This window comes from Pseudomonas sp. GW823-FHT03E05 (assembly GCF_058796855.1).
On the sequence record NZ_JBXAJB010000005.1, the window covers coordinates 556,589 to 612,316 of the forward strand.

The 55,728-nt window shown below is 64.6% G+C and carries 53 protein-coding genes (2 of these 53 only partly in view); 30 read left to right on the forward strand and 23 right to left on the reverse strand.

The features are described from left to right. Positions 1–619 carry the 3' portion of a LacI family DNA-binding transcriptional regulator gene (locus AC1RCO_RS22880; RefSeq protein ID WP_011058634.1) on the forward strand. The gene continues 428 nt to the left of window position 1, outside the view, so only the last 619 of its 1,047 coding nucleotides appear in the window; its start codon lies off the left edge, out of view; its stop codon occupies positions 617–619. Positions 620–778: 159 nt separating this feature from the next. On the opposite strand, the gene AC1RCO_RS22885 is transcribed toward AC1RCO_RS22880, so the two are convergent. After that, complete coding sequence (locus AC1RCO_RS22885; RefSeq protein WP_011058633.1) at positions 779–1,669, reverse strand: LysR family transcriptional regulator; 891 nt, start codon at positions 1,667–1,669, stop codon at positions 779–781. 132 nt (positions 1,670–1,801) lie between these two features. On the opposite strand from AC1RCO_RS22885, the gene AC1RCO_RS22890 reads away from it, so the two are divergent. Together AC1RCO_RS22890 and AC1RCO_RS22895 are read left to right on the forward strand one after the other, a co-directional pair. After that, positions 1,802–2,542: an SDR family oxidoreductase gene (locus AC1RCO_RS22890; RefSeq protein ID WP_019094920.1), complete on the forward strand. Its 741-nt coding sequence runs from the start codon at positions 1,802–1,804 to the stop codon at positions 2,540–2,542. Positions 2,543–2,594: 52 nt separating this feature from the next. Next, positions 2,595–2,852: a hypothetical protein gene (locus AC1RCO_RS22895; RefSeq protein ID WP_015633747.1), complete on the forward strand. Its 258-nt coding sequence runs from the start codon at positions 2,595–2,597 to the stop codon at positions 2,850–2,852. 9 nt (positions 2,853–2,861) lie between these two features. On the opposite strand, the gene betT is transcribed toward AC1RCO_RS22895, so the two are convergent. Together betT and epsC are read right to left on the reverse strand one after the other, a co-directional pair. Continuing rightward, positions 2,862–4,823 carry a choline transporter BetT gene (gene betT / locus AC1RCO_RS22900; protein ID WP_161466434.1) on the reverse strand — a complete coding sequence of 654 codons (1,962 nt, stop codon included), beginning with the start codon at positions 4,821–4,823 and terminating at the stop codon, positions 2,862–2,864. A gap of 370 nt (positions 4,824–5,193) precedes the next feature. After that, positions 5,194–6,120, reverse strand: a complete 927-nt coding sequence (gene epsC, locus AC1RCO_RS22905) for a serine O-acetyltransferase EpsC (protein ID WP_011058630.1) — start codon at positions 6,118–6,120, stop codon at positions 5,194–5,196. A 189-nt stretch (positions 6,121–6,309) separates the two neighbouring features. Here epsC and AC1RCO_RS22910 point away from each other — a divergent pair, with 189 nt between their 5' ends. From AC1RCO_RS22910 to AC1RCO_RS22960, 11 genes are all read left to right on the forward strand, one after another. After that, entirely contained in the window at positions 6,310–7,305 is a 996-nt protein-coding gene (locus AC1RCO_RS22910; RefSeq protein ID WP_011058629.1) for a D-cysteine desulfhydrase, read from the forward strand. 379 nt (positions 7,306–7,684) lie between these two features. Then, positions 7,685–8,482 (forward strand): cystine ABC transporter substrate-binding protein, encoded by a 798-nt coding sequence (tcyJ, locus tag AC1RCO_RS22915; RefSeq protein ID WP_011058628.1) that lies wholly within the window; start codon positions 7,685–7,687, stop codon positions 8,480–8,482. Next, a complete protein-coding gene (gene tcyL, locus AC1RCO_RS22920; RefSeq protein WP_015633746.1) occupies positions 8,482–9,147 on the forward strand; it encodes a cystine ABC transporter permease in 666 nt (221 codons plus the stop codon). The genes tcyJ and tcyL overlap by 1 nt, the downstream gene beginning before the upstream one ends. A gap of 4 nt (positions 9,148–9,151) precedes the next feature. Further along, a complete protein-coding gene (gene tcyN / locus AC1RCO_RS22925) occupies positions 9,152–9,913 on the forward strand; it encodes an L-cystine ABC transporter ATP-binding protein TcyN (protein WP_492618073.1) in 762 nt (253 codons plus the stop codon). Positions 9,914–10,607: 694 nt separating this feature from the next. Then, positions 10,608–11,849: an SfnB family sulfur acquisition oxidoreductase gene (locus AC1RCO_RS22930; RefSeq protein ID WP_011058625.1), complete on the forward strand. Its 1,242-nt coding sequence runs from the start codon at positions 10,608–10,610 to the stop codon at positions 11,847–11,849. A 39-nt stretch (positions 11,850–11,888) separates the two neighbouring features. Next, positions 11,889–13,088, forward strand: coding sequence for an SfnB family sulfur acquisition oxidoreductase (locus tag AC1RCO_RS22935; RefSeq protein WP_015633742.1), 1,200 nt, complete (start codon positions 11,889–11,891; stop codon positions 13,086–13,088). Next, on the forward strand, positions 13,088–14,455 hold the full coding sequence (locus AC1RCO_RS22940; protein ID WP_492618074.1) for an LLM class flavin-dependent oxidoreductase: 1,368 nt from the start codon (positions 13,088–13,090) through the stop codon (positions 14,453–14,455). The genes AC1RCO_RS22935 and AC1RCO_RS22940 overlap by 1 nt, the downstream gene beginning before the upstream one ends. Positions 14,456–14,567: 112 nt before the next feature. Then, a complete protein-coding gene (locus AC1RCO_RS22945; protein WP_492618075.1) occupies positions 14,568–15,377 on the forward strand; it encodes a MetQ/NlpA family ABC transporter substrate-binding protein in 810 nt (269 codons plus the stop codon). 1 nt (position 15,378) lies between these two features. Beyond that, positions 15,379–16,503 carry a methionine ABC transporter ATP-binding protein gene (locus tag AC1RCO_RS22950; RefSeq protein ID WP_492618076.1) on the forward strand — a complete coding sequence of 375 codons (1,125 nt, stop codon included), beginning with the start codon at positions 15,379–15,381 and terminating at the stop codon, positions 16,501–16,503. After that, on the forward strand, positions 16,493–17,137 hold the full coding sequence (locus tag AC1RCO_RS22955; protein ID WP_015633738.1) for a methionine ABC transporter permease: 645 nt from the start codon (positions 16,493–16,495) through the stop codon (positions 17,135–17,137). The genes AC1RCO_RS22950 and AC1RCO_RS22955 overlap by 11 nt, the downstream gene beginning before the upstream one ends. A gap of 152 nt (positions 17,138–17,289) precedes the next feature. Beyond that, positions 17,290–17,916, forward strand: coding sequence for a class I SAM-dependent methyltransferase (locus tag AC1RCO_RS22960; protein ID WP_065364774.1), 627 nt, complete (start codon positions 17,290–17,292; stop codon positions 17,914–17,916). 30 nt (positions 17,917–17,946) lie between these two features. Here the strand turns inward: AC1RCO_RS22960 and AC1RCO_RS22965 are convergent, their stop codons facing one another. The 3 genes from AC1RCO_RS22965 to AC1RCO_RS22975 are packed head-to-tail and all read right to left on the reverse strand — an operon-like array spanning position 17,947 to position 23,191. Then, positions 17,947–21,033 (reverse strand): efflux RND transporter permease subunit, encoded by a 3,087-nt coding sequence (locus AC1RCO_RS22965; protein WP_492618077.1) that lies wholly within the window; start codon positions 21,031–21,033, stop codon positions 17,947–17,949. Continuing rightward, positions 21,030–22,100, reverse strand: a complete 1,071-nt coding sequence (locus AC1RCO_RS22970; protein ID WP_492618078.1) for an efflux RND transporter periplasmic adaptor subunit — start codon at positions 22,098–22,100, stop codon at positions 21,030–21,032. The genes AC1RCO_RS22965 and AC1RCO_RS22970 overlap by 4 nt, the downstream gene beginning before the upstream one ends. Beyond that, the gene (locus AC1RCO_RS22975; protein ID WP_011058616.1) at positions 22,097–23,191 is read right to left on the reverse strand and encodes an efflux RND transporter periplasmic adaptor subunit; all 1,095 of its coding nucleotides are present in this window, start codon (positions 23,189–23,191) and stop codon (positions 22,097–22,099) included. The genes AC1RCO_RS22970 and AC1RCO_RS22975 overlap by 4 nt, the downstream gene beginning before the upstream one ends. A 274-nt stretch (positions 23,192–23,465) precedes the next feature. Here AC1RCO_RS22975 and AC1RCO_RS22980 point away from each other — a divergent pair, with 274 nt between their 5' ends. Then, positions 23,466–24,662, forward strand: coding sequence for an AAA family ATPase (locus AC1RCO_RS22980; protein ID WP_011058615.1), 1,197 nt, complete (start codon positions 23,466–23,468; stop codon positions 24,660–24,662). Between the two features lie 227 nt (positions 24,663–24,889). On the opposite strand, the gene AC1RCO_RS22985 is transcribed toward AC1RCO_RS22980, so the two are convergent. The 13 genes from AC1RCO_RS22985 to AC1RCO_RS23045 all read right to left on the reverse strand — a co-directional run bounded on the left by AC1RCO_RS22985 (position 24,890) and on the right by AC1RCO_RS23045 (position 35,778). Next, positions 24,890–25,774 carry a transporter substrate-binding domain-containing protein gene (locus AC1RCO_RS22985; RefSeq protein WP_019095357.1) on the reverse strand — a complete coding sequence of 295 codons (885 nt, stop codon included), beginning with the start codon at positions 25,772–25,774 and terminating at the stop codon, positions 24,890–24,892. Continuing rightward, positions 25,771–26,553, reverse strand: a complete 783-nt coding sequence (locus tag AC1RCO_RS22990; RefSeq protein ID WP_011058613.1) for an amino acid ABC transporter ATP-binding protein — start codon at positions 26,551–26,553, stop codon at positions 25,771–25,773. The genes AC1RCO_RS22985 and AC1RCO_RS22990 overlap by 4 nt, the downstream gene beginning before the upstream one ends. Further along, entirely contained in the window at positions 26,550–27,209 is a 660-nt protein-coding gene (locus tag AC1RCO_RS22995; protein ID WP_011058612.1) for an amino acid ABC transporter permease, read from the reverse strand. Before AC1RCO_RS22995 ends, AC1RCO_RS22990 begins: the two co-directional genes overlap by 4 nt. Continuing rightward, on the reverse strand, positions 27,190–27,855 hold the full coding sequence (locus AC1RCO_RS23000) for an amino acid ABC transporter permease (protein ID WP_011058611.1): 666 nt from the start codon (positions 27,853–27,855) through the stop codon (positions 27,190–27,192). Before AC1RCO_RS23000 ends, AC1RCO_RS22995 begins: the two co-directional genes overlap by 20 nt. A gap of 468 nt (positions 27,856–28,323) precedes the next feature. After that, positions 28,324–29,106, reverse strand: a complete 783-nt coding sequence (locus tag AC1RCO_RS23005) for a MetQ/NlpA family ABC transporter substrate-binding protein (RefSeq protein ID WP_011058610.1) — start codon at positions 29,104–29,106, stop codon at positions 28,324–28,326. A gap of 220 nt (positions 29,107–29,326) precedes the next feature. Next, the gene (locus AC1RCO_RS23010) at positions 29,327–29,968 is read right to left on the reverse strand and encodes a hypothetical protein (protein WP_401333624.1); all 642 of its coding nucleotides are present in this window, start codon (positions 29,966–29,968) and stop codon (positions 29,327–29,329) included. Next, positions 29,968–30,402: a hypothetical protein gene (locus AC1RCO_RS23015; protein WP_146042000.1), complete on the reverse strand. Its 435-nt coding sequence runs from the start codon at positions 30,400–30,402 to the stop codon at positions 29,968–29,970. Before AC1RCO_RS23015 ends, AC1RCO_RS23010 begins: the two co-directional genes overlap by 1 nt. 107 nt (positions 30,403–30,509) lie before the next feature. Then, positions 30,510–31,448: a sigma 54-interacting transcriptional regulator gene (locus tag AC1RCO_RS23020; protein ID WP_103290577.1), complete on the reverse strand. Its 939-nt coding sequence runs from the start codon at positions 31,446–31,448 to the stop codon at positions 30,510–30,512. 57 nt (positions 31,449–31,505) lie between these two features. Continuing rightward, positions 31,506–32,087: an alpha/beta hydrolase gene (locus AC1RCO_RS23025; protein WP_011058608.1), complete on the reverse strand. Its 582-nt coding sequence runs from the start codon at positions 32,085–32,087 to the stop codon at positions 31,506–31,508. A 315-nt stretch (positions 32,088–32,402) separates the two neighbouring features. Continuing rightward, complete coding sequence (locus tag AC1RCO_RS23030) at positions 32,403–32,804, reverse strand: ExbD/TolR family protein (RefSeq protein ID WP_011058607.1); 402 nt, start codon at positions 32,802–32,804, stop codon at positions 32,403–32,405. A 1-nt stretch (position 32,805) separates the two neighbouring features. Beyond that, complete coding sequence (locus AC1RCO_RS23035; RefSeq protein ID WP_011058606.1) at positions 32,806–33,531, reverse strand: MotA/TolQ/ExbB proton channel family protein; 726 nt, start codon at positions 33,529–33,531, stop codon at positions 32,806–32,808. Between the two features lie 55 nt (positions 33,532–33,586). Further along, positions 33,587–34,402: an energy transducer TonB gene (locus AC1RCO_RS23040; protein ID WP_011058605.1), complete on the reverse strand. Its 816-nt coding sequence runs from the start codon at positions 34,400–34,402 to the stop codon at positions 33,587–33,589. Positions 34,403–34,914: 512 nt separating this feature from the next. After that, positions 34,915–35,778, reverse strand: a complete 864-nt coding sequence (locus tag AC1RCO_RS23045; RefSeq protein ID WP_011058604.1) for a LysR substrate-binding domain-containing protein — start codon at positions 35,776–35,778, stop codon at positions 34,915–34,917. A gap of 108 nt (positions 35,779–35,886) precedes the next feature. Here AC1RCO_RS23045 and AC1RCO_RS23050 point away from each other — a divergent pair, with 108 nt between their 5' ends. The 9 genes from AC1RCO_RS23050 to AC1RCO_RS23090 all read left to right on the forward strand — a co-directional run bounded on the left by AC1RCO_RS23050 (position 35,887) and on the right by AC1RCO_RS23090 (position 41,808). Beyond that, positions 35,887–36,549 carry an ankyrin repeat domain-containing protein gene (locus AC1RCO_RS23050; protein WP_065364770.1) on the forward strand — a complete coding sequence of 221 codons (663 nt, stop codon included), beginning with the start codon at positions 35,887–35,889 and terminating at the stop codon, positions 36,547–36,549. A gap of 28 nt (positions 36,550–36,577) precedes the next feature. After that, on the forward strand, positions 36,578–37,039 hold the full coding sequence (locus AC1RCO_RS23055) for a nucleoside deaminase (protein ID WP_401333621.1): 462 nt from the start codon (positions 36,578–36,580) through the stop codon (positions 37,037–37,039). Further along, positions 37,026–38,231: a CynX/NimT family MFS transporter gene (locus tag AC1RCO_RS23060; RefSeq protein WP_011058601.1), complete on the forward strand. Its 1,206-nt coding sequence runs from the start codon at positions 37,026–37,028 to the stop codon at positions 38,229–38,231. Before AC1RCO_RS23055 ends, AC1RCO_RS23060 begins: the two co-directional genes overlap by 14 nt. Positions 38,232–38,381: 150 nt before the next feature. Beyond that, positions 38,382–38,858, forward strand: coding sequence for a DUF6392 family protein (locus AC1RCO_RS23065; RefSeq protein WP_015633728.1), 477 nt, complete (start codon positions 38,382–38,384; stop codon positions 38,856–38,858). A gap of 540 nt (positions 38,859–39,398) precedes the next feature. Further along, positions 39,399–39,977, forward strand: a complete 579-nt coding sequence (locus AC1RCO_RS23070; RefSeq protein ID WP_015633727.1) for a hypothetical protein — start codon at positions 39,399–39,401, stop codon at positions 39,975–39,977. 9 nt (positions 39,978–39,986) lie between these two features. Continuing rightward, entirely contained in the window at positions 39,987–40,202 is a 216-nt protein-coding gene (locus tag AC1RCO_RS23075; RefSeq protein ID WP_011058598.1) for a helix-turn-helix domain-containing protein, read from the forward strand. 75 nt (positions 40,203–40,277) lie between these two features. Beyond that, entirely contained in the window at positions 40,278–40,949 is a 672-nt protein-coding gene (locus tag AC1RCO_RS23080) for a hypothetical protein (protein ID WP_047335383.1), read from the forward strand. Between the two features lie 95 nt (positions 40,950–41,044). Beyond that, on the forward strand, positions 41,045–41,482 hold the full coding sequence (locus tag AC1RCO_RS23085) for an SMI1/KNR4 family protein (protein WP_011058596.1): 438 nt from the start codon (positions 41,045–41,047) through the stop codon (positions 41,480–41,482). Continuing rightward, a complete protein-coding gene (locus AC1RCO_RS23090; RefSeq protein ID WP_236203006.1) occupies positions 41,479–41,808 on the forward strand; it encodes a hypothetical protein in 330 nt (109 codons plus the stop codon). The genes AC1RCO_RS23085 and AC1RCO_RS23090 overlap by 4 nt, the downstream gene beginning before the upstream one ends. A 64-nt stretch (positions 41,809–41,872) precedes the next feature. Here AC1RCO_RS23090 and AC1RCO_RS23095 read toward each other — a convergent pair whose 3' ends face one another. Both AC1RCO_RS23095 and AC1RCO_RS23100 read right to left on the reverse strand, forming a co-directional pair. Next, a complete protein-coding gene (locus tag AC1RCO_RS23095; protein WP_011058594.1) occupies positions 41,873–43,210 on the reverse strand; it encodes an aryl-sulfate sulfotransferase in 1,338 nt (445 codons plus the stop codon). Positions 43,211–43,276: 66 nt separating this feature from the next. Beyond that, positions 43,277–45,649: a TonB-dependent receptor gene (locus AC1RCO_RS23100; RefSeq protein WP_492618079.1), complete on the reverse strand. Its 2,373-nt coding sequence runs from the start codon at positions 45,647–45,649 to the stop codon at positions 43,277–43,279. A 154-nt stretch (positions 45,650–45,803) separates the two neighbouring features. Between AC1RCO_RS23100 and AC1RCO_RS23105 the strand changes: the two genes are divergently transcribed. Then, positions 45,804–46,748, forward strand: a complete 945-nt coding sequence (locus AC1RCO_RS23105; protein WP_220223527.1) for a LysR family transcriptional regulator — start codon at positions 45,804–45,806, stop codon at positions 46,746–46,748. A gap of 241 nt (positions 46,749–46,989) precedes the next feature. After that, complete coding sequence (locus AC1RCO_RS23110) at positions 46,990–48,606, forward strand: alkaline phosphatase family protein (protein ID WP_093407319.1); 1,617 nt, start codon at positions 46,990–46,992, stop codon at positions 48,604–48,606. Positions 48,607–48,873: 267 nt separating this feature from the next. On the opposite strand, the gene AC1RCO_RS23115 is transcribed toward AC1RCO_RS23110, so the two are convergent. Continuing rightward, on the reverse strand, positions 48,874–49,779 hold the full coding sequence (locus tag AC1RCO_RS23115; RefSeq protein WP_492618080.1) for a TauD/TfdA dioxygenase family protein: 906 nt from the start codon (positions 49,777–49,779) through the stop codon (positions 48,874–48,876). A 183-nt stretch (positions 49,780–49,962) separates the two neighbouring features. On the opposite strand from AC1RCO_RS23115, the gene AC1RCO_RS23120 reads away from it, so the two are divergent. After that, positions 49,963–50,883: a LysR family transcriptional regulator gene (locus tag AC1RCO_RS23120; protein ID WP_011058589.1), complete on the forward strand. Its 921-nt coding sequence runs from the start codon at positions 49,963–49,965 to the stop codon at positions 50,881–50,883. Positions 50,884–51,034: 151 nt separating this feature from the next. Here the strand turns inward: AC1RCO_RS23120 and AC1RCO_RS23125 are convergent, their stop codons facing one another. Next, the gene (locus tag AC1RCO_RS23125) at positions 51,035–52,057 is read right to left on the reverse strand and encodes an ABC transporter substrate-binding protein (RefSeq protein ID WP_041115133.1); all 1,023 of its coding nucleotides are present in this window, start codon (positions 52,055–52,057) and stop codon (positions 51,035–51,037) included. Positions 52,058–52,425: 368 nt separating this feature from the next. Here AC1RCO_RS23125 and AC1RCO_RS23130 point away from each other — a divergent pair, with 368 nt between their 5' ends. The 3 genes in view from AC1RCO_RS23130 to AC1RCO_RS23140 are tightly spaced (at most 14 nt apart) and all read left to right on the forward strand, a layout consistent with a single transcriptional unit that may run on beyond the window. Continuing rightward, the gene (locus AC1RCO_RS23130) at positions 52,426–54,021 is read left to right on the forward strand and encodes an ABC transporter permease (RefSeq protein WP_492618081.1); all 1,596 of its coding nucleotides are present in this window, start codon (positions 52,426–52,428) and stop codon (positions 54,019–54,021) included. Then, positions 54,018–54,833 carry an ABC transporter ATP-binding protein gene (locus tag AC1RCO_RS23135; protein ID WP_011058586.1) on the forward strand — a complete coding sequence of 272 codons (816 nt, stop codon included), beginning with the start codon at positions 54,018–54,020 and terminating at the stop codon, positions 54,831–54,833. The genes AC1RCO_RS23130 and AC1RCO_RS23135 overlap by 4 nt, the downstream gene beginning before the upstream one ends. 14 nt (positions 54,834–54,847) lie before the next feature. Continuing rightward, positions 54,848–55,728, forward strand: partial view of an arylsulfatase gene (locus tag AC1RCO_RS23140; protein WP_015633716.1) — the 5' portion only. 730 nt of this gene lie beyond the right edge of the window; only the first 881 of its 1,611 coding nucleotides appear in the window; its start codon is at positions 54,848–54,850; its stop codon lies beyond the right edge, outside the window.

Sequence of the window (55,728 nt, forward strand, 5' to 3'; positions counted from 1 at the left end):
GGGCACGGAAAAGATGCTCGCCGACACCGAGATCCCGGTGATCGAAACCTGGGACTACCAGCCCCAGCGCCAACCGCTGCAGATCGGCTTTTCGCACTTTCAGGTAGGGGTCACGGCCGCTCGCCACCTGCACGCCAAAGGCTACCGGCGCATCGCCTTCGTGCAGAACAGCGCCCCCGGAGACTTCAGTGCCCTGGAGCGGCGCGACGGCTATCTGGCAACGCTGGCCGAGTTGGGGCTGGCGCCCCGGGTGTTTGCCCCGGATGCCGACCGCGCGCCCTTCGAGGCCGGCAAACAGGCCATGGAAGCGCTGATGGGCAGCCCGGAACGCCCCGACGCGATCATCTTCGCCAACGACAACCTGGCGGCCGGCGGCCTGCTGGCGGGGCAACGAGCCGGGCTGAAGATCCCCGAGGAATGTGCGGTGCTGGGCTTTGGCGACTATCCCTTTGCGCAGATGCTGCTGCCCAGCCTGAGCACCATCCAGCCACCGGCGCTTCAGATCGGCGTACTGGCCGCGACCCGGGTGCTGGAGAGCCTGGGAGTGCTGCCAGTGGCAGGCACGGTGCAACGCCTGAACCTGCTGCAATGCCGGCTGATCGAGCGCGAAAGCAGTTGAGCCCACCGCCCCTCAGGCAGAGAGCTCGCGCAGCGCCCCATAGCTCCACCCTGCAGGAGCCGGCTTGCCGGGGAACAGGCCATCAGGTCCGGCATCGCTCTCGCGGCCGCCTTCGCTGGCGGCCCATAGCTCCTGCGCATGGCGTGCCATCGGGGGGTGTCAATGCGCCTCGGTAAACACCTGCGCCAGCCAGTCGACAAATACCCGCACCCGCGGCGACATGTGCCGGCTATGGGGGTAGACCACCGACACCGGCATTGCCGGGGGCGGCGTGTGACAGAGAATCTCGCGCATCGATCCCTGCTCGATCTGCCGCGCCACGTGATAACGCGGACACTGGATGATCCCCAGCCCCGCCAGGGCCGAGGCGCCGTAGATCTGCGCACCGAACACCGACAAGGCGCCATCGATGGCCACTTCGCGCACCTGCCCCTCGACCAGGAACTCGAAGGGGAACGAGCGGGTGGCGGTACGCGAAACGTAGTTCACCGCCCGATGCGCGCCGAGTTCGTCCAGGCTCTGCGGTTCGCCGTATCGCGCCAGGTAGGCGGGGCTGGCGCAGGTCACCTGCTGCAGGTTCGCCACCCGCCGGGCAATCAGCGAGGAGCCTTCCAGGTTGCCGGCACGCAGCACGCAGTCCACGCCCTCGGCGACCAGGTCGACAAAGTGGTCGGCCTCGCTGATGGCCAGTTCGATCTGTGGATAACGTTGCATGAACTCCCCCAGCCGCGGGATCACGAAGTGCTTGGCCAGGGTGCCGTGCATGTCCACCCGCAAGCGCCCATGGGGCTCCACAGTGCGAAACGCCAGTTCAGCCTCTTCCAGCTCCGCCAGCAGTTGCACGCAACGGGGGTAATAGGCCTGGCCATCCAGAGTCGGGCGTACCCGGCGGGTGCTGCGCTCCAGCAGCCGGGTACCGAGCCAGGCCTCGAACTGGTTGAGGGTGTGGGTCAGGGTCGCCCGGGGCAGGTTCAGGTCATCGGCGGCTAGAGTGAAGCTGCTGCGCTCGTAGATCCTTACGAACACTTTCATCCCTTTGACTTGGTCCACAGGTGGCTCCAGAAGCTCGATTGTTGGCGAATATTGAACAGTCAAGGCAACTCTGGCGCATTTATCCAGCACGGTAAATCCGTGAACCTGTTGCCCAGACAAGCCGTTCAACCTCCGTGAAGGACTGACCCCATGACCGCTCAAGCCGCAAAAGTCGCCATTGTCACCGGAGCCTCCCGAGGCATAGGCGCAGTAATCGCCCGCCAGTTGGCCAAGGAGGGTTACGCCGTGGCGATCAACTACGCCAGCAGCAGCGAGGAAGCTTCCCGGCTGGTGGTGGAACTGCGCCAGGCCGGGCACCGGGCCATAGCGGTCAAGGCCGACGTGGCCAGCGCCAGCGATGTGCGCCGGCTGTTCGAAGAGACCGAGACCCAACTGGGCAAGGTCGATGTGCTGATCAACAACGCCGGCATCCTCAAGGTGCTGCCCCTGGCCGAGCACAGCGACGAGCTCTACGAGCAGACCTTCGCCATCAACACTCGCGGTACCTTCAACACCCTGCGCGAAGCCGCCGGGCGCCTGAATGACGGCGGCCGTATCGTCAATTTCTCCAGCAGCACCGTCGGCCTCAACCTGCCGGGCTACGCGGTGTACATCGCCAGCAAGGCGGCGGTGGAATCCCTGACCCAGGTGTTTGCCAAGGAGCTGCGCGGGCGCCAGATCACGGTCAATGCCGTGGCGCCGGGGCCGGTGGCCACCGAACTGTTCCTCAAGGACAAGACTGCCGAGCAGGTGGCCAGCTTCGCCAGGATGCCACCCCTGGAACGCCTGGGGCAGCCGGAGGATATCGCCAGCATCATCAGCTTCCTGGCGAGCCCGGCGGCGGCCTGGGTCAACGGGCAGATCCTGCGGGCCAATGGCGGGCTGGTTTGACGCCTATGCTCGATATATGCGCCGGCACACCGGCTCCCGGGGAGTACCCATCATGCACACCACCATCATCATCACCTTTGGCCTGATCCTGCTGGCACTGGTGCTGTTTATCGGCGAGCGGCTGGGTTTCAGCCGCCAGACCCTGGGCTATGGCTTCTCGGGGCTGTGGCTGGCGTTGACGGTCATCAACGGTGCGGTGGGCATGGTCACCGCCCACCAGCCCCTGCGTTCGGAGCTGGCGGTCGGCAGCCTGGTGTTTGCCGTGCCGGTGCTGGCCCTGGTGTTCTACCTGTTGCTCACCAAGGCCTGAGCGAACGGCTCAGCGCACCAGATGCAGGAACTGCATATGGCGTTCGTACTGGTCGAGGATGTCGTTGATGATCTGTTCCTTGGTGTAGCCCATCAGGTCGTAATCCTGACTGCCCTCGGCCAGGTGCACCTCGGCCCGGTAGTAACGGCGGTTGCGCAGCTCCTTGGGCCCCATGCCGCCACGGGCGAAGGACGGGGTGAAGTAACCGCGCATCTGCACTTGGTAGATGAACGGGTGCTGATCGCCATGGCCGATTTCCAGGCTCACGCTGTCGTTGGCCGGGTCGGGCTGGGTCACCACGTTCAAGCCCTTCTCGACGAACACCGCGGTCACCTCTTCGATGGCCGGGCGCACTGTCTGGTCGAGGAAGCGATACACCTCATCCCGTGACGGGAAATGCACCGCCTGGCTCAGGCGCTGGCGCCAGCCGCCCTTGCCCCGCCGCGAAGGCGCAACCGGCGCCAGGGAATGCAACTGGGCGATGCGCCGCTGGGATTCCAGGTAGAACGCCTTGTGCAGCCCCCACATCATCAACAGCAGGATCAGCGAGAACGGCAGCGAGGTCAGCACCACCGCCGACTTCAGCGAGTCGATGCTGCCGGCGAACAACAGCGCACTGGTGACCAGGGCGGTCATCGCGCCCCAGAACACCCGCAGCCATTTCGGCCCGTCTTCATCGGCGTTGCCGCCCTTGGCCGACAGGGTCGAGAGCACCACGGTGCCGGAATCCGCCGAGGTGACGAAGAACACGAAGCTGATGAACACCGTGACCGCAATCACGGTCTTGCTCCAGGGGTAGGTTTCCAGCAGCAGGTAGAGGGTCATCGACGGGTTGTCGATAGCCGACATGCCCAGGGCGCTCATACCGTGGTTGAGCACCTGGTCGATGGCGCTGTTACCGAAGATCGACATCCACGCCAGGGTAAAGCCCAGGGGAATCAGCAGTACGCCGAACACGAACTCGCGGATGGTCCGGCCCCGGGAAATCCGCGCGATGAACAGGCCCACGAACGGCGACCATGCAATCCACCAGGCCCAGTAGAACACCGTCCAGCCGCCCAGCCAGTCGCTGGGCTTGTTGTAGGCGTAGACGTCGAAGCTCTTGGTGGGCAAGGCGCCCAGGTAGTCGCCCAGGTTCTGGATCAGGGTGTTGAGCAGGTGCTGGGTGGGCCCGGCGAACAGCACGAACAGCAGCAGCGCCACCGCCAGCAGCATGTTGATGTCGGACATCACCCGCACGCCCTTGTCGACCCCGGACACCGCGACAATGATCGCCGCGCCCATCATCAGGGTGATCAGGCCAACCTGGATCCACTGGGTGTGGGCGATGCCGAACAGGTAGTCGAGGCCGGAGTTCAGGTGCAGTACGCCAAAGCCCATGTCGGCGCCCAGGCCGAACACCGTGGCGATGATGCCGAAGCCATCCACCGCGTAGCCGATAGGGCCGTTGATGCGCTTGCCGATCAGTGGGTACAGCGCCGAACGCAGGGCCAGCGGCAGGTTGTGCCGATAGGCGAAGTACGCCAGGGCCATACCGACGAAGGCGAACACGCCCCAGCCGTGCAGGCCCCAGTGCAGGAACAGCAGCTGCATGCCCTGGCGCGCCGCCTCGGCGGTGCCGGCCTCGCCCTGGGGCGGTTGCAGCATGTGGGTCAGGGGCTCGGAAACGCAGAAGAAGAACAGCGTGATGCTGATCCCGGCGGCGAACAGCATGCCGGCCCAGGACAGGTAACTGAACTCGGGTTCGTCGTGGTCGGCACCGAGCTTGATCTTGCCGTAGCCGGACAAGGCGGTGACCACCACGAAGACCAGGTACAGGGTCATCGCCAGCATGTAGTACCAGCCGACCGTATTGGCCGCCCAGTTTTGCGCCGCCAGCAGCCAGGCGCCGGCCTGTTCCGGCATGGAAATGACCACCACGCCGAAGATCAGGATAAAGCTCGCGGCGAAGTAGAACACCGGAGGGTTCATGCGAATCAAAGCATTCGCGGAGGTGGATGGTGCACTCATGAACGGTGCACCTCGAAGGGATGAAACATGGCTGAAATAGACGGACTCAGCAAAGGCAAGCCTCCTGTTGTGAGCGGGCAGCGAACCACCGGTTTAACTTGAACAAGCGTTCAAGTTAAACATGGATAGGGGGCTCAGGACTAATCGCAGGGCTCAGCGGTACCTTTTGTACGCTAGCTCAGGGAAGGGTATGACGTGTGTCGAACGCAATCGTTCAGCAGAAAAAGCCCCTTGCCGGGCCGGCCTCTCTCCCGTAGGAGCCAGCTTGCCGGCGAATAGGCCGGCAAGTCCTGCATCGCTCTCAGAGACGCCTTCGCTGGCAAGCCAGCGCCTACTTCTGCGAGCCGTCGTCGTGCTGCAGGTTGGCCTGGGTCAGGTTGCAGCCGGCCGGCACGCTGCGGGTCAGCCAGACGTTGCCGCCAATGGTCGAGCCCTTGCCGATGGTGATGCGCCCCAGGATGGTCGCGCCGGCGTAGATCACCACGTCGTCCTCGACGATCGGGTGGCGCGGGTGGCCCTTCTGCAACTGGCCGTCCTCGTCCGCCGGGAAGCGCTTGGCGCCCAGGGTCACCGCCTGATAGATGCGCACCCGCTCGCCGATGATCGCGGTCTCGCCGATCACCACGCCGGTACCGTGGTCGATGAAGAAGCTGCGGCCGATCTGCGCACCCGGGTGGATGTCGATGCCGGTGGCCGAGTGGGCGATTTCCGAGCTGATCCGCGCCAGCAGCGGCAGGCCGGCGCGATACAGATGGTGCGCCAGGCGGTGGTGAATCACCGCCAGGATGCCGGGGTAGCACAGCAGCACCTCATCCACGCTGCGGGCCGCAGGGTCACCGTGATAGGCGGCCAGCACGTCGGTGTCCAGCAACACCCGCAGGCCCGGCAGGGCCAGGGCGAAATCCTGGATCAGGCGAATCGCCCGGGCGTTGACTTCGGCATCGGCCTCGCCGCTCTGCCGGGCCACATAGCGCAGCTCCAGGCGCGCCTGGGCCAGCAAGGCGTTGAGCGCCGCGTCCAGGGTATGGCCCACGTAGAAATCCTCGCTCTCTTCGCGCAGGTCCACCGGCCCCAGGCGCATGGGAAACAGGGCACCGCACAGGGCCTCGAGGATTTCCGCCATGGCCGCCCGCGACGGCAGCTCACGCCCGCCCTGCTCGCCGCTGACCCGACCGTTGCGGGTACGCCACTGGTCACGGGCATCACGCAGTTGGCCAACGATGGTCTGCAATTGCCAATGGCTGGAACGCTCGCTCACGATAAGACTCCTTACTCGGGCGGCCGGACAATCGGGCCGCGCAAACGGCGATCACTTTACGCCCGGCGACGGCGGCGCTTAAGAACTAATTGTCTGGCTTCAAGCACTTTTTCGCATAAGCGATTGGCGGTTGCCCGGGCAAAAAGGGCTGCCTATAGTCCTTGCACCTTCCCTGTTCCGTGCGGCCCCATGATCAAACAACAGCTCGCCCGCTTTAACCGTCTCGACCTGCTCAGGTCTACCACCGCCCTGGAAAAACTCGAACGCCTGTCGGCCTGGATCGGTCGCGATGTCTACGTCAAGCGTGACGACAGCACACCCCTGGCCATGGGCGGCAACAAGCTGCGCAAGCTCGAATACCTGGCCGCCGATGCCCTGGCCCAGGGCGCCGACACCCTGATCACCGCCGGTGCCATCCAGTCCAACCATGTGCGCCAGACCGCAGCCCTGGCTGCCAAGTTGGGGCTGGGCTGCGTGGCCCTGCTGGAAAACCCCACCGGCACCCAAGACCCCAACTACCTGGGCAATGGCAACCGCCTGCTGCTGGACCTGTTCGACGCCAAGGTGGAGCTGGTGGAAAACCTCGACCAGGCCGACGAGCAACTGCACGCCCTGGCCGCGCGCCTGCGCAGCAACGGCAAGAAACCCTACCTGGTGCCCATCGGCGGCTCCAACGCCCTGGGGGCCCTGGGCTACGTGCGCGCCGGCCTGGAGCTGGCGCAGCAGATCGAAGACAGCGGCCTGGAATTTGCCGCCGTGGTCCTGGCCTCCGGCAGCGCCGGCACCCACAGCGGCCTGGCCCTGGCCTTGAGCGAAGTGCTGCCGCAACTGCCGGTGATCGGCGTTACCGTGTCACGCAGCGAAGAAGACCAGCGGCCCAAGGTCCAGGGCCTGGCCGAGCGCACCGCCGAGTTGCTGGGAGTGAAGCTGCCCGACGCTTTCAACGTGCAGTTGTGGGACGAGTACTTCGCCCCCCGTTACGGCGAACCCAATGCCGGGACGCTGGCGGCGGTCAAGCTGCTGGCCAGCCAGGAAGGCCTGTTGCTGGACCCGGTGTACACCGGCAAGGCCATGGCCGGCCTGCTGGACGGGGTCGGCCGCCAGCGCTTCGACGATGGCCCGCTGATTTTCCTGCACACCGGCGGCGCCCCGGCCCTGTTCGCCTACGCCGGCGCCTTCTCGTAGCAGCGCGAGCCTTGCATCGCCCTCGACGCCGCCTTCGCTGGCAAGCCAGCTCCTGCGGGGTCAGGGCAATGGAGTTCTTTGTAGGAGCCGGCTTGCCGGCAAAGAGGCCCACGAGCCTTGCATCGCCCTCGATGCCGCCTTTTCTGGCAAGCCAGCTCCTACGGAAGGATGGTGCGAGGAGAACCAAACAAAAAGGAATAACAAAGTAAATTTATATTATTTTTAAACCTATAAATGCCATCTTATAGTCGCGCCGCAGGCCCAATTGCCACGAGACGCGCCACGCGCATTTAAGGCAGGATAAAGCACAGTTCGCGCCTCACCGATTGACCTGCAACTCCACCCGCATCGTGCATAAGAAAACACACAGGGGCTTGTCATGAATTTTTCCGTACTGCGTCGCAATCTGCTGATTGGCACACTGGGCCTGGCCTTGGGTGCCGGACTGATGGGGCAAGCGGTTGCCGGCGAGCAACTGCAGAAAATCAAGGATGCCGGAGTCATCAACGTCGGCCTGGAAGGCACCTACCCACCGTTCAGCTATGTGGACGAAAACGGCAAGCTGACCGGCTTCGAGGTGGAATTCTCCGAAGCCCTGGCGAACAAGCTCGGGGTCAAGGTCAAGCTGCAGCCGACCAAGTGGGACGGCATTCTCGCCGCCCTGGAGTCCAAGCGCCTGGACGCCGTGGTGAACCAGGTGACCATCTCTGAAGAGCGCAAGAAAAAGTACGATTTCTCCATCCCCTATACCGTCTCCGGCATCCAGGCCCTGACCCAGAAGAAGGACGAAGGCAAGTTCAAGACCGCCGCCGACCTGGGTGGGCACAAGGTCGGCGTGGGCCTGGGCACCAACTACGAGCAGTGGCTCAAGGACAACGTGCCCACCGCCATCATCAAGACCTACGACGACGATCCGACCAAGTACCAGGACCTGCGCGTAGGCCGTATCGAAGCCATCCTGGTGGACCGCCTGGCGGCCTTCGAGCTGATCAAGAAAACCAAGGACACCCTGGTGGTATCCGGCGAGCCCTTCTCCCGCCAGGAAGCCGGCGTGGCCCTGCGCAAGGGCGAACCTGAGCTGCTGGCGGCGGTGAACAAGGCCATCGAGGAACTGCGGGCGGACGGCACGTTGAAAAAACTCTCGGAAAAATACTTCAACGCTGACGTCACCCAATAATGGAAGCAGGCCTGCAACTGGCGCTGGAATCAGCGCCATTTCTTCTCAAAGGCGCGTACTACACGGTCATCCTCAGCCTCGGCGGCATGTTCTTCGGACTGCTGCTGGGCTTTGGCCTGGCCTTGATGCGCCTGTCGCGCCTGGCCCTGGTGAGCTGGATCGCCCGCATCTACGTGTCGTTCTTTCGCGGCACGCCGCTCTTGGTGCAGCTCTTCGTGATCTATTACGGCCTGCCGCAACTGGGGCTGGAACTGGACCCGCTGCCCGCCGCGCTGATCGGTTTCTCCCTGAACATGGCGGCCTATGCCTGTGAAATCCTCAGGGCTGCCATCGGTTCCATCGAGCGTGGCCAATGGGAAGCCGCCGCCAGCATCGGCATGACCCGCGCGCAGACCCTGCGCCGGGCGATCCTGCCCCAAGCCATGCGCACGGCCCTGCCGCCGCTGGGCAACAGCTTCATTTCCCTGGTCAAGGACACGGCCCTGGCCGCCACCATCCAGGTGCCTGAACTGTTCCGCCAGGCGCAGCTGATCACCGCCCGCACCTTCGAAATCTTCACCATGTATCTTGCCGCCGCCCTGATCTACTGGATTCTCGCCAGCGTGCTCGCGCACCTGCAGAACCGGCTTGAAGAGCGGGTCAATCGGCACGACCAGGAGTCCTGAAGCCATGATCGTGGTGGAAAAACTGACCAAGCAGTTCAAGGGCCAGACGGTGCTCAATGGCATCGACCTGGAGGTCAAGGAAGGCGAAGTGGTCGCCATCATCGGCCCCAGCGGCTCGGGCAAGACCACCTTCCTGCGCTGCCTGAATTTTCTCGAAGAACCCACCAGCGGCCGCATCCGCATCGGTGACATCAGCATCGACAGCAGCATCCCCCTGAGCCATCAGCAGGGCCGGATCCGCCAGTTGCGCCAGCAAGTGGGCTTCGTGTTCCAGAACTTCAACCTGTTCCCCCACCGCACCGCCCTGGAGAACGTCATCGAAGGCCCGCTGGTGGTGAAGAAGACCCCGCGGGAGCAAGCCGTCGCCCTGGGTCGCGCGCTGCTGGCCAAGGTCGGGCTGGCAGGTAAGGAAGATGCCTACCCCAGGCGCCTGTCCGGCGGCCAGCAACAGCGGGTAGCGATCGCCCGGGCCCTGGCCATGGAACCGCGGGTGATCCTGTTCGACGAACCCACCTCGGCCCTGGACCCGGAGCTGGTGGGCGAAGTACTGGCCACCATCCGCAGCCTGGCCGAAGAGAAACGCACCATGGTCATCGTCACCCACGAGATGGGCTTTGCCCGGGACGTGGCCAACCGGGTGATCTTCTTCGACAAGGGGGTGATCGTCGAACAGGGCGAAGCCAAGGCGCTGTTCGCCAACCCCCAGCACGAACGCACCCGACAGTTTCTCAGCAAGTTCCTCGACGCAAGCCACTCCCCCTTGTAGGAGCCGGCTTGCCGGCGAAGAGGCCCTCGAGCCTTGCATCGCCCTCAAGGACGCTTTCGCTGGCAAGCCAGCTCCTACAGCAGATCACGCCCCCTCCCCCGTAGGAGCCGGCTTGCCGGCGAAAAGGCCCTCAAGCCTTGCACCACCCTCACGGGCGCCTTCGCTGGCAAGCCAGCTCCTACAGCAGATCACGCCCCCTCCCTCGTAGGAGCCGGCTTGCCGGCGAAAAGGCCCTCGAGCCTTGCATCGCCCTCAAGGACGCCTTCGCTGGCAAGCCAGCTCCTACAGCAGATCACGCCCCCTCCCCCGTAGGAGCCGGCTTGCCGGCGAAGAGGCCCTCGAGCCTTGCATCGCCCTCGCGGACGCCTTCGCTGGCAAGCCAGCTCCTACGTGCAGGTACGGGGTGGTTCTGGGGGACATTCGTCGCTAGAACCACAGCCGTGGAAGCACGCTAAGGCCTTGATCCATAACGCCTGCGGGCTTCGATTCAACCCTTCTATTCATATTCCTAAAAGTTAGTTTATTTAATTTTTATACGCGCATAGGGTATATGCACCGGACCACCGGACATTCTTGATTCTGATTTCGCCGCATGACGCGGCCTATCCAAAAGATGTGAGGTAGGTATGGTCCGGAACACAATCACCCCAGTGCAGATCGCCAGGGCATTGCGTGCAGCCAAGGAGTGGCACTGATGTCCAGTCTGATCGAAGCCCAGGTCCAGAGTGACCTGGATATCGCTCCCCTTTTGCTGCCCGCTCGGGTTCTGCGCAACGACGCCGAAGCCCTTCAGGCTGCCCATGAATTGGCCGACGCGGCCCGCCAGCAGGCCGCCCAGCGCGACCGCCAGCGCAAGCTGCCCTGGGCGCAGATCGAACAATTCACCCGCAGCGGCCTGGGCAGTATTTCCGTGCCCCGCGCCTACGGCGGGCCACAGGTTTCCTTCGTCACCCTAGCCGAAGTCTTCGCGATCATTTCCGCGGCCGACCCGGCCCTGGGGCAGATCCCGCAGAACCAGTTCGGCATCCTCGGCCTGATTCTCGGCTGCGGCACCGAGCGGCAGAAGAAACAGCTGCTGCAGAGCGTCCTGGAAGGCTGGCGCATCGGCAATGCCGGCCCGGAACGCGGCACCAAGAACACCCTGGAACTCAAGGCACGGATCACCGCCGACGCCGACGGCCACGTGATCAATGGCCAGAAGTTCTACTCCACCGGCGCCCTGTTCGCCCACTGGGTGGCGGTCAAGGCACTCAACGAGGAGGGCCGCCAGGTGCTGGCCTTCGTCCGTCGTGGCACCCCGGGGCTGCGCATCGTCGACGACTGGTCGGGCTTCGGCCAGCGCACCACCGCCAGCGGCACCATCCTGCTCAACGATGTGCGGGTGGACGCCGAGCTGGTGCTGGACAACTGGCGGATCAACGAAACACCGAATATCCAGGGCGCGGTATCCCAGCTGATCCAGGCCGCCATTGACGCCGGCATCGCCCGGGAAGCCGTGGCCGACGCCATCCGTTTCGTTCGTGAACGAGCACGCCCGTGGATCGATGCCAACGTCGAGCGGGCCAGCGATGACCTGTATGTGATCGCCGACATCGGCAAGCTGCAGATCGAACTGCACGCCGCCGAAGCCCTGCTGCGCAAGGCCGGGCAGGTGCTGGACCAGGTCAGCGCGGCGCCGATCACTGCCGAGTCCGCGGCCCGCGCCTCCATCGCCGTGGCCGAAGCCAAGGTGCTGACCACCGAGATCTCGCTGCTGGCCAGTGAAAAGCTCTTCGAGCTGGCTGGCAGCCGCGCCACCCTCGCCGAATTCAACCTCGACCGTCACTGGCGCAACGCCCGGGTGCACACCCTGCACGACCCGGTGCGCTGGAAGTACCACGCCGTGGGCACCTATCACCTGAACGGCACCTTGCCTGCCCGGCACTCCTGGATTTAACCGCCCAGAACGCTTTTGACCAGATCTCTGGAGAAACACATGTCTCTTTCCCAACACGTCGCGGTCATTACCAGCGATGAGCAAGCCCTGATTGTCGCCAGCGACCTGGCGGAAGATTTCAAGCGCGACAGCGCCCTGCGCGACCGCGAGCGGCGCCTGCCGCACCCCGAGCTGGAAGCCTTTTCCCGCTCCGGCCTGTGGGGCATCAGCGTGCCCAAGGAATACGGCGGCGCCGGGGTTTCCAACGTCACCCTGGCCAAGGTCATCGCCCTGATCGCCGAGGCCGACGCCTCCCTGGGGCAGATCCCGCAGAACCATTTCTACGCCCTGGAAGTGCTGCGGGTGAATGGCAGCGAGCCGCAGAAGCAGCGGCTGTATGCCGAAGTCCTGGCCGGCCGGCGTTTCGGCAACGCCCTGGCCGAGCTGGGCACCAAGACCGCCCACGACCGCACCACCCGCCTGAGCCGCGACAGCAACGGCCCGGGCTACCGCATCGACGGGCGCAAGTTCTACGCCACCGGCGCCCTCTACGCCCAGCGCATCCCCACCTCGGTGGTGGATGAACACGGCGTGCAGCAACTGGCCTTCGTCCCCGCCGACGCCCAGGGCCTGGACGTGATCGACGACTGGAGCGGCTTCGGCCAGCGCACCACCGGCAGCGGCTCGGTGCAATTCGACAACGTGTGGGTGGACGAGGCCGACGTGGTGCCGTTCCAGAGCGCCTTCGAGCGCCCGACCCCAGTCGGCCCGCTGGCGCAGATCCTCCACGCCGCCATCGACACCGGCATCGCCCGCGCCGCCTATGAAGACGCCCTGCGCTTTGTGCGCACCAAGACCCGGCCGTGGATCGACTCCGGCAACGACAAGGCCACCGACGACCCGCTGACCATCAAGAGCTTCGGCCACCTGAGCATCCGCCTGCACGCCACCGAGGCCCTGCTGGAACGCGCCGGGGAGTTCCTCGACCGGGCCCAGGCCGACACCAACGCCGACACCGTGGCCGCCGCGTCCATCGCCGTGGCCGAGGTCCGCGCCCTGAGCACGGAAATCTCCCTGGCCGCCGGCAGCACCCTGTTCGAACTGGCGGGCAGCCAGGCGACCCTGGCCGAGCATGGCCTGGACCGCCACTGGCGCAATGCCCGGGTACACACCCTGCACGACCCGGTGCGCTGGAAGTACCACGCGGTGGGCAACTACTACCTGAACCAGCAGAACCCGCCGCTGCGGGGGACCATCTGATGGCCGCGCCACAAACCGCCAAGAAGAAGATCCTGCTCAACGCCTTCAACATGAACTGCGTCGGGCACATCAACCACGGCCTGTGGACCCACCCGCGGGACAACTCGACCCAGTACAAGACCCTCGAGTACTGGACCGAGCTGGCCCAGTTGCTGGAGCGCGGGCTGTTCGACGGGCTGTTCATCGCCGACATCGTCGGGGTCTACGACGTCTACCAGAACTCGGTGGACGTGCCCCTCAAGGAGTCGATCCAGCTGCCGGTGAACGACCCGCTGCTGCTGGTCTCGGCCATGGCCGCGGTCACCAAGAACCTGGGGTTCGGCCTCACCGCCAACCTCACCTACGAGGCGCCCTACCTGTTCGCCCGGCGCCTTTCCACCCTCGACCACCTGAGCCGTGGCCGAGTCGGCTGGAACATCGTCACCGGCTACCTGGACAGCGCCGCCCAGGCCATGGGACTCAAGGAGCAGATCGAGCACGACCGCCGCTACGACCAGGCCGACGAGTACCTGGAAGTGCTGTACAAACTCTGGGAAGGCAGTTGGGAGGACGACGCGGTCCTTAACGACCGCGAGCAACGCATCTACGCCCAGCCGGAAAAAGTGCACAAGGTCGAGCACCAGGGCGAGTTCTACCAGATCAGTGGTTACCACCTGTGCGAACCGTCGCCGCAACGCACCCCGGTGCTGTTCCAGGCCGGTAGCTCGGACCGCGGCCTGCTGTTCGCCGGGCGCCACGCCGAGTGCGTGTTCATCAGCGGGCAGAACAAGGCGGCGACCAAGGCCCAGGTGGACAAGGTCCGCGCCAGCGCCGTGGCCGCCGGGCGCAATCCCGGAGACATCAAGGTGTTCATGGGCCTCAACGTGATAGTCGGAGAGACCGAGGAACTGGCCTGGAGGAAGCACGCCGAATACCGCAGCCATGCCAGCGCCGAAGCCGGCGTGGCGCATTTTTCCGCGTCCACCGGGATCGATTTTTCCCAGTACGAGATCGACGAGCCGATCCAGTACGTGAAGAGCAATGCCATCCAGTCGGCCACCAAGAACCTGCAGAACAACGACTGGACCCGACGCAAGCTGCTGGACCAGCACGCCCTGGGCGGCCGCTACTTCACCGTGGTCGGCTCGCCGCAGCAGGTGGCCGACGACCTGGAATCCTGGATCGCCGAAACCGGCCTGGACGGCTTCAACCTGACCCGCATCGTCACCCCGGAAAGCTACATCGACTTCATCGACCTGGTCATCCCCGAACTGCAGCGCCGCGGCTCCTACAAGACCGCCTACGACGATGGCACCCTGCGGGAAAAGCTCTTCCGCCAGGGCCGCAAGCTGCCCGAACAACACACCGGCGCGGCCTACCGCCGCTAAACGCTTCGCCGGCAAGCCGGCTCCTGCACACCTCACTGTAGGCGCTGGCTAGCCAGCGAAGAGGCCCGCAAAACCTGCACATTCCCTCGCCCCGACTTGGACCCTGACCCACATGAAAAGCAAACGCCTGCGCCACCCGGTCAAAGCCCTGGCCCTCGCCCTCGGCCTGTTCAGCAGCGCCGTCTTCGCCGCCGACGCGCCGCTCAAGGTCGGCACCACCGCCGCCTTCGCCATTCCCCTGGAGGCCGCCGTGGAAGAGGCCGGCAAGCAGGGCCTGAAAGTCGAGCTGGTGGAGTTCACCGACTGGATCGCGCCCAACGTCAGCCTGGCCGCCGGTGACATCGACGTGAACTACTTCCAGCACATCCCGTTCCTGGAAAACGCCAAGGCCGCCGCCGGTTTCGACCTGGTGCCCTTCGCCCCGGGCATCATCAACAACGTCGGCCTGTACTCGAAGAAATACAAAAGCTTCGACGAACTGCCACAAGGCGCCAGCGTGGCCATCGCCAACGACCCGATCAACAGCGGGCGCGGCCTGCAACTGCTGGCCAAGGCCGGGCTGATCACCCTCAAGCCGGGCGTTGGCTACAAGGCCACCGAAGAAGACATCGTCAGCAACCCGAAGAAGATCAAGATCCTCCAGGTCGAAGCCGTGCAGCTGGTGCGCGCCTATGACGACGCTGACCTGGTCCAGGGCTACCCGGCCTACATCCGCCTGGCCAAGACCTTCGATGCCGGCTCGGCGCTGCTGTTCGACGGCCTGGACCACAAGGAATACGTGATCCAGTTCGTCATCCAGCCCAAGAGCAAGAACGACCCGCGGCTGATCAAGTTCGTCGACATCTACCAGCACTCGCCTGCCGTTCGCGACGCTCTGGACAAAGCCCACGGCAAGCTCTACCAAGCCGGCTGGGAAGGTTGAGATGAGTGTCGCGACGCTACAGCGCAAGCTGCCGGAAGCGGCGCCCCGGCGCGCCGGGCAGACCGAGCTGCACCCCGAACTGAATCGCGCCCAGGTGCGCTTTATCGGCCTGGGCAAGACCTACCAGGGCCAGCAGGGTCCGGTGCAGGCCTTGCACGATATCGACCTCTCGATCCAGCGCGGCGAGGTGTTCGGCATCATCGGCCGCAGCGGCGCCGGCAAGTCGTCGCTGATCCGCACCATCAATCGCCTGGAGCAGCCCAGCAGCGGCCGGGTGCTGATCGACCAGGTGGACATCGGCGACTTCGACGAAGACCGCCTGGTGGCCCTGCGCCGGCGCATCGGCATGATCTTCCAGCACTTCAACCTGATGTCGGCCAAGACCGTGTGGCACAACGTCGAGCTGCCGCTGAAGGTGGCCGGGGTGCCCAAGGCCGAGCGCCAGCGCAAGGTCCGCGAGCTGCTGGAACTGGTGGGCCTCAAGGACAAGCACCAGGCCTACCCGGCGCAGTTGTCCGGCGGCCAGAAGCAGCGAGTGGGGATCGCCCGGGCCCTGGTCCACGATCCCGAGATCCTGCTGTGCGACGAGGCCACTTCGGCCCTGGACCCGGAAACCACCCAGTCGATCCTCGGCCTGCTGAAAGAGATCAACCAGCGCCTGGGCCTGACCATCATCCTGATCACCCACGAGATGGCGGTGATCCGCGATATCTGCGACCGGGTGGTGGTACTGGAGCACGGGCGCATCGTCGAGCAGGGGCCGGTCTGGGAAGTCTTCGGCAACCCGCAGCACGAGGTCAGCAAGACCCTGCTGGCGCCCCTGCAGCACGGCCTGCCGGAAGAACTGCAGAACCGCCTGCAAAGCCATTCGACGTCTTCCGATGCGGCGCTGGTGCTGAGCCTGCGCTTCACCGGCAGCAGCCATGAGGAACCGGACCTGGCGGCGCTGTTCGGCGCCCTGGGCGGCCGCGTACGCCTGCTGCAAGGCGGCGTGGAACGCATCCAGGGCCACGCCCTGGGGCAACTGCTGCTGGCAGTCCAGGGCTCGTCCCTGGAGGCTGCGCAACTGCGCCAGCGCGCCGGGCAATGGGCACAGCAAGTGGAGGTACTGGGCTATGTGGTTTGATCGCTTGTTGCAGGGCATTCTCGACACCCTGCTGATGGTCGGCGTGTCCTCGCTGATTGCCCTGCTGGCGGGGATTCCCCTGGCGGTGATCCTGGTCACCAGCGGCAAGGGCGGGATCTACGAGGCGCCGAACCTGAACCGGGCGCTGGGGGCCTTTGTGAACCTGTTCCGCTCGATCCCGTTCCTGATCCTGATGGTGGCGCTGATCCCCTTTACCCGAATGATCGTCGGCACCACCTACGGCGTGTGGGCCGCCGTGGTGCCGCTGACCATCGCCGCCACGCCGTTCTTTGCGCGGATCGCCGAAGTCAGCCTGCGTGAGGTCGACCACGGCCTGATCGAGGCCGCACAGGCCATGGGTTGCCGACGCTGGCATATCGTCTGGCACGTGCTGCTGCCCGAGGCGCTGCCGGGCATCGTCGGCGGCTTCACCATCACCCTGGTGACCATGATCAACTCCTCGGCCATGGCCGGGGCGATTGGCGCGGGCGGCCTGGGGGACATTGCCTACCGCTACGGTTATCAGCGTTTCGACAGCCAGATCATGCTCACGGTGATCGTGCTGCTGGTGATTCTGGTAGCGGCGATCCAGCTGGGTGGCGACCGTCTGGCGCGGGTGCTGAACAAGCGCTGAGGGCTGTGGTGTCCGTTCGGACGCCTTCGCGAGCAAGCTCGCTCCTACCAAGGACGATGATCATCCCGTAGGAGCGAGCTCGCTCGCGAACAGGCCGCCAGGCCGTCATTGGCGGTATATTGGCCGCCTCCTCTCTAGCCACGCAGCCCGCCATGAAACTCGCCCCCGACGATCTCGACAGCATCACCGCAACCACCCTCGGCCACTACCAGCAGGTGGCCGAAGACTTTCGTGAAGGCACCCGCGACCACGACGTCAGCCAGAACATCGACGCGCTGCTGCGGCACATCCAGGGCCCGGCGCCATTCACCGTGCTGGATTTTGGCTGCGGACCCGGCCGCGACCTGCAGGCCTTTACCCGCCTGGGCCATGTCGCCGTCGGCCTCGACGGCTGCGAGCGCTTCGCCCAGATGGCCCGGGAAGACAGTGGCTGCGAGGTCTGGCAGCAGGACTTCCTCAAGCTCGACCTGCCGGCTGAACGCTTCGACGGGATCTTCGCCAACGCGGTGCTGTTCCACATTCCCCGCCAGGAACTGCCGCGGGTGCTCAAGCAACTGCATGCCTGCCTGAAGGACGGCGGCGTGCTGTTCAGCTCCAATCCCCGGGGTGACAACCAGGAAGGCTGGAACGGCCCGCGCTATGGTGCCTACCACGACCTGGCGGCCTGGCAGGCGTTGCTGACGGATGCCGGGTTCGTCGAGCTGGAACACTACTACCGCCCCGCCGGCCTGCCTCGGGAACAGCAACCGTGGCTGGCCAGCGTCTGGCGCAAGGCCTGATCCCCCTGCGAGGAGCCGGCTCGCCAGCGCCTATGAGGCCGTGGGCCGGGTGCGCTCGGTGTCCTTGCTCGGTTCCTTGATCTTGTACCAGGCCACGTACAGCGCCGGGAGGAACAGCAGGGTGAGCAAGGTGGCAACGATGATGCCGCCGATCATGGCGTAGGCCATCGGCCCCCAGAACACTTCCCGGGCAATCGGGATCATCCCCAGGCTGGCCGCCGCCGCGGTCAGCAGGATCGGCCGCCGTCGATGGTGGGTGGCTTCCAGCACCGCGTCCCAGGGGTGATAGCCCTCACGCTCGTATTCGTCGATCTGGGTCACCAGGATCACCGAGTTGCGGATGATGATGCCGATCAGCGCCAGGATCCCGAGGATCGCCACAAAGCCCATGGGCGTGCCCGTGGGCACCAGGGCCAGGACCACGCCGATCAGCCCCAGGGGCGCCACGCTGGCCACCAGGAACAGCTTCTGCACGCTGTGCAGCTGGATCATCAGGAAGGTCGCCATGAGGAACAGCATCAGCGGCACCACCTTGGCGATCGGCCCCTGGGCCTTGCCGCTTTCCTCCACGGTGCCGCCGGTGGCCACCGAATAGCCGGCGGGCAGTTGCGCGGCGAAATGGTCGATGTCCGGCTTCAGTTGCTTGACCAGGTCGGTGGGCTGGATCGCATCGCGCACCGCGGCCTTGATGGTGATGGTCGGCTTGCGGTCGCGACGCCACACCAGCGGCTGCTCCAGCTCGTAGCGCACGCTGGCGAACGCCAGCAGCGGGATCGAAGTGCCGTTGGGGGTGACGATCTGCAGGTTCTGCAGGGTTTCCGGGGAGCCGCGCTCGTTGTCGTCGGCGCGACCGACCACGTTGATCAGGTAGATGTCGTCATGCACCTGGGTCACGGTGGAGCCGCTGACGATGCTGTTCATCAACTGCGCCACGTCTTCGGAGGACAGCCCCAGTTGCCGCGCCTTGTCCTGGGCGATGTCGATGCGCAGCACTTTGCCGGGCTCGTTCCAGTCATAGATGATCTCGCCGATGTGCGGGTTCTTGTCCAGCTCGGTGGCCAGTTCGATGGCGTGCTTGCGCACCTGGTCGATGTCCTTGCCACTGACCCGGTATTGAATCGGCCGCCCCACCGGCGGGCCCATTTCCAGGGCCTGCACATAGCTGCCGATGCCGACGAAATCTTCCCGCAGGCGTTTCTGCAAGCGCTGGGTCAGGGCCGTGCGCTGCTCCAGGCCCTTGCTGACGATCACCAGCTGAGCGTAGTAGGGGTTCTGCAGTTGCTGGTCCAGGGGCAGGTAGAAACGGATCGCGCCCTCGCCGATATAGGTGCTCCAGCGCTCGATGTCCGGGTCGTCCTTGAGGGTGGCCTCCAGGCGGTCCACGGCCTGGCGGGTCTCGTTGATCGAAGCGTTCTGCGGCAGGTTGAGGTCAACGAGGATCTCCGGCCGGTCCGATGACGGGAAGAACTGGTTCTGCACGAAACGCATGCAGAACACCGAAGCCACGAACAGCAGCACGGTGATGCCGATGGCCCACCAGCGGTTGCGCATGGCCCACAGCAGGCCACCGTTGAAGGTCCGTCCGATACACCCCGGCTCATCGGAATGGGGTTTGACGTTGGTGCTGAGGATGTGGATGCCGATCACCGGGGCAAACAGCACCGCCACGATCCACGACACCAGCATGGCCACCGCGATCACCGCGAACAGGGTAAAGGTGTACTCACCGGCAGAACTGGCGTTGAGGCCGATGGGCACGAAGCCGGCCACGGTCACCAGGGTCCCGGTGAGCATGGGAAAGGCGGTGGAGGTGTAGGCGAAGGTCGCTGCCTGCTCCTTGCTCTCGCCCTTCTCCAGCCGCGTGACCATCATTTCCACGGTGATCATCGCGTCATCCACCAGCAGCCCCAGGGCGATGATCAGCGCCCCCAGGGAGATCCGCTGCATGGTGATGCCGCTGTACTCCATGAACACGAATACCATGGCCAGCACCAGCGGAATCGAGCAGGCCACCACCAGCCCGGCGCGGACCCCGAGGCTGATGAAACTCACCACCAGCACGATGATCACCGCCTCGAACAGGGCACTGGTGAAACCGCCCACTGCCTCTTCCACCACCTCGGCCTGGTCGGAAACCTTGTGCACCCCGACGCCCACCGGCAGGTCGGCGGTGAGCTGGTCCATGCGGGCGTGCAAGGCCTTGCCGAAGTCCTGGATGTTGCCGCCCTTCTTCATGGCGATCGCCAGGCCGATGGCCGGCTTGCCATTGAAGCGGAACAGCGGCGTGGAAGGGTCGACATAGCCGCGGCTGATCTCGGCGATGTCCGCCAGCCGGTAGAAGCGGTCGTTGAGCCGCAGGTTGACCGTGGCCAGGTCCTTCTCCGAGGCGAACTGCCCGGACGTGCGCACCGAGATGCGCTCCGGCCCAGCCTCGATCACCCCGGCCGGGGTCACCGCGTTCTGCGATTGCAGGCTCTGCAGGACCTGGCGCTGGTCGATGCCCAGGGCCGCCAGCTTGCGGGTGGAGAAGTTCAGGTAAATGACTTCGTCCTGCTCGCCGACCATCTCCACCTTGCCCAGGTTCGGCACCTCACGGATCTGCGCCCGTACCTGTTCCACGTAGTCGCGCAGCTGGCGCATGCTCAGGCCATCGGCGGTGAAGGCGTAGATCGAGCCGAACACATCGCCGAACTCATCGTTGAACCCCGGGCCCTGCAGGCCCTGGGGAAAGTCGCCGCGGATGTCGTTGATCTTCTTGCGCACCTGGTACCAGATCTCGGGAATGTCCTTGGCACTGGTGGTGTCGCGCAGGTAGACGAAAACCGTCGATTCGCCGGGGCGGGTGTAGCTTTTCACGTAGTCCAGCGAGTCCAGCTCTTCGAGTTTCTTCTCGATGCGGTCGGTGACCTGCTTCAGGGTTTCTTCCTGGGTCGCACCGGGCCAGCGGGTCTGGATGACCATGGTCTTGATGGTGAAGGACGGGTCTTCCTCGCGCCCCAAATTCATGTAGGAAAACACGCCCATCAGCAGCGCGACGAACATCAGGTACCAGACGAAGGACTGATGCTTGATCGCCCACTCGGACAGGTTGAAGCTCCCTTTGCTGTCGGGCGTCATTGTGCGCGGTCCTCATCGATTTTGACTTTCTGCCCCGGCTTGAGGCTGTTGACCCCGGCACTGACCACCCGCTCGCCGGACTTGACGCCCTGGCTGATCAACGCCGAAGCGCTGTCGCGGCTGAGCACCGTGACCTCGCGCGGAGCCACCGTCTGGCTCTGGGGGTCGACGACCCAGATCCGGGTCTTGCCCTGCACCTCTTGCAGGGCGGTCAGCGGCACCTCGGTGCGCGGCTCGATGGCCGAGCTCAGGGTCACGCTGATGGCGGTGCCCAGGCGAAAGGCCGCGGGCGTGTCCTTGAGGGTCAGGCGGGCGCGGCGGGTACGGGTTGCACTCTGGGCCTGGGGTTCGATCTCACGCACCGTGGCGGTGGTGCTGATGCTCGGATCCAGCTGTGCCGCGACCTTGAATTCCACACCGGCCGGCAACTGGTCCACCAGGCTGGCCGGCAGGTCGATCACCGCTTCCTTGATCTCCGGCCGGGCCAGGGTCACCACTTGCTGGCCGGCGGTCACCACCTGCCCGGCCTCGGCGTTCCAGGCGGTGATCACGCCCCCGTGATCGCTGCGCAGTTCGCTGTAGTTGAGCTGGTCCCGGGCCTGGCGTACCGAGGCCTTGGCCTGGTCCAGGGAGGCACCGGTGGTCTTCAGGTCGGTCTGGGCGATGTCCAGTTGCGCCTGGGCGCCCACGCCGCGATCGAACAGTTCCTGCTGGCGCCTGGCATTGGCCTGGGCGTTGATCCACTGCGCCTCGACCTTGGCCAGGTCGCCCTGGGCGGCCCGCAGCTGGTTCTGCTGGTCGGTGGGGTCCAGAGTGGCCAGCAAGTCCCCGGGGCCCACTTCGGCACCGACATCGACATTGCGGTTGGCAATGCGCCCCGGCACCCGGAAGCCCAGGTTGGTCTCGTAGCGGGCCTGGATGGTGCCGGCAAAACGCCCCAGGCTTTCCTCGGCCTGGGGCGCCACCCGGAACGACAGCACCGGGCGCACCGGCTCCGGCGCCGGCTCTTCCCTGGAGCAGCCCAGCAACAAGGCGCTGGCACACAACAACGGCAGCAGGCGCTTCATGGCTGTGCTCCCTGGTCGCTCGTTTGCGAGGCGATCTCCACGAACATCCCCGGGTGCAGCAACTGCCCACCCGCCACCACCACTTTCTCGCCGCCCTTGAGGCCGTCGCTGATGATCACCTTGCCGGTGAGGTAGCGCCCGACCTTCACCGTGTGCAGGGCCGTCTTGCCGTCCTCGCCCACCAGCCACACGGCAGGCTCGCTGAGATTCTTGGTCAGGGCCGACCAGGGCAGCACCACACTGGCCTTGCCATGGGCCCGGGCGGTGGCGCTGACCACCGAGCCCAGGTCCATGCCCGCCGGCAACGAATCGAGCACCACCTTGACCTGCACCGTGCCGCTCTGGGCCGAGACCACCGGCGTCACCTCGCGCACCTTGCCGGTGGTGGTCACCTTGGGGTTGTCCAGCAGGCTGATGTGAATGGTTTCCTGGCCCGGTGGCTGCATCAGCAGCGACTCGTAGACGTTGAACACCGCATCGCGCTCGCCATCCCGGGCCAGGCTGAAGATCGGCACCGTGGCCTGCACCACCTGGCCGACCTCGGCCTGGCGCGCGGTGATCACCCCCGGAGCCTCGGCCACCAGCTCGGTGTAGCTCAGTTGCTCGCGGGCGTTGGCCAGTTGCGCCTGGGCCGCGCTCAGGGCGCTCTGGCTGCTGCGCAGGGCGGCCTGGGCCGAATCGTATTCGCTCTGGCTGGTGTAGCCCTTGGGCAAGAGCTTCTGCTGGCGGACAAACGCCGCGCCGGCCTGCTTGACCCGGGCCTGCTCGGCGAACACCGAGGCCGCGGCAGAATCGACATTGGTCTGCAGGTCCTTGGGATCGAGCTTGGCCAGCACCTGTTGCGCGGTAACCCGATCGCCGACATCGACCATGCGCTGGATGATCTTGCCGCCGACGCGGAACGACAGTTCGGTCTGCACCCGGGCCTGGACGTCACCGGTCAGGGTCACCGAAGGGGCGAAGTCACTGCTCTGCACCTCCAGGATGCGCACCCGCGGGCGCTCCTTTTCCCCGGGCTTTTCCGCCCCGCAGCCGCCAAGCAGCAGCAACAGGGTCAATCCCACTATCCACTTCGAATTGAACGCAGCCATGCAGGCTCCTTTTGCGTGATGCTGTCTCGCCAGTGACGTTACGACTGTGAGCTTAGAACAGGGTTCAACCGCTGCACGCCAGTCTCATCAGAGAGGGTTTCGGTGGCGCGGAGCTTGCTCCCGCTGACCGGCCGGCACCCCGGGGCGCAGCAGCCGCAACGGCCCTCGACGCGCTCTATCCTGGCAAGCACAACGTCGGTTTCGAGGGCCGCCGCAAGCAAGCTGCGGCTTCACAAATCAGGCACACTGCGCACCACGCAACAGGAGACCCGGCATGCTCAAGACCCTGGCAGTGGCCAACTACCGCTCCATCAACAAACTGGTAATTCCCCTGGGTCGGCTGAACCTGGTCACCGGCGCCAACGGCAGCGGCAAGTCCAACCTGTACCGCGCCCTGCGCCTGCTGGCGGAGACCGCCCAGGGCGGCGTGGTCAACGCCCTGGCCAAGGAAGGCGGGCTGGAATCGACGTATTGGGCCGGGCCGGAACAGATCAGCCGACGCATGAGCCAAGGCGAGGTGCCGATCCAGGGCGGGCCACGCAAGGCCGCCAGACGCCTGCAACTGGGCTTTGCCGGTGAGGACTTCGGGTACGCAATCAGCCTGGGGCTGCCGGATTCCAGCGGCCATTTCATGTTGCCCGGGCACAGCTCGCCGATTGCCTCGCGCTTCACTCTCGACCCGTGGATCAAGCGCGAGAGCATCTGGGGCGGGCCCCTGTACCGCTCGGCCAGTGCCCTGGTGGACCGCCAGGGCCCGATGATACGAGCCCGTGCGGGCCGCCAATGGGAGGTGCTGGCGCAGCACACGAGCAGCGGCGACAGCCTGTTCGACCGGGTGGGCAACCTGAGTTCATCGCCCGAGGTCCTGCATCTGCGCGAGCAGATCCGTGGCTGGCGTTTTTATGACCACTTGCGCACCGACAGCCAGGCACCCGCGCGCCGACCACAACTGGGCACCCGCACCCCGGTGCTGCACCACGATGGCCGGGACCTGGCCGCCGCGTTGCAGACCATCATCGAAGTGGGCGATCAGCAGGCATTGCACGAAACCATCAGCGATGCCTTCCCGGAGTCGCGGCTGGAGATCGATGCCGTTCCGGGGGGGCTGTTCGGGGTGCAGTTCTATCAGGAAGGCCTGTTGCGACCGTTGTCGGCCGCGGAACTGTCCGACGGCACCTTGCGCTACCTGTTGCTGGTAGCGGCCCTGCTGACCCCACGACCACCGACCCTGATGGTGCTCAACGAACCGGAGACCAGCCTGCACCCGGACCTTTTGCCGGCCCTGGCGCGCCTGATCATTCGCGCCTCGCAGCAGTGCCAGGTGTGGGTGGTGTCCCACGCCCGGCGGCTGATCGCAGCCTTGCAGCAAGACCCCGAATGCAACTGCATCGTGCTGGAGAAACAACTGGGCCAGACCGGCATCGTCGGCCAGCGCATGCTGGACGAACCGGCGTGGAACTGGCCCGATTGACCCCTCCCCGCCGGCCCCGACTGCCATGCCCCCCGTAGGAGCCAGCTTGCTGGCGAAGAGGCCCTTAAGCCCTGCACCGTTCTCACGGACGCCTTCGCTGGCAAGCCAGCTCCTACAAATACACCCTCTGTAGGAGCCAGCTTGCTGGCGAAGAGGCCCTCAAGCCCCGCACCGTCCTCGCGGACGCCTTCGCTGGCAAGCCAGCTCCTACGCGGAGGGAGGAGGGGTCAGCCCTGCCACTTGCCGCCTTCGACAATCACGCTCTCGGGCTTGGTGTCGTCGCTCAGTTCCTTGCGCACGTACTGGTCATACAGCTTGAGCAGGTACTTCTCCTCGCCCAGCTTGGCCAGTTCGGCATTCACCCAGTCCCGCAGTTCGATGTTGCCCTTCTTCACCGCCGGGGCGATCGGCGCCTGCTCGCCCAGGGTCTGCGGCAATACGCGGTAGCCCGGGTTCTGCTTGGACCAGCTGAACAGGATCAGGTTGTCCTGGGCATAGGCGTCACCGCGACCGTTGGCCAGGGCCTGCAGGGATTCAGTGTTCTTCTCGAACTTGAGCAGCTTCCAGTCCGGGTGGTTCTGGGTCAGCCAGATGTCCGCGGTGGTGCCGGTGGTGACGATGGTGGTGCGGCTCGCCAGGTCATCCAGGCTCTTCACTTCACTGCCTTCAGGCACCAGGGCCTGGACCGCCACCTTGAGGTTGGGGTTGGTGAACTCCACCGCCTCCTTGCGCTCCGGGGTCACGGTCATGTTGGCCAGGATCAGGTCGACCTTGTCGCTCTGCAGGAAGGGAATGCGGCTGGCCGGTTCCACGGCGACGAATTCAACCTTGTTCTCGTCCCCCAACAGGTCCTTGGCGAATTGCCGGCCGATGTCGGTATCGAAGCCCACGTAGCGCCCGGTTTCATCGACGAAACCGAACGGCGGCTTGTCGGTGAATACACCGACGATCAGCTTGTCCCGGGCCTTGATCTTGTCCAGGTAGCCGGCCGCCGGCGCGGCGCTGGCGGCCGTGGCCGCAGGCTTGGGTGCATCATTGGATTTATCGCAGCCGGCCAGCAGGGCCAGACCGAACAGCGGCAGTAACAACAGCGAAGACTTGGCAGTTTTCATAAGAGCTCCAGTTCCTTTTTAGGGGCTTTCTTGGGCAGTGCTTCAACGAAGGAGAACTTCTCCAGGAACTGCTGCGCGCGTGCGCTCTGCGGGTTCGTGAAGAAAGCCTCGGGGGTGTTCTGTTCCACGATGCGCCCGCCGTCCATGAACACGACACGGTCGGCCACGGCCCGGGCGAAGGCCATTTCATGGGTGACAATCAACAGGGTCATGCCGTCGCGGGCCAGGCCCTGGATCACTTGCAGCACTTCCTTGACCATCTCCGGGTCCAGCGCCGCGGTGACCTCGTCGAACAGCATCACCTGGGGGTTCATGCACAACGAACGGACGATGGCGATGCGTTGCTGCTGGCCGCCGGAAAGCTGCCGGGGAAAGGCCTCGCGCTTGTCCAGCAGGCCCACTCGTTCCAGCAGCGCCTCGGCCTGGGCCCGGGCTTCCCGGGGCTCGCGCTTCTGTACCTTGAGCGGCCCCAGGAGGATGTTGTCCAGCACGTTCATGTGGGGAAACAGGTGATAGCTCTGGAACACCATGCCGATCTGCTGGCGCACCTGGCGCCAGTCGGTGGCGGGGCTCAGCAGTTCGCGCCCGGCAAAACGCAGGTGGCCGCTGTGGGCGGTTTCCAGGCCGTTGAGGCAGCGCAGCAAGGTGCTCTTGCCGCAGCCGCTGGGGCCGAGGATGACGATCACCTCACCCGCCGCCACGCAGAGGTCCACTTCCTTTAGCACCTGCTGCGGGCCGAAGAATTTGTTGAAACCCTGGAACTCGATCAATGCGCTCATGCTTGCGTCCAGCGCCGTTCCAGCACGCGGGAGGCGGCTGACAACGGGTAGCAGATAAAGAAGAAAAACAGAAACAGCACGCCGTAGATCAGCACCGACTCGTAGGTGCGCTCGATGATCTGCTGGCCGACCTTGATCACGTCCACCACGCCGATCAGCACTGCCAGGGAGCTGGTCTTGATGATCCGCGTGTAGACGTTGATGGTCGGTGGCGTCATGCGTTTCAGCGCCTGGGGCAGCAACACGTAGCCGTACAACTGGGCACCGGAAAGGCCGATGGACAGCCCTGCCTCACGCTGGCCCCGGGGCAGGGACTGCAGCGCCCCGCGCACCACCTCGCCGACCTCGCTGGCGCCCCACAGCGACAGCACCAGCACCGCGCAGGTGAAGCTGGGAATGCTGAGGCCGAAGAAGATCGGAAAGCCGAAGAACAGCAGGTACAGCCAGACCAGCACCGGAATGGCCCGGAACAGCTCCAGGTAGATCCGCAGCGGCACGTCCAGCACCTTGCGCTGCAGGCTGCGCAGCACGCCGTAGAGCACGCCGCCCAGGGTGCTGAAGGCAATGCTCAGCAAGGAAATCGACAAGGTCTGCGCAGCGCCCCTGGCCAGTTGCGGCAGGGACACCAGCAACAGCTCAAGACCCGAACTGGCCATGCTGCAACCTCCTTTCCAGACGGCTGAGCAACAGCGACAGGGGCAGGAACAACAGCACGCAGATCAGCGTCAGCACCGCGAGCATTTCGTAGGTCTTGTAGTACAGGGCGATGTAGCTCTTGGTGGTGTAGAGAATTTCCGGCACCGCCACCGCCGAGACCACGGTGGTTTCCTTGAGCAGGAAAATGAAATTGGCGAACAGCGATGGCAGGCTGAGGATCCCGGCCTGGGGCAGGATCACGTAGCGCAGCAACTGCCACTGCGACAGGCCGATGGAACGCCCCGACTCCAGCTGCGCCTGGGGCACGGCTTCCACGCCGGCCCGCAGCACCTCGGTGAGGTAGGCGCCGCCAAGAAAAGTCATGGTGATGATCGCCGCGGTGAAGCCGGAGACCTTGATCCCCAGGGCCGGCAAGGCGAAGTAGACGAAGAACAGCTGGATCAGCAGCGGTGTGTTGCGCGCCAGTTCCACGTACAGGCCGATCAGCCGGTGCAGGTAAGGGGTGCGAAATACCAGGAGCGTGGCGTTGATCAGGGCCACCAGCAGGGAAGTGCCGATGGCGATCAGGCCGACCTGCAGGGTTACCCCAACGGCTTTGAGAAAGGCCGGCAGGGTGCTGAGGATAAAGGCGTAGTCGAGGGTCATTGAAAGTCCTGGACGCCGCTGGGGTACAGCGGCGGTGGTGCAGTCCATGGGGCGATGGGTAACCGCCCGGCTGCCGCGACTTTATAGCTATAAAAAGCAGAATTTAAATACCGTTAAGGCATATTGATATCACCCAAAAACCTAACCCGCGGATTTGCCGGGCTGGCGCAGGGCTACTACCTTTTCTACCGGGTCGAACGGAGCTTTCGCGCCCATCCCCCCACTGGACGCTGCACCTCTCAAGGACGACCACCATGGCCGATGCAAAGACCCCGCAACCCCTGGACCCCCATGAACTGATGAAATGGCTGGCGGCCCTGCGCCGGGCCACCCAGCCCACTGCCAAAAACGCCCCTGTGTAGGCGCCGGCTCCTACGGTTTTTTCCGGCGCAATAAAAAACGCCGACGCTGCGCTAGCCGTCGGCGTTTAAACCTTGAAGGGGTTTGTCGCGTCAGTAGCCTAGTTCATCAGAACGCCGGCAGTACTGCGCCGCTGTATTTTTTCTCGATGAAGGCTTTGACTTCCGGGCTGGTCAGGGCCTTGGCCAACTTCTGGATGGCCGGGCTGTCCTTGTTGTCCGGGCGGGCCACCAGGTAGTTCACGTAAGGCGAATCGGAACCTTCGATGATCAGCGCATCCTTCGCCGGGTTCAGGCCGGCTTCCAGGGCGTAGTTGGTGTTGATCATGTCCAGGTCAACCTGGTCCAGGACCCGCGGCAGCATGGCCGACTCAAGTTCCTTGAACTTGAAGTTGTGCGGGTTCTTGGCGATGTCCTTGGGCGTGGCCACGGCGTTCTTCGGGTCCTTGAGCTCGATCAGGCCGGCCTTCTGCAGCAGGATCAGGGCGCGGCCACTGTTGCTGCCTTCGTTGGGGATGGCGATGGTTGCGCCATCTTTCAGCTCGGCCAGGGTCTTGACCTTCTTCGAGTAACCGCCGAAAGGTTCGACGTGCACGCCGATCACGGTTTCCAGGTGGGTGCCTTTGCCTTCGTTGAAGCTTTTCAGGTAGGGCAGGGTCTGGAAGTAGTTGGCGTCCAGGCGCTTCTGGTCGACCTGCACGTTGGGCTGCACGTAGTCGGTGAAGACCTTGATTTCCAGGTCCACGCCTTCCTTGGCCAGGGTCGGCTTGATCAGCTCGAGGATCTCGGCGTGGGGCACTGGGGTCGCAGCGACCACCAGCTTCTCGCCAGCCTGGGCGATACCTGCGCTCAGGGCTGCCGCCAGTGCGGTGAACAACAGAACTTTTTTCATGCAAGGTCCTTAGGTGTCGAGGTCGACGACGGCTTCAAATAGGGAACTGATTGAGGTGCCAGTGAAGTGCCACTGCTGGCGTGAGGCGGACAATACCGAGATTTTTTATTCCCGAACAATATCTTTTTCGCAAGAACTTATAACTTTTTTACGGGTACAAAATGGATAGCTGGCTAGCCTGCCGGTACGTCTCGTTGCTCCGTTACACAACGCCTGCGATCTATCGATTACCGACTTCAATGGCAACCTTGGTAATGACCGACGTCAGTGCCTTCTCCAGTGCACCATCACCCTCCAGGCTGGCGTAAATGTCATACCTCACTTCATGCTTCGAGTTCATCCAGCGCAACCCGGTCTTCCTGACTCCGCCCACTACTTTTTCCGACGTTTTCACCAAGGGCTTACCGAGGTCTTGAGGCTTGGCGTAATCATCGTCGTAAACAACTACACGCTGCGACAGCTCACGTTCATAGTGGGACTCGTAGGTGACAACATAGTCAGCACCGCACGAATAAAGTGACATGACACCGTTCAAACCGCCTTCCTTCATCTCGACACCGGAGGGGGCTTCTTTGGAAAACTGACATCCCAATTTTTCAATTGCCGCTCTCGACTCCGATTTGAACCTGACTGCTTTAGATAGCCTTTTATCGGTCTTCTGAGCGAGTGTGACCATCGAACTGAATTGCTCGAAGCTTGGAAAGCTCGATCTTTTCTCAGGCTCAATTCGGGATGAGGCGGGTCTCTTGTTGATGATACTTTGAATATGTGCGTTACCACTTAGAGGGTGAATTTCCAACTCCGCAATTGCCGAGAATGAAACAAGCAACATGCTTATGCAGATCATCGACAAGCGCATCATCACCACTCCGTCAGATTGCAAGAGGTCGTGTAGGTTTCGAGGCAGGGCGAACCGTCAGCTACGCTTGGAGACCAGCCAGGAGTACAGACATTGACAAGCAGATGATCCTGTTGAGCGCTGTAGTCAGGATCGCCATATTTCCCGTCCGCATAATGGAAACCGTAGACTTCCCAATCCATGCCACAAAATCCGCAACCTGCATAAGACCGCCAGGTACTGTCGGATTTATCGTAAAACTCCCTGTAACTGCCATCCACAGTGTTGTATTGCACAGACGATGTTTCTAATTTCCATGTACGTATCGTGTCCCAACTGACTGACTCGTTGAAACCGAAACAGTTGGCACGAGAAAACATCGCCAGTTCAGTGAGATACGCATAGGCGTTGGGGGTCAGAGCAGATAGAAAAATGACCGCACAAGATACTCTTCTCATAAAAATCCCTTTAATGCTTGAAGCAGATTTCCTTTTCGAAGAAGTTAATGCAAATCATTTGCATGTACAACCATTGCTTTTGCAATAACTCTCGTGCTCGCTCCGCTCTACAATCCCAACCGCTGCGCAACCTTCTCCAGCACAGCCTTCAACCTTCCGCGCTCACTCTCACTTCCCCGCAGCAACACCTCTATTTGCCGCTCCAACTCACTCAGCGGTGACACTTTTTCCGGCAGGTTGAGGTGCTCGGGCAGTATCTCCTCGCCGCTGCTGACCAGCAGCGCAAAGTGGATGACGTTCTCCAGCTCCCGGGTGTTGCCCGGCCAGCTGTGGCGATTCAGGGCCTGCTGCGCGGCTTCGCTGATCAGCGGCACCGGCAGGTCCAGGCGCTGGCTGTAGATGCCGAGGAAGTATTCGGCCAGGGACTCGATGTCTCCCACCCGTTCCCGCAGCGCCGGCAGTTCCAGCTGGCCTTCGCTGAGGTAGCGATACAGGCGCTCGTGAAACTTGCCCGCCGCCACCGCCTGGGCCAGGTCGATGCTGGTGGCCGCCACCAGGCGTACGTCCACCGGGCTCGGTTGCTGGGCGCCGACCCGGGTCACTTCGTGGTTCTCCAGGGCGGCCAGCAGCTTGGTCTGGATCGGCAGCGGCAGGTCGCCGATTTCATCCAGGTACAGGGTCCCGCCGTTGGCCGAGCCGAACCAGCCGGCGCGGCTGCTGGCCGAACCGCTGAAACTGCCGGCGGCATAACCGAACAGTTCGGCGTCGGCGTAGGTCGGGCTGATGGCGCCGCAGTTCACCGAGACGAACAGGCCACTGCGATCGCTGGCACGGTGGATGTGCCGGGCCAGCAGCTCCTTGCCGGTGCCGGTTTCGCCACGGATCAGTACCGAAACCGAACGCGGCGCCAGTTGCTCCAGCTCTTCGCGCAACTGCCGCGAGCGCGGGTCGACGAACACCAGCGCCTTGGCGCGGATGCTCAGGGGGCTTTTCTCGGCATCGGGGAAGGTCAGCAACGGCTGACCGAATGGGGTATGGGCACTCATGGCAGGCTCCCGCCCCAGACCGCCGGGGGACGGGGCGTTTAAACGAAAAAAGGACGATCAGGCACGACGCAGGGCGTGTTGTTCCATGCGGTTCTGCAAGCGGTACAGATAGGCGAAACCCTGCTCCCAGCGATGGTGGCCGGACTTGACGTTGATATGGCCGGCGCCGGCCAGGATCCCGGCTTCGGCGCCCCAGTCACGGGCCAGCTCCAGGGCCCGCGGCGCGCTCACGGCACTGTCGTTATCCGAGCTGACCACTTGGCTGGGGAACGGCAGCAGGTGCCGGGGGATCGGCGCGAAATTGCGCAGCGCCGGGGCACAGGCCGGGCGCTCGACGTCCGCCGGGGCCACCAGCAACGCACCGCGCACCTGGCGCAGGGCCGCTACGGGCGCGCGCGCGGCCCAATGAGCCACGGTAATGCAACCCAGGCTGTGGGCAATCAGAATCACCGGAGTGTCGTCGGCGGCAATGGCCTCGGCCAGGGCCGCCACCCAATCTTCGCGGCGCGGCGTCAGCCAGTCGGCCTGCTCCACCCGCGCGCTGTTGGGCAGGCTGTTCTGCCAGTGGGTTTGCCAATGATCTTCTGGCGATCCTTGCCAGCCCGGCACAATCAAGTAGCGAATGGATTCGTTGCGCATGGGGAACTCTCCTGCTGCGTGTCTGTTCCCGGACGAGTATAGGGAGGGGATTTATATTCGTTAAGGAATAAGAAGCTATTTATTAATTCCTTAAACGAATATAAAACTTCCCCCCCCGGCCTCCGTAGGAGCCGGCTTGCCGGCGAAGAGGCCCGCAAGCCTTGCACCGCGCTCAAGGACGCCTTCGCTGGCAAGCCAGCGCCTACGGCTGGCGCGATTTCGGTGGGGGCCTTGCGGGGGCTTTTCGCCAGGCAAAAAAAAGGCCGCACCCTGCCAAGGAGACGGCCTGAAAAGTCGTGGCGTTGTTGCTCGGTCTCAGCGCGCGGTAATCACCGACAGTTTGGTGATGCCCGCACGCTCGATGGACGCCATGGCCCGGGCCACTTCGCCGTAGTTGACGCCATCGTCGGCCTGCAGCTGGACCCGCACTTGCGGGTCCTTGGCCTTGGCCGCTTGCAAGTTGGTTTCCAGCAGGTCCGGCTGGATCTCGTCCTTGTTGATAAAGAGTTTGCCGGCACCGTCGATGCTCACCACCAGCGGGTCTTTCTGCTCCACCGGGGCCACGGCCTCGGTCTTGGGCAGGTTGATCGGAATGGCGTTGGTCAGCAGCGGCGCGGTGACGATGAACACCACCAGCAGCACCAGCATCACGTCCACCAGCGGTGTGACGTTGATCTCACTCAGCACTTCATCGCTGTCTTGGGTGGAAAAGGCCATGTCAGGACGCCTCCTTCACTTTTTGCGGGCTGCCCTGGGCCGCGGCCTTGTGCACGCTCGGGTGGATCAGCACGCGGAAGGAGTTCTTCTGCGCCAGGCTGTAGAAGTCGTGGGCGAAGTCGTCCAGGTCCGCGGCCGTGAGCTTCAGGCGCCGCAGGAAGTAGTTGTAGACCAGCACCGCCGGCACTGCGACGGCGATCCCCACCCCCGTCGCCACCAGGGCTGCGCCAATGGGACCGGCCACGGTTTCCAGGCTCGCCGAACCAGCAGCGCTGATGCCTTTCAAGGCTTCCATGATCCCCCACACGGTGCCGAACAGGCCGATGAAGGGCGAGGTGCTGCCGATACTGGCAACCACCGCCAGGCCGGTTTCCAGGGAACGACGCTCACGCACGATCTGCTGGCGCAGGGCACGTTCGAGACGGTCCTGGTGGTTGATTGCCTGGCTCAGGTCCGCCGCGTGGGGCGCTTCGCCAACCTGGATCGCCGCATAGCCGGCCTGGGCCACCCGGGCCGCCGCGCCGGGCTGGGTTTCACTCAACGAGGCAGCGGAGTCGAGGCTGGACGCTGCCCAGAACTGATTGTGGAACTTGCGATCCTGGGACTTGAGGCGGGCGAACTGCACGCCCTTGACCAGGGCCAGGCCCCAAGTGGCGACGGAGAAGACCACCAACAGCCAGATCACCGCGCTTTCGATGGATTCCAGTGGAGATGCCAGTAACGTCATGATGTGTTCCCTCTGTGTAAGCGTTTAGCGCGTGTTGGTTGATCGGCCTTGCGGCTCAATGAATCTTGAAATCTATGGGTACGCTGACCCAGCCGTCCTGGGCCACGTCGCCCTGCTTGGCCGGGACGAAACTCCAGCGCTTGACCGCGGCCAGGGCGGCGTCATCGAGTTGCTGGCGACCACTGCTCTTCTGGATCTGGATCTCGCCCGGCTTGCCGCTGGCCAGTACATGCACCCGCAGCAGCACCGTGCCTTCCCAACCGCGACGCTGGGCCAGCGACGGATATTCCGGCGCCGGGTTCTTCAAGTACGCGGCATTCGCCGAAGCCGGGGTCACGGGCGCCGGGGCCGGTGGAGCGGGCGGAGCCGGAGCGGCTACCGGGGCCGCGGGCTGTGGCGGCGCCGGAGTCTGCTGCACCGGTTTGGGCGCAGGTTTCGGCTCGGGCTTGGGCACCGGCTTGGGTTTGGGTTTGGGCACCGGCTTGGGCGGTGGCGGCTTCACGGCCAGCTCGTCCTCCACCGGAGGTGGCGGCTCCACCACCGGCTGTACCGGCTGTGGCGGTGGGGGCTCGACCACCGGCGGCGCCGGGCGCGAGAACTCGATGGTCATGGGCGGGATTTCCGGCGGTACGATCGGCAGCACCGGGGTAGGCTTCTGGCTCAGCCAGTAGATCACTGCCGCGTGCAGTACCAGGGCCGCGGCGCCGAGGATGATGGCCTCACGGCGACGCAATATCCCCTTGGGCGTGCGTTGCAAACGCAATTGGCCCAGCGGCAAGCGGTGAGGCCGGCCGAGGTCGACCAACTCGCCGCTCGGTGCCTGGCGCCACAGCACCTCGTGTGCACTGGCGGCGGTCTGGACATTGCCCATGGATTCACTCCCTACGATCTTTTGAAAAACCCGGCACCGGCGTTTGAACTGCCCCCACGCAACGGTGCCGCGGGGTCAATGATCAGTGCCTCGTGCTTATCTCTTAAAGTAATCTTTCAAGTTATAGATAGATCGAAATCGAATACATGATTTCGCGAAAAAGCCCCAGGCCCCGTGGTTCAAGGGCTGCAGCCAAGAGGGAAAAACACCATGCCTTGCGGGCATCGAAAATATTCCCGCAAAGCATCGAAACAAGACGCTTGGCGGGGGATGGAACAGCTCTCCAAGCAGCAGCGCCCCCTCAAGATCAGCCCTTGCGCTGCTTGAACAATCTTGTGAAGGGGCATTCCAGGGCCGCTGGGGCACTGTGCTACCGGCATGAGGCGACGAGATCCCGGCGGCCGCCTGTTATCGAACGCGCGACGGCTAGACGAAGCTGTTCCGCAACTCGCCCCCCGGATGATCGGCCTGTACAGCCCTGGTGCAGACGAACCTGGCCAACCAGCAGACAGTCATCGCCTGGCCACTTGCGGCTTGACGCTTGCCACTGCCCGCAACTGTTCCTGTAGCTCCTTGCCGGCCCGGCTCAAGCCACTGCCGGCGTACAACGCCAGGCGCACGCCCTGGATGTCCGGCAAACCGCTGTCGGCGTCGAGCACGCGATGCCCCTTGCCCAGCACCCGTACCGGCAACAGGCTGATGCCCAGGCCCGCCGCCACCGCCGAACAGACGCTGGCCAGGCTGGCGCTGGAATAGGCGATGCGCCACGGCCAGCCTCCGACCTCCAGGTGATGGAGCATTTCCTGGCGGTACAGGCCGCCCACCGGGAACGCCACCAAAGGCAGCGGATCGCGGCCAAAGGCGGGCTGGCGAACGCTATCGACCCAGCACAGCGGCTCGGGCCAGGAGTCCACGCAGTCATCGCTGTGGCCCATCTGCTTGACCAGCAGCAGGTCGAACTCACCCCGCCGGTACTGGCGCAACAGCTCAGGGCCCAGGCCGCTGCTGACCTCCAGGCGCACTGCCGGGTAGTCCAGGCCAAAGCGCGAGAGCATGGGCATCAGGCGCTCGGCGGCGAAATCTTCCGGCACCCCGAGGCGCAGGACTTCTTCGCCGCGCTGGTTGACCAGCATATCGCTGGCCTCTTCATGCAGCGCCAGGATGCGCCGGGCGTAGGCCAGCAGCCGCTCGCCCTCCACCGTGGCCACCACCCGGCGCTGGTCACGGTCCAGCAACTGGCAGCCCAGGCTCTCTTCCAGGCGCCGCACCTGCTGGCTCACAGTGGACTGGGTGAGGTGCAGGCGCTCGGCGGCGCGGGTGAAGTTCTGGCTGTCGGCGACCGCGACAAAACTGCGTAACAACACCGGATCCAACATGTTGACCTACCATCCTGACTGCCACTGATTGGCATGATTATATTTAATTTCAGAATACCCAGGGCCGTCACCATACTTCCCTTTCATCAGCCGGAACGGGAGGTTCTCATGCAACTCAAGCGTTTTCTCAAACGCGGCCTGATCGCCGCCGGCCTGTTCACTGCGGGGGTGGTCATGGCCAGCGATGGCGCGTTGCTGGAAGCGGTACGCAAGGGGCAACTGCAACAGGTGCAACAGTTGCTTGAGCAAGGCGCGGCACTCGATGGCCGTGGCCTGGACGGCAGCAGCCCGCTGCTGGTGGCCACCCGGGACAACCGCATCGACATCGCCCGGGCGCTGATCGAGGCCGGGGCCGACGTCAACCGCAAGAACCTGATCCAGGACAGCCCCTACCTGCTGGCCGGCGCCAGCGGTCACAACGAAATCCTCAAGCTGACCCTGGCCCACGGCGCCGACCTCAAGAGCACCAACCGCTACGGCGGCACCGCGCTGATCCCGGCCTGCGAACGCGGCCACGTGGAAACCGTGCGCCTGCTGATCGAGGCCGGCGTCGAGCTGGACCACGTCAACCACCTGGGCTGGACCTGCCTGATGGAAGCCATAGTGCTGTCCGACGGCGGCCCGGCGCACCAACAGATCGTCGCCCAACTGATTGCCGCCGGCGCCAACCTGAACCTGCCGGACCGTGCCGGCCTCAGCCCGTTGCAACAGGCCGAGCGCCGTGGCCAGGGCGCCATCGCCAAGCTGCTGCGCGATGCCGGCGCTGCCTGAGCCCGCCCCTCTTTTGAAGGAACCTTGCATGCACGACGATCAACACTACCTGCAACAGGCCGTGGCACTGGCCCGGCGCAATGTCGAACAGGGCGGCCGCCCGTTCGGCGCATTGCTGGTGCGCAACGGCCGGGTACTGGCCGAGGCGGTGAATGAAATCCACCTCAGCCAGGACCCCACCGCCCACGCCGAGATGCTGGCCATCCGCGCCGCCAGCAGGCAATTGGGCCCGCGCCTGGATGATTGCGTGATCTACGCCAGCGGCCAGCCCTGCCCCATGTGCCTGGCCGCCATGTACCTGTGCGGCGTGTCCCGCGCGGTATTCGCTGCCAGCAATGAACAAGCTGAGCCGTTCGGCCTGTCCACCGCGGCCATCTACCAGCAACTGAGCAAGCCCCTGGAAGCCCAGCGCCTGCCGGTGATGCACCTGCCCCAGGCAGCGATGAGCGCCCTCTACCAGGATTGGCAGGAGCGTCATGCAGCGAACTGAATCCACCTTCCAGCGCTGGGCCGGCTGGGCCCTGCTGGTGTGCCTGGGGCTGAACCTGCGGCCGATCCTCAGCTCGGTCAGCCCGCTGCTCAACGAGATCCGCGGCGCCACCGGCATGAGCTTCCAGAGCAGCGCCTGGCTCACCAGCCTGCCGGTGATCTGCATGGGCCTGGTGGCCTTGCTCGGTGTACGCATCGAAGCCCGCCTGGGCGAGCGTCGGGGCGTTTCCCTGGGCTTGCTGCTGGTGCTGCTGGCCTGCCTGGTGCGGCTGTTCTTCGGCCAGGCCGCGGCCTTGCTCGCCACCGCCCTGCTCGGCGGCGCCGGGGTGGCCTTGATCCAGGCCCTGGTGCCGGCGTTGATCAAGCGCCAGTTCCAGCACCGGGTGGCCCTGGCCATGGGCGTCTACTCGGCCTCGCTGATGGGCGGTGGCGGCATTGCCGCCCTGCTCAGTCCGCAGGTGGCCAGCCACTTCGCCAACTGGCAGGCGGGGCTTGGCGTCTGGCTGCTACCGGCGATGGCGGCGCTGCTGCTCTGGGCCTGCCTGCCCCTGGGGGCCGGCCGCCGCAACGGCAGCCCGGCTCCCCTGGCCGGGCTCTGGAACAACCGCCGCGCCTGGCTGCTGGCGTTGTATTTCGGCCTGGTGAACTGCGGCTACATGAGCATGGTCGCCTGGCTGCCGGCCTACTACCTGCAGATGGGCTGGAGCGCCAGCCAGAGCGGTTCGCTGCTGGCCTTCATGACCCTGTTCCAAGTCAGCGCCGCCCTGCTGATGCCGGCCCTGGCCCAACGCAGCAGCGACCGCCGCCCGCTGCTGGGCATCAGCCTCGCGGCCCAGGCCGCGGGTTTTCTCGGGCTGGTGCTGTGGCCCTTGCAGAGCCCGCACCTGTGGGTGGCGCTGATCGGCTTCGGCCTCGGAGCGTGCTTTGCCCTGAGCCTGATCCTCACCCTGGATCACCGGCGCGACCCTCGGGAAGCCGGGCAACTGGCGGCTTTTGTCCAGGGCGTGGGCTTTCTGATCAACGCCGTTTCGCCATGGCTCAGCGGCTGGCTGCGGCAAGTCACCGGCAGCTTTGTCAGCGCCTGGTGGGTGCTGATCGTGGGTGTCCTGGCGATGCTGCTCCTGACCCGGATCTTCAGCCCCGCCAGCTATCAGGCCCGGGCCCAGCTCGATACCGCGCCCCAACCGGCCTGACACCGGCCCTCCAACCCACCGCCTGCCAGCACGGCAGGCGGCGTTCTTCATGTCGCCACAGCACCACTATCCTTCTCGACCGGCTAAGATCGGCCGCCAACGCCTCTCGCGACAACAGGCACACACTCAACTCAGGACACAGGAATAGCGATGGACGCCGCAACGATCGGCCGCTGGGTAAGCAGCCTGGGGCTCAGCCATGAAGAACTGATCGCCCGGGGAGAGCGCATCGAGACCCCGACGGACAAGATCTACGACGAATTCGATTGGCTGACCGTGATCGTCGAGCCCGGCCTGATGCTGGACTTCTGGGAAGACAGCCTGGCCCTGGAAAAGGTATTGATCGAACTCATGCCCCTTGAACAGGGGCGCTCCTTCTACAGGGGCGAGCTGCCCGCCCCGTTCTCGCGCAGCATGACCCACGCCGACATCCGCAACCTGCTGGGTACGCCCCTGCGATCGGGGGAGCGCAGGCCATCAGCAGATGGGCAATACACGCTCAACGCCTGGGAGAGCTACCGCCTGCCGGAGCACCTGCATCCCGGTGCGCGGGTTGGGTTCGTCTATAGCGCCGACCGGCAGATCAAGGTCCTGTCGTTCGACTTGCTGGAGCCGCAGCGCGACTGATTCGGCCACACAGAATGGCTCGTGGAAACTCGCGGCGATCCGCCAGGCATCAGAGGACCGGCGCGAGATCGCCAAGCAAGGCCCTGCAGTCCCTTTCGCGGCCTCGCAGGCTCGGCAGCGGCGACGGGAAACGTGGAGGACGACAGAGATAGGCCGGCAGGCAGGCCGCCGGCAGATTTTGATCTTGCTCTGGCTTTTGATCTTCCTGCCCCCTTAGACACGATGGCCGAGCCTAGGCGAGGCACCGAGTGGAGGGGCAGGAGCCTTTGGTTACTTTGGGCTGGCCGGCATTCCGGGCTTCAAAGTGACTCGCTGCAAGAGCGAAACCATAAGTGGCCGTGACCGCAGCAATGGATAGGTACACCAATAAGACCCCAACCTCAGGTTTTACGGCCACTACGCGCCCGAGCGGGAACAAGCTCCCTCGCCACAGCATGATTCCTGGCCTGGAGTCGTGACGATTATTGAAAATAAATTATTGTAATTCGATAATTTTTTATCAATAATTTGCCACCCCCAAAGTTTTGCAAGGAATAACGCATGAACTCCCAAATCAACGGCTCGGCCCAGTACCGCTTACGACGGGTCGGCCTGCTGGCCGCGATCCTGGCCTGGGTCATGGGCGTGGTGGAGCTGGGCGGCAATGCCGGGCTCTGGATCTACAGCAAGGACCAGGTCCTGGGCGCCCTGCTCGGCGTATTCGCCGAACACTCGCCGCGCCTGCTGGAAGCGGACTTCAAGCTCTCGTCGCTGAGCTTCGCCCTGCTGGTGATCCTCGACTTCCTGCCACTGCTGCTGTCGAGCTTCGCCCTGTACCTGACCGGCGTGTTCTTCCTGCGCCTGTCCCGTGGCGAAACCTGGAGCGATCGCAACATCCGCATCCTCTGGCGCGTGGGCATGCTGTGGATAGTCGCCCCGGCCACGTTCCCGATGATGGAAACCCTGCAAGGCCTGGCCCTGTCCATCGACCTGCCGCCCGGCCAGCGCATCCTGCAGATTTCCGCGGGCTTCTCGTCCTACGCGGCCTACGAGGTGGTCAAAGGAATCTTGCTCTGCTCGTTTTCCATTATCATGCGCGACGCCAAAGTCCTCAGTGATGAGCACAGTCACTACATATAGAACAATGAGATGACCATTATCGTTCGGCTTGACGTTGTCATGGCTAAAAACAAGATTCGCTCGAAAGAGTTGGCCGCCATCCTGGGCATTACCGAGGCCAATCTGTCGTTGCTGAAAAATGGCAAGGTCAAGGGGATGAAAATCGAGACCCTGGACAAACTCTGCGCCGCACTCGACTGCCAGCCCGGCGACCTGCTGGAATATCAGGCCACCGAGCCCGCGTGACACCCCCGCGTTTGTTTGATCCGAGTCCCGATCGTTAAAGCCTTACCACTCCTCACGTTGCACATTGGCTTATTCATGACTCGCTACCTGCTCTGCCCGCTGCTTTTGCTCGCCTGCCTTTTGACCGGCTGCGCCAACAAACTCGAAGTGGCGATTGCCGCCACTCCGGCCCCGGACTACTACTTCGACCCTCAGGCCCCGGTGCTGGTAAGCATCAACGGAGCCAACGATGCCCACGGCCTCAACGCCAGCTACTACCTGCGCGACATGGTCGCCGCCCTGCATGGCATGGGTTTCAAGCAGGTCTACACCGATACGTCGCTGCCCAAGAACCATCCGCCGTTCCGAATGAACTTCACCCTCGACGTGGGCAGCGAAAAGGTCAGCTACCGCTACACCGCCACCGACTACGGCCAGGTGCCCAGCAGCACCAAGACGGTGTGCAAGCAGAGCACCCATAAAGACAAGAACCTGGTGTGCAACAGCACCCCGACCACCACCTGGGGCCCGGTGGGTTCCTCGGAGCGCACCGGCTACACCACCCTCAGTACCTTCAACATCAAGGCCAAGGACGAACAGAGCAGGCGCACGGTATTCCTGCTGCGGGCCTCGTCCTATAACGAGGACTGCCAGGACGCCAAGGTCGAGGATTTCCTGGTGCAGGAAAGCCTGGACAACCTGGACTTCCGCAACCGGGTGCAGCGCAAATACACCGTCACCCTGCCCGAAGGCCATAGCTGCAAATAAGCGCCTACCACGCACCGGGCGACACGCCTACAATCGCCCCTCGACGCCCGCCCGATCCTCCATCGGGCGGGCGCGGTCCCTCAACGACAAGGCGCATGTCGAGCATGACCCTGGATTGGAATGCCTGGGAAATAGAACCCGGATCTATCGTGGACGAACAGCTGATCGCCCAGGTGCAGCATCGCCTCGGCGTCGAGTTTCCGTCGCTGTACCTGGAGCTGGTGCAGTACGCCGAGGCCGCCACGCCGGGGATCGGCGGCTTCGCCTATGACGGCGGCTACACCTGCATCAGCGAGTTCTTCGAATTCGGCCTGAGCAGCCAGCCCTGGACCCTGCTCTGGTACGCCAGCCCTGGCCGTGTGCCGGGGCTCGCCGCAGGCTGCCTGCCGATTGCCCGGGATGCCGGCGGCCTGCTGATCTGCCTGGACTTCAACAGCCCGGCCGTGGCGGTGGAAATCTTCGATCCCGAGAGCGCCAGCCGTTACCCGGTGGCCGCCGATTTCAAGGCCTTTGTCGAGCTGTGGCAGCCATGAAGTGGATAGTCGTGCCCACCAGCAAAGACGCCCAGCAACGCCTGGACCTGGACCAGTGCCTACCGGGCGACCTGGAAGAACTGGCGCTGTCCCCGGAGCAGTGGGCAACCCTGTCCCGCAGCGACCTGCTGCCCAGCTTGAACCGTGCCCTGGGCACCCTGATCGATGACTACGAGGACGCGTCGATCCAGGGCCAGGCCGCCCTGGCCACGGCCCTGTCGATCCTGACCCGGGCCGCTACGGCGCAAGACGAACTGCTCCCCAAGCTGATCGCCTTGAATCGTCTGGCCCTGGAACGCGACACCGGCCTGTTTTTCTACTTCTGAGGCCATCCCCAGGGCTGCTCCCGCACCTGATTTGTGGCGAGGCCGCCCGCCCCCGGGAACCTGCTCAAATCCCCGCCTGTTTGAGCCCCGAGTCCGGCACGCTCACTGCCGTTTCCGAACGCGGCGTGCCCTGGGGCACCCAGTCGTAACTCACCGGCAGAGCCCGGTACACCCAGTTGCTGATGGCCTCGCTGCCCGGTGCCTTGCCCAGATAGGGGCTGACGTATTCCCAGACGATTTCACCGCCGGCCGTCACCTGGAAGAAGCGCCCGTTCATGCCTTCGTCGATCAGGGTATTGCCGTTGGGCAGGCGCCGCGCACTGCTGATGAACGAGCTGTAGAAAGCCCAGCCCGGCTGCCGGGAACTGGCGGCGCTGTACTGCCAGACGATCTGGTTCTTGATCGGGTCGATCTCCAGCACCCGGGAGCCGGCGATCAGCCCCAGGGGCACCGAGGGGTAACCGGCGGTGCCCTGGTTGTCGAACACCAGCAGATGCCCGGCCCCTGGCAAGCCGGCGGGAATGATGTGGGCATCATGCTGGCCGACGAACTGGTCCACCGGGCGCGGCACCTTGGCGGCGGTCTTCGGGTTGATCGGCGACAGGTTCGGCCCCAGGCGCCAGACCACCTTGCCGCTGTGCTTGTCGAGGATGGCGATGAAATTGGCGTTGCGCGAGTCGATCAGCAGGTTGTCCGGGGCGAAGCGTTTATCACCGGCGTCGAACCACTGGTTGGGGCCCACCACGCTGAGGTTGTTGATGTGCAGGTAGTCCGGGTTGTCGGTGCCGTACACCAGCTTCAGTTGCGCCGGGGTAAAGCCGAATTCCTTAAGGTGTTCGGAGGCCAGCCACTGCCATTTGACCTGGCCCTCGGGGCTGACTTCATAGATCGCGTCGTCGATCACCTGGGGCACCTTGAACCCCGCCACCTTGTGCACCTTGTTGGCCAGCACCAGGGTGTTGCCGTTGCTCAGCCGGCGCTGGTCATGATGCTGCTGGGCCGCACCGCCCGGGGCCTGGTCGCCCCACTGCCAGACCAGCTTGCCGTTCCAGTCCAGCTCGCCGACGCTCTGGTTGCCCAGGCCGTTGCCCGCCGAACCCAGGGGCCCGGGCTCCTTGTCCTTGAGCTGCAACAGCACCCGGCCACGCTCGCCGCCCACCAGTTGCGGGTCGATGATGGCCGAGGGGAAACCGGCCTGGGGCCAGTTCTTCACTTCGTTGCCGTTCATGTCGATCAGGTGGGTCTGCTTATCGGCACCACTGAAGATCACGTACTGGTTATAGGCCCTGGCCGGATCGTAGCGAGTGACGCCGGTGGGGTAGACGCTGGGCGCGGCCTGCACCGCCGAGGCCAGCAGGGCGGTGGACAGCAGCAGGGGCAAAGCGGTGGTGAGGCGCAACATGACAAGCACTCCTGTTCAAGTCGAAAGGCGCCGGAGAACCCGGCGCAAGGTGCGAAAAGCCGGGTATCAGAAATCGTAGCGACCGGTCACGCCCAAGGTCCGCGGGGTGCCCAGGAGGCCTTCGTAACCGCCGTTGCCGCCGGTCCAGAGGGTGGTGTAGTAGGTCTTGTCGAAGGCGTTCTTCAGCCACAGCGAAACGTCCCACTGGCCCTGCTCGTAGTTGCCGCGCAAGCCGGTGGAAAGGTTGACCACGGCGTAGCTGGGGATCTGCCCGTACTCGGAATCCTCCACGGTGCCCACCGCCTTGGAACGGAATGCATAGCTGGCGGTGACGTACTCTTCCAGGCCGTTGTCCAGGTTCCACTTGTATTCGCCGTTGGCGTTGCCGATCCATTTCGAGGCGCCCACCACCTGGTGGCCGCTGAGATCGCACGAGGCCGGGGCACCGGGGCGCAGGCTGACTTCCGGCGGGCACGGCGCATCCTTGTAGGAGAGGTAGCGCACGTCGTTGTAGGAACCGTTGAGGTTCAGGGTCAGGCCACGGATCGGCACCAGGGTGCTTTCCACTTCCACCCCGCGCGAGCGCACCGAACCGGCGTTGGTCAGGTACTGCACGCGGTTGACGTCGTCGTAGGCGTTGGTCTGGTAGCCGTTGACCTGGGTCCAGAACAGGTTGGCGTTGAGTTGCAGGCGGCGGTCCCACAGGGTGCTCTTGAAACCCAGCTCGGCGTTGTTGGCGCGCTCGGTGCCGATCAGCAGCGAATCGGCCCCGGCGGTAGGCGCCGACCCCACCGTCAGGTTGACCCCACCGGACTTCTCGCCGTGGGACAGGGTGGCGTAGCCCAGCAGGTCGTCGGTGATGCGGTAGCTGAGGTTGAGCAGGCCCGAGGGGCTGGTGCTGTACTGGTTGAGGTCGCCGGAGTCATAGGCTCCGGTGCGCCCGCGCCGCGCGTTGGCGGCGGCGCCGGCCACCGCCACGCCGCCCAGCGGGGCGTTGCGGGTCACCCAGGCGCTTTTCTCCTCGTAGGTGCCGCGCAGGCCGGCGGTGAAATCCAGGCGCTCGGTGAGGTGCCAGGTGCCCTGGGCAAACAGGGCGAAACTGTTGGTCTGGATATGCCCGTTGCCGATGCTGGTGACGTTGCTCAGGGCGCCGGCCGGGGTGCCATTCCAGATGTCCGCCTTGGGCCCGTAATAGGCGAAGGATTTGTTGTCCAGGTCGGAGCCGAAGTAGTAGGCGCCCAGCACGTAGTCGAAGAAGCCGCCGGTGGGCGAGGCCAGGCGAAATTCCTGGGACCACTGCTTGTCTTGCACCGAAACCCCGGCGTTGTAGCTGGCCGGAACGTTGAGGCCATCGTCGTTGCGCGGGGTGAAATTCCACCAGCGGTAGGAGCTGACCGAGGTCAGGGTGAAGTCGCTGGGCAGGGTCCAGTTGGCCTCAAGCGAAGTGCCGCCCTGGAACACCGTCACGTGCTGGTCGTTGTCCAGGTTGACCTTGCGGTGCGAACCATTGACCAGGGTCGCGCCGGCCGCCGCCGCGCGCGACTCGTAGACATTGGTGCCGTTGATGGTCGGGCCGGTGCTGTACAGCACTCGGGTGCCGGCGCTGGAATCCTCTTCGTTGTAGTCGCCGATCCAGCGCAGGTTGAAGCTCTCATTGGGCTTGTACAGCAACTGCCCGCGAAAGCCCTGGCGTGAGCCGCCATTGAGGTCGTGGCCGTCGAATTCGTTCTTGATGTCGCCGTCGCTGCGGGTGCGGTAGGCGGAAAAACGCCCCGCCAGCTCATCGGTCAGCGGCCCGGAAATCGTGCCCTTGGTCTGGAAGTATCCATCCTCGCCGAGGGAGGTTTCGATGCTGCGCTCCGGGGTGAAGCTCGGCGCCCGGGTGCTGATGTTGATCACCCCGGCGGTGGTGTTCTTGCCGAACAGGGTGCCCTGGGGGCCGCGCAGCACTTCCAGCTGCTCGATGTCCATCAGGTCGAACACCGCCATCCCCGGCCTTCCGAGGTAGACGTTGTCGATGTACAGCCCGACGCTGCCTTCCAGGCCGTCGCTGGCCGGGTTGTTGCCCAGGCCACGGATCGACACGCTGGACTGGCGCGCATGCATGTAGGCGACGTTGACGCTGGGCACCAGTTGCTGCAGATCCTGGATGCGGTACACCCGCTGGCTCTCCAGGGCCTGGCCGCTGACCACGCTCATGGGGGTGGGCACGCTCTGGGAGCTTTCCTCGCGGCGGCGGGCGGTCACGGTCACCGTCTGCAACTGGCCGTCATCGGCCTTGGCCTTGCTGGCGCTGCTCTTGGCCGGCGCGGTGTCTGGCGCCGGAGCGTCTTCGGCCCAGGTCGGTGTCCAACTGGCACTGCCGGCCAGCAACAGCGCCAGGGGCAGGCGCTTGAGCCGCCGGGGCGAGAGGGGTGAAGCGAGGGACAACGGGCTCATGGGCGGCTCCTGGTCAGAAAATATACAGCCTTGTATATTCCTTAAAGTTATTTATTTATGTTTTTACAAAGATTTACTGCATAAGAGATTGCCTTTATAAGGAGTCGACCTAATGCATAGCCAATGCATTTCCCCGATATTTTTTATGTGAAAAATGCATATCGACCTGCGCCAGCTCCGCCACTTCATCGCCCTCGCCGAACAGCGCAGCTTTGTCGCGGCCGCAGCGGCGGTGAACCTCTCGCAATCGGCCTTCAGCCGCAGCATCCAGGCCCTGGAACACAGCGTCGGCTGCCAGCTGGTGGATCGCGGGCGCAAGGACCTGGCGCCGACCAAGCAGGGCCAGTTGCTGCTGGAGCACGCGCGCCGGCTGGTCAGCGGCGCCCAGCAGATGGCCAACGAGATCAGCCAGTTCAATGGGCTGGAAGCGGGAGAGTTGCGCTTCGGCTGTGGCCCGGCGCCAGCCGCAGGGCTAATCCCCCGGGCCATCGGCAGCTTTATCGGGCGTTATCCCAAGGCCCGGGTGCAGTTCCAGGTGGATGACTGGCAAAGCCTGAGCAAGCGCCTGCTCAGCGAAGAGTTCGAATTCTTCGTTGCCGACACCCGGCACTTCGAGGCCGATCCGGACTACCTGACCCAGCGCCTGCGCCCGCGCAAATGGCATTTCTGCTGCCGCGCCGGACACCCCCTGGCCCAGCGCGAAAGTGTCAGCGCCAGCGAACTGTTGAGCTACCCACTGGCGGTGACCATCCGTCCGCCCAACCTGCGCAAGGTCATTGTCGATCTGAGCGGCAAGCCGGACTTCACGCCCAATGTGGAATGCGAAAACAGCTACAGCCTGCTGGGGGTGGTCATGCGCTCGGACGCCATCGGCATCGTCGGTTCCTACAGCGACGCGTTGCACAACGCCAAGGGCGAGCTGGTGTGCCTGAAGATCGACGGCCTGGCCGACGACCTGGAAGAGCTCTACACCCGCTACGGCATCGTCAGCCGCGCCGGCTATCGCCTGTCGCCTTTGGCCGCGGCGATGATCGAAGAAATCAAGCGCATCGACGAACAGGACGAGGACGTGTGCAGCCTGGACAACCTGGCGGTCTGAGCCACCTGCATGCTCTCACCGTAGGAGCCGGCTTGCCGGCGAAGAGGCCCTTGAGCCTTGCAGCGCTCTCAGGGACGCCTTCGCTGGCAAGCCAGCTCCTACAAGACCCTGCCGTCCGCACACGGCGTGGGAGGGCCGGTCGGCATTGCATGAAACGCATCGAAACTATTCGGCAAATGCGCTTGCCGGAAGCCCCCGCCGGAGGCGAAAAACCTCGCCTGTCTTCCCCTTGGTGAACCCCATGTCCAATACCCATCCGCCCGTGCGCAACGTGCTCTACATCATGTGCGACCAGCTGCGCCGGGATTACCTCTCGTGCTACGGCCACCCGCACCTGCATACCCCGAACATCGACCGCCTGGCCAACGCCGGGGTGCGCTTCAGCCGCGCCTACACCCAGGGCACCATCTGCGGCCCGTCGCGCATGTCGGCCTACACCGGGCGCTACGTCAGCAGCCACCAGGTGGCCTGGAACGCCGTGCCCCTGCCCCTTGAAGAACTGACCCTGGGGGACTACCTGCGGCCCCACGGCATCCGCACCGCGCTGGTGGGCAAGACCCACGCCACGCCCAACCTCGACGCCCTGCAACGCCTGGCCATCGACCCCGAAAGTGCCCAGGCCGAGGTACTCAACGAAGTCGGCTTCGAGCCCTATTTCCGCCATGACGGCATCTACCCCGACGACCCGGTATTCGACGACAAGCGCGAATCGGCGCCCTACACACACTACCTGCGCGACCTCGGCTACCAAGGGCGCAACCCCTGGCACGACTGGGCCAACGCCGGGGCCGGCGAGCAGGGGCAAATCCGCAGCGGCTGGAAAATGCGCAACGCCCACCTGCCGGCCCGGGTCGCGCAAGAGCACTCGGAAACCGTCTACACCACCGACCGCGCCATCGACTTCATCAGCGAACAAGGCGAGCAGCCCTGGTGCCTGCACCTGTCCTACATCAAGCCCCACTGGCCCTATATCGCGCCTGCCCCGTACCACGCACTGTATGGCCCCGAGCAGGTGATCCCGGCGGTGCGCGCCGCGCCAGGGCAGCTCAGCGATCACCCGGTCTACGCCGCCTTCCGCCAGCATGAAGAGAGCCTGAATTTTTCCCGGGATGAGGTGCGCCTGAACGTGGTGCCCACCTACATGGGCCTGATCAAGCAGGTGGATGACCAGCTCGGCCGGCTGTTTGACTTCCTGCAGAGCAACGGCCGCTGGGACGACACCCTGATCGTCTTCACCAGCGACCACGGCGACTTCCTTGGCGACCACTACCTGGGGGAAAAGGAATTTCTGCTGGAACCGGCGGTGGGCGTGCCGCTGATCGTCCGCGACCCGCGCACGGCGGCAGACAGCAGCCGCGGCACCGTGGACGAACGCCTGGTGGAAACCATCGACGCCCTGCCGACCTTTCTCGAGGCCCTGGGCCTGCCAGGGGCCGAGCATCGCCTGGAAGGCCGCTCGCTGATCCCCCTGCTGCACGGCGCCGAACCGGCCTGGCGCCGCTACGCCATCAGCGAATACGACTACGCCTTCCAGGCCCCGGCGCGGGAGCGCCTGGGCCAGCCCATCGACCGCTGCCGCATGACCATGGTGCGCAGCGAGCGCTGGAAGTACCTGGCCTACGATGGCTTGCGCCCGCAGTTGTTCGACCTGCACAACGACCCCCAGGAGTTGCACGACCTGGGGGCCGATCCGGCCTATGCCGCGGTGCGCGAAGAACACCTGGGATATGTACTGGAATGGCTGCGCGGCCTGAAACGCCGTACCACCATCAGCCATCAAGAAATCGACCTGCGCGGCCAGCGTTTTCGCTACGGCGAGCCGGAAAGCGAAAAGCTGGTACAGATCGGCGTGTGGTAGCCCCACCCGTACCTGCACCTTCCCCCGTAGGAGCCGGCTTGCCGGCGAAGAGGCCCTTGGACATTGCAGCACTCTCAGGGGCGCCTTCGCTGGCAAGCCGGCGCCTACAGCGGGCAGGTTCATCGCGTAAATTCCTGTAGGAGCCGGCTTGCCGGCGAAGAGGCCCTCAAGTCTTGCAGTGCTCTCGAGGGCGCCTTCGCTGGCAAGCCAGCTCCTACAGTGGGCAGGTTCATCGGGTAAATGCCCGTAGGGGCTTGAGGGGGCGGGTCAGAGGCCTTTGGTGGTCTGGCTGCGCTGGCCGTGGACGCCCACCGGGACGTCGCCCTTGAGGGTCACGCGGCGCACGATGCGGTCCTGGGTGCCGTAGTCGTCCACGGCATAGTGCTGGGTCGAGCGGTTGTCCCAGATCGCTACGTCCCCTGCGCTCCAGCGCCAGCGCACGGTGTTTTCCAGACGGGTGACGTGGCTTTGCAGCAAGCCGAACAGATGCGCCGAGTCCGCCTGGGAATAGCCCTTGATGCGCTTCACGAAGTGCCCCAGTACCAGGCTCTTTTCACCGCTCTCGGGGTGCACGCGAACGATCGGGTGCTCGGTCTCGAACACCGTGGAGGTGAACACCTTGCGGTAACGCTCCAGCTTCTCCGCCGAAACGTCCGGCTTGGCCCCGGCGTAGTCATATTCATTGCTGTGCACCGCCCAGAGCTTGTCCGCCAGCTCCCGCAGTTCCGCCGACAGTTCGTTGTAGGCCGTGGCGGTGTTGGCCCAGACGGTGTCGCCACCGGAGGCCGGGGCCACCACCGAGCGCAGGATCGAGGCCTTGGGGTAGGCGTCGACGAAGGTCACGTCGGTGTGCCAGGAGTTGGCCCGCTGGCCCTGGGCGCCATCCAGCTCCATCAGGTAGCGGGTGCCGTCGCGTACCGGCACGGTGGGGTGGGCCACCGGTTCGCCCAGCGGGTGCGAGAAGGCTTCCTGGCTCTGGTCGTCGAGGTGGGTCTGGCCACGGAAGAAAATCACCTTGTACTGCACCAGCGCTTGCCGGATCGCTTCCACGGTGGCGGCGTCGAGATCGCCGGACAGTTGCACGCCACGGATCTCGGCGCCGATACGGCCGGCCACCGGGTGAATATCAAGGGCATGAACAGCAGGTTGAACGGCTAAGGCGGCATTGCTCATCAGGTACACCCTCATCGGACTGCTTACGGTGGAACCGCCGCGAAACAACGCTCTATCTATATTCAATTTAGATCTAATAGATAACTGCATGCTTCGTTGACGGAATAAGAGCTTGCATTTAAAACCTCATTCCTCACTCGTCGCAAATGCCTTCGAGCTATTTTTCGGATGCCGGGAAAGCATATGGATCTTCGCCAATTGCGTTACTTCATCGCCCTCAATGAACACCGCAGTTTTGTCCGCGCCGCCGACGCCATGGGCATCACCCAGCCGGCCTTCAGCCGCAGTATCCAGGGCCTGGAGCAGGAGTTCGGCTGCGTGCTGGTGGACCGTGGCAACAAGGATCTGCGCCCCACCCCGGAAGGCCAGGTGGTGCTGCAGCACGCCTTGAGCCTGGTGCAGGGGGCGGCCTTGCTCAGCAGCGAAGTGACCCAGATGACCAAGCTCGACGCCGGCGAAGTGCGCTTCGGCTGCGGCCCGGCCCCGGCGGTGAAGTTGGTGCCCGATGCGGTGGCGCAATTCACCAGTGCCCACCCGAAGGTGCGCACCTGCTTTGCCGTGGACAACTGGGAAAAACTCAGCCGCAGCCTGAACCGCGAAGAGATCGAATTCTTTATTGCCGACATCCGCCATTTCGAGGCCGACCCGAACTACCAGACCCAGCCCCTGACGCCCAAGCGCGGGGTGTTCTTCTGCCGCCCCGGGCACCCGCTGCTGGCCAAGGAGAGCCTGTCCACCAACGACATGTTCGATTACCCCCTGGCCACCACCCTGATCCCCCCGGGGATTCGCAAGCTGCTGGCCAACCTCAGCGGGCGCATCGATTTTTCCCCGACCATCGAGACCGAGCACTTTCCGGCGCTGGTGAAGATCGTCCGCCAGTCCAATGCCATCGGTGTGGGCACCGCCGAGGCCTTTGCCGAAGACATCGCCCAGGGTTCGCTGGCGCTGCTGCACTGGCGCAACCTGCCGCAGAACATCGACAGCCTGAATGCGCGTTGCGGCATCGTCAGCCGCAGCGGTTTTCGCCTGTCGCCGGCGGCGCGCAAGATGATCGAAGTGCTGGTGGCGGTCGACCAGCAAACCCACAGCATCGCCGTCTGACCCTGTAGCCGCTGCCGAAGGCTGCGAACGACGACACAGTCGGCGCAAGACGGCACCCGGCTCCTCCAGGTAGACCGCGTTGCCGGCACTGGCGGCCCCTACGGTGCCGAACGCAGCCTGCGGCAGCGGCTACAGGGGTTCAGGAAGGGGTTTACAGGCCGGCAGCGGCCAACTGCGGGGCGACCCAGGCATCCACCTTGAACGGCTTGCGAATCAAGCGTTCCTTGGCCGCCAGGTCTACCGAATCCTGCAGTTTGCCGAGGAACACCGGGTCCAGGGTCGAGGGGAAGATCTCGCTCAGGCGCTGGTCCTTGAGGTCATCCTGCAAGATCACCGGCGGGTAGCTGGCCAGCCCCGAAACCAGCTGGATGTAGGCTTCCTTGTTGCTGTCCTGGGTCAGCCACTCTACGGCCTGCTGCTGGGCCTTGAGCAGTTTTGCCACGGCCTCGGGATGTTCGTCGACAAACTTGCCGGCGCCCACCAGCACGCTCTGCACGCTGCCGGCGCCGCCCAGGTCCTTGGTGCTCAGGGGCAGTTCGGCCAGGCCTTTGCTGCGCAGGGCCGAGAGCCCGGTGCTGCCCCAGGAGGCGTCGATCTGCTTGGCCGCCAATGCAGCCACCGCCGCGTTGAAGTCAAGGTTGACCACCTTCAGGTCCTTCTCGCTCAGGCCCCGGCTGGCCAGGGCCGCGTCGAACGACAGCTGGGTGGCGGTGCCACGGAACACTGCCACGCGCTTGCCCTTGAGGTCTTCCAGGGTCTTGATCCCGGAACCCGGCACCACCCCCAGATAGTGCTTGACCCCACGGGCCGAGGCGCTGAGCAGGCGGGTATCCAGGCCGTTGGACTTGCCGATGATGGCGGCCAGGTCCCCCAGGTACGCCAGGTCCACCTGGCCGTTGGCGAAGGCCTCGTTGATCACCGGGCCTGCGCCTTTGAAGAAATTCCACTGGATCTTGATGCCCTGGTCGGCGAAGGCCTTTTCAAAGATCTGTTGCTGGCGCAGCACATCCACCACCCCACCGCCGCTGTGCTGGGTGCCGGCACTGAGGTCGGGCACGGCAATGCGGATTTCCTTGAGTTCGTCGGCCTGGGCCAGCAGCGGCAGGCAGCCCAGGAGCCCCGCCAGGGCCGGGGCGGCGAACAGGCTGATGACGCGTTTGAAGGGAAGGTTCATGGGTGCGGCTCCTGGTGGCAAAGGCTGAGAGGAGCAAAAGGTAGGCACGGAATCGTTCAACATTTAAATACTATAAATTCACATTTTAATAACCATATCGAATAAATCAGCTGCCACGGGCGTCCCCGGGGATATGCATGAAATGCATGAAAAATATTCTTCAAATGCATTGGATGCGTGTCGGCGAGAAGCCTTAAATGGCCTTTCTTATCTCTTAATAGAATCGATAAGAATTTTAATAGATCACAAATGCATAACACGTAGAAACCGCCTTGCCAGCGAACAGACCCTCAAACGCTGATTCGCCGACAAGCCAGCCCCTACGGCATCGACCCACGCCATGCAGTACCCGACGACGGAGGTCATCCATGGCCCGTGTTTCCCTGCTCAGCCTGCCCCTGGCGGCGCCGTCCGACGGACGCCCGGGCTGGCCCCTGATCAGCCAGCGGCTGCTGCCCTGGCTGTTGCCCATCAGCCTGTTCGCCCTGTGGTGGCTGGCCAGCCGCAATCAATGGATGAGCGAACAGATCCTGCCGGCCCCGGCCCTGGTCTGGAGCAGTGCCCTGGAGCTGGCCCATGGCGAGCTGTGGAGCCATCTGGCGATCAGCCTGCAACGGCTGGTCTGGGGCCTGCTGGCGGGTATCGCCGCCGGCGCCCTGCTGGGGGGTGCCCTGGGCTTCAGCCGACGCCTGGAGCGCCTGGTGTTTCCCACCTTCGGCGCCCTGTCGCAGATCCCCACCCTGGCCTGGATTCCGTTGTTCATGGTGTTTTTCGGCATCGGCGAAGTGCTCAAGCTGGTGGTGCTGATCAAGGCGGTGGTGGTGCCCGTGACCCTGCACACCCTGGTGGGCGTGCGCGATGCCCAGCCCCGGCTGCGGGAAGCCGCCGCGGTGCTGCGCCTGCCGCCGGCGCTGCTGGTGCGCCGCCTGGTGCTGCCCGCTGCGCTGCCGGCCTTCATGGCCGGGGTGCGCCTGGCGCTGGCCACCGGCTGGACCTCGCTGCTGGCAGTGGAACTGCTGGCCTCCAGCGAAGGCATCGGCTACCTGATGGTCTGGGCACGCCAGCTGTTCATGCTGGACATCGTCTTCGTGTGCATCCTGGTGATCGGCCTGCTGGGGGTGTGCATGGACCGCGGCATCGGCTGGCTCGACCGCCGGCTGGTGCACTGGCCGCACCCGGCCACCGCCGAATTCCGTCGCGGCCCGCGCTACCAGGGCTGGCAGCGCCTGCAACCCTGGCTGCTACCCCTGGCGCTGCTGGCCCTGTGGCAAGTGGCGAGCGACCAGCAGTGGGTCGACCCGAACATCCTGCCCAGCCCCCTGGCGGTACTCGCCACCACCGGCAACGGCCTGCTCGATGGCAGCCTGCTGGGGGGCATGGGCCTGAGCCTGGGCCGCACCCTCGGCGGCCTGCTGCTGGGCGGCGGCCTGGGCTTTGCCTTTGGCCTGCTGCTGGGCCTGTCGCGGTTCAGTGAACGCCTGCTGGGCCCGACCCTGGCCGCCATCCGCCAGATCGCCATCTTCGCCTGGGTACCGCTGCTCACCGCCTGGTTCGGCCTGGGGGAACTGGCCAAGTGGGTGTTCGTCGCCCTGGCCGCATTCTTCCCGCTGTTCATCGCCACCCAGCGCAGCGTCGCCCAGCTCTCGCCGCAACTGGCGGAAGCCGCCCAGGTACTGCGCCTGAACCTCTGGCAACGGCTGCGCCGGCTGGTGCTGCCCGGCGCCGCGCCGGGGATTTTCGCCGGCCTGCGCATCAGCCTGATCTACGCCTGGCTGGGCACCATCGGCGCGGAATACTTCATGCCGTCCAACGGCGGCATCGGCAGCCAGATGATCAGCGCCCAGCAACTGCTACGCATGGACCTGATCATGGCCGGCATGCTCCTGGTGGGCCTTACCGGGGCCCTGCTCAACCTGATCGGGCAACAACTCGAACTTCGCGCCACCCGCTGGAGACACGCATGAACGCACCCCTGGTCAGTTTCACTCACGTGGGCAAGACCTTCGCCGTCGCCGGTGGCGAGGTGGAGGCGATCCGCGAATTCAACCTGGACATCGCCGAAGGCGAGTTCGTCGCCATCGTCGGTTCCAGCGGTTGCGGCAAGTCCACCCTGCTGCGCCTGCTGATCGGCCTGGACACCGAGTTTCGTGGCCAGATCCGGGTCGACGGCAAGGCCGTCAGCGGCATCGGCGGCGAGCGCGGCATCGTGTTCCAGGAACACCGCCTGTTCCCCTGGCTGACGGTGGCCGAGAACATCGGCCTGGGGCTGGTCAACGAGCCCCTGAGCGCCGCCGAGCGCCAGCAGCGGGTCGGCGAATTCATCGAACTGGTGGGCCTCAAGGATTTCACCCGGGCCTATCCCCACCAACTGTCCGGCGGCATGGCGCAACGAGTGGCCATTGCCCGGGGGCTGGTAGCCAGCCCGCGGATCCTGCTGCTGGACGAACCCTTCGGCGCCCTCGACGCCCTGACCCGCCAACAGATGCAGGACGAACTGCTGGCGATCCGCGAGCGGGCCAAGATCACCACGGTGCTGGTGACCCACGATGTCGAGGAAGCGATCTTCCTCGCCGACCGGGTGGTGGTCATGGAACCGCGCCCGGGGCGGATCAAGCGCGTGGTCGAGGTGGCCCTGCCCCACCCGCGCCAGCGCAGCAGTTTCGACTTCCACCAACTGCGTGAGGAGCTGCTTCACGAACTGACCCGCGACGAGCTCTACCAGGCGCCTTCGCCGGTACAGATCCGCGACCTGCCCCTGACCTTCATTGCTTGCTGAACAGGAGTGACTCGATGCCGCAACGTCCCAACTTCCTGGTGATCCTGGCCGACGACCTGGGCTTCTCCGACCTCGGCGCCTTCGGCGGCGAGATCGCCACGCCGAACCTCGATGCCCTGGCCTTCAACGGCCTGCGCCTGACCGACTTCCACACCGCCCCCACCTGCTCGCCAACCCGCTCCATGCTGCTCACCGGCACCGACCATCACATCGCCGGGATCGGCACCATGGCCGAAGCCCTGACCCCCGAGCTGATCGGCAAGCCGGGCTATGAGGGTTACCTCAACGACCGCGTGGTGGCCCTGCCGGAACTGCTGCGCGAGGCCGGCTACCAGACCCTGATGAGCGGCAAATGGCACCTGGGGCTGACTGCCGAACGCGCGCCCCATGCCCGGGGCTTCGAGCGCTCGTTCTCGCTGTTGCCGGGGGCGGCCAACCACTACGGCTTCGAGCCGACCTACGACGAGCACACCCCCGGGCTGCTCAAATCCACGCCGGCGCTGTACATCGAGGACGACCGCTTCATCGATGAACTGCCAGCGGGTTTCTATTCCTCCGATGCCTTTGGCGACAAGCTCTTGCAGTACCTGAAAGAGCGCGACCAGAGCCGGCCGTTCTTCGCCTACCTGCCGTTCTCGGCGCCCCATTGGCCGCTGCAGGCTCCGGAGGAAATCGTCGCCAAGTACCGGGGCCGCTATGACGCCGGCCCCGAAGTGCTGCGCCGCGAGCGCCTGGAAAAACTCCAGGCCCTGGGCCTGGTGGACCCGCAGGTCGAGCCCCATCCGCTGATCAACCTGAACGCCGAATGGAACGCCCTCAGCGAAGAACAGCGCCAGGTGTCGGCACGGGCCATGGAGGTGTATGCGGCGATGGTCGAGCGCATGGACTGGAACAT

Coding starts and splice junctions, on each gene's coding strand:
- AC1RCO_RS23000 (WP_011058611.1), bottom strand. CDS start 27,855: ATGACCCTCGACTACGCCTTTATCCTCAGCACCCTGCCGGCCTTTCTC.
- AC1RCO_RS22980 (WP_011058615.1), top strand. CDS start 23,466: ATGCTCAAGACCCTGGCAGTGGCCAACTACCGCTCCATCAACAAACTG.
- AC1RCO_RS22970 (WP_492618078.1), bottom strand. CDS start 22,100: ATGAAGCGCCTGCTGCCGTTGTTGTGTGCCAGCGCCTTGTTGCTGGGC.
- AC1RCO_RS22960 (WP_065364774.1), top strand. CDS start 17,290: ATGAAACTCGCCCCCGACGATCTCGACAGCATCACCGCAACCACCCTC.
- AC1RCO_RS23040 (WP_011058605.1), bottom strand. CDS start 34,402: ATGGGCAATGTCCAGACCGCCGCCAGTGCACACGAGGTGCTGTGGCGC.
- AC1RCO_RS23025 (WP_011058608.1), bottom strand. CDS start 32,087: ATGCGCAACGAATCCATTCGCTACTTGATTGTGCCGGGCTGGCAAGGA.
- AC1RCO_RS23135 (WP_011058586.1), top strand. CDS start 54,018: ATGAACGCACCCCTGGTCAGTTTCACTCACGTGGGCAAGACCTTCGCC.
- AC1RCO_RS23110 (WP_093407319.1), top strand. CDS start 46,990: ATGTCCAATACCCATCCGCCCGTGCGCAACGTGCTCTACATCATGTGC.
- AC1RCO_RS23075 (WP_011058598.1), top strand. CDS start 39,987: ATGACCATTATCGTTCGGCTTGACGTTGTCATGGCTAAAAACAAGATT.
- AC1RCO_RS22935 (WP_015633742.1), top strand. CDS start 11,889: ATGTCTCTTTCCCAACACGTCGCGGTCATTACCAGCGATGAGCAAGCC.
- betT (WP_161466434.1), bottom strand. CDS start 4,823: ATGAACCCTCCGGTGTTCTACTTCGCCGCGAGCTTTATCCTGATCTTC.
- AC1RCO_RS23055 (WP_401333621.1), top strand. CDS start 36,578: ATGCACGACGATCAACACTACCTGCAACAGGCCGTGGCACTGGCCCGG.
- AC1RCO_RS23085 (WP_011058596.1), top strand. CDS start 41,045: ATGTCGAGCATGACCCTGGATTGGAATGCCTGGGAAATAGAACCCGGA.
- AC1RCO_RS23060 (WP_011058601.1), top strand. CDS start 37,026: ATGCAGCGAACTGAATCCACCTTCCAGCGCTGGGCCGGCTGGGCCCTG.
- AC1RCO_RS23080 (WP_047335383.1), top strand. CDS start 40,278: ATGACTCGCTACCTGCTCTGCCCGCTGCTTTTGCTCGCCTGCCTTTTG.
- AC1RCO_RS22950 (WP_492618076.1), top strand. CDS start 15,379: ATGAGTGTCGCGACGCTACAGCGCAAGCTGCCGGAAGCGGCGCCCCGG.
- AC1RCO_RS22945 (WP_492618075.1), top strand. CDS start 14,568: ATGAAAAGCAAACGCCTGCGCCACCCGGTCAAAGCCCTGGCCCTCGCC.
- AC1RCO_RS22985 (WP_019095357.1), bottom strand. CDS start 25,774: ATGAAAACTGCCAAGTCTTCGCTGTTGTTACTGCCGCTGTTCGGTCTG.
- AC1RCO_RS22975 (WP_011058616.1), bottom strand. CDS start 23,191: ATGGCTGCGTTCAATTCGAAGTGGATAGTGGGATTGACCCTGTTGCTG.
- AC1RCO_RS23035 (WP_011058606.1), bottom strand. CDS start 33,531: ATGACGTTACTGGCATCTCCACTGGAATCCATCGAAAGCGCGGTGATC.
- tcyJ (WP_011058628.1), top strand. CDS start 7,685: ATGAATTTTTCCGTACTGCGTCGCAATCTGCTGATTGGCACACTGGGC.
- AC1RCO_RS22895 (WP_015633747.1), top strand. CDS start 2,595: ATGCACACCACCATCATCATCACCTTTGGCCTGATCCTGCTGGCACTG.
- AC1RCO_RS23015 (WP_146042000.1), bottom strand. CDS start 30,402: ATGAGAAGAGTATCTTGTGCGGTCATTTTTCTATCTGCTCTGACCCCC.
- AC1RCO_RS22995 (WP_011058612.1), bottom strand. CDS start 27,209: ATGGCCAGTTCGGGTCTTGAGCTGTTGCTGGTGTCCCTGCCGCAACTG.
- AC1RCO_RS23120 (WP_011058589.1), top strand. CDS start 49,963: ATGGATCTTCGCCAATTGCGTTACTTCATCGCCCTCAATGAACACCGC.
- AC1RCO_RS23050 (WP_065364770.1), top strand. CDS start 35,887: ATGCAACTCAAGCGTTTTCTCAAACGCGGCCTGATCGCCGCCGGCCTG.
- tcyN (WP_492618073.1), top strand. CDS start 9,152: ATGATCGTGGTGGAAAAACTGACCAAGCAGTTCAAGGGCCAGACGGTG.
- AC1RCO_RS22890 (WP_019094920.1), top strand. CDS start 1,802: ATGACCGCTCAAGCCGCAAAAGTCGCCATTGTCACCGGAGCCTCCCGA.
- AC1RCO_RS23005 (WP_011058610.1), bottom strand. CDS start 29,106: ATGAAAAAAGTTCTGTTGTTCACCGCACTGGCGGCAGCCCTGAGCGCA.
- AC1RCO_RS22955 (WP_015633738.1), top strand. CDS start 16,493: ATGTGGTTTGATCGCTTGTTGCAGGGCATTCTCGACACCCTGCTGATG.
- AC1RCO_RS22940 (WP_492618074.1), top strand. CDS start 13,088: ATGGCCGCGCCACAAACCGCCAAGAAGAAGATCCTGCTCAACGCCTTC.
- tcyL (WP_015633746.1), top strand. CDS start 8,482: ATGGAAGCAGGCCTGCAACTGGCGCTGGAATCAGCGCCATTTCTTCTC.
- AC1RCO_RS23020 (WP_103290577.1), bottom strand. CDS start 31,448: ATGAGTGCCCATACCCCATTCGGTCAGCCGTTGCTGACCTTCCCCGAT.
- AC1RCO_RS23115 (WP_492618080.1), bottom strand. CDS start 49,779: ATGAGCAATGCCGCCTTAGCCGTTCAACCTGCTGTTCATGCCCTTGAT.
- AC1RCO_RS22930 (WP_011058625.1), top strand. CDS start 10,608: ATGTCCAGTCTGATCGAAGCCCAGGTCCAGAGTGACCTGGATATCGCT.
- AC1RCO_RS23090 (WP_236203006.1), top strand. CDS start 41,479: ATGAAGTGGATAGTCGTGCCCACCAGCAAAGACGCCCAGCAACGCCTG.
- AC1RCO_RS22965 (WP_492618077.1), bottom strand. CDS start 21,033: ATGACGCCCGACAGCAAAGGGAGCTTCAACCTGTCCGAGTGGGCGATC.
- AC1RCO_RS23095 (WP_011058594.1), bottom strand. CDS start 43,210: ATGTTGCGCCTCACCACCGCTTTGCCCCTGCTGCTGTCCACCGCCCTG.
- AC1RCO_RS23010 (WP_401333624.1), bottom strand. CDS start 29,968: ATGATGCGCTTGTCGATGATCTGCATAAGCATGTTGCTTGTTTCATTC.
- AC1RCO_RS23065 (WP_015633728.1), top strand. CDS start 38,382: ATGGACGCCGCAACGATCGGCCGCTGGGTAAGCAGCCTGGGGCTCAGC.
- AC1RCO_RS23130 (WP_492618081.1), top strand. CDS start 52,426: ATGGCCCGTGTTTCCCTGCTCAGCCTGCCCCTGGCGGCGCCGTCCGAC.
- AC1RCO_RS23070 (WP_015633727.1), top strand. CDS start 39,399: ATGAACTCCCAAATCAACGGCTCGGCCCAGTACCGCTTACGACGGGTC.
- AC1RCO_RS23030 (WP_011058607.1), bottom strand. CDS start 32,804: ATGGCCTTTTCCACCCAAGACAGCGATGAAGTGCTGAGTGAGATCAAC.
- AC1RCO_RS22990 (WP_011058613.1), bottom strand. CDS start 26,553: ATGAGCGCATTGATCGAGTTCCAGGGTTTCAACAAATTCTTCGGCCCG.
- AC1RCO_RS23105 (WP_220223527.1), top strand. CDS start 45,804: ATGCATATCGACCTGCGCCAGCTCCGCCACTTCATCGCCCTCGCCGAA.
- AC1RCO_RS23100 (WP_492618079.1), bottom strand. CDS start 45,649: ATGAGCCCGTTGTCCCTCGCTTCACCCCTCTCGCCCCGGCGGCTCAAG.
- AC1RCO_RS22910 (WP_011058629.1), top strand. CDS start 6,310: ATGATCAAACAACAGCTCGCCCGCTTTAACCGTCTCGACCTGCTCAGG.
- AC1RCO_RS23125 (WP_041115133.1), bottom strand. CDS start 52,057: ATGAACCTTCCCTTCAAACGCGTCATCAGCCTGTTCGCCGCCCCGGCC.
- AC1RCO_RS23045 (WP_011058604.1), bottom strand. CDS start 35,778: ATGTTGGATCCGGTGTTGTTACGCAGTTTTGTCGCGGTCGCCGACAGC.